Source organism: Holdemania sp. 1001302B_160321_E10 (assembly GCF_015552275.1).
GTDB lineage: Bacteria > Bacillota_I > Bacilli_A > Erysipelotrichales > Erysipelotrichaceae > Holdemania.
Genome location: NZ_JADNEM010000024.1, coordinates 1 through 55,673, shown reverse-complemented (window position 1 = coordinate 55,673; position 55,673 = coordinate 1). Strand labels below are relative to the sequence as shown.

The 55,673-nt window shown below is 52.0% G+C and carries 59 protein-coding genes and 1 other annotated feature; of the genes, 53 read left to right on the top strand and 6 right to left on the bottom strand.

Annotated elements, in window-relative coordinates; translation table 11 throughout:
• Positions 1 to 66: 66 nt before the first annotated feature.
• The 5 genes from I2D94_RS13715 to hemW all read left to right on the top strand — a co-directional run bounded on the left by I2D94_RS13715 (position 67) and on the right by hemW (position 2,878).
• Positions 67 to 249 (top strand): hypothetical protein, encoded by a 183-nt coding sequence (locus I2D94_RS13715; protein ID WP_195397318.1) that lies wholly within the window; start codon positions 67 to 69, stop codon positions 247 to 249.
• Positions 250 to 253: 4 nt separating this feature from the next.
• Entirely contained in the window at positions 254 to 526 is a 273-nt protein-coding gene (locus I2D94_RS13710) for a hypothetical protein (RefSeq protein WP_195397317.1), read from the top strand.
• Between the two features lie 68 nt (positions 527 to 594).
• Entirely contained in the window at positions 595 to 1,206 is a 612-nt protein-coding gene (locus I2D94_RS13705) for a hypothetical protein (protein ID WP_195397316.1), read from the top strand.
• Between the two features lie 309 nt (positions 1,207 to 1,515).
• Positions 1,516 to 1,788: a MazG nucleotide pyrophosphohydrolase domain-containing protein gene (locus tag I2D94_RS13700; RefSeq protein WP_195397315.1), complete on the top strand. Its 273-nt coding sequence runs from the start codon at positions 1,516 to 1,518 to the stop codon at positions 1,786 to 1,788.
• Positions 1,766 to 2,878, top strand: a complete 1,113-nt coding sequence (gene hemW, locus I2D94_RS13695) for a radical SAM family heme chaperone HemW (protein ID WP_195397314.1) — start codon at positions 1,766 to 1,768, stop codon at positions 2,876 to 2,878. The genes I2D94_RS13700 and hemW overlap by 23 nt, the downstream gene beginning before the upstream one ends.
• 73 nt (positions 2,879 to 2,951) lie before the next feature.
• On the opposite strand, the gene I2D94_RS13690 is transcribed toward hemW, so the two are convergent.
• Positions 2,952 to 3,806, bottom strand: coding sequence for an NAD(P)-dependent oxidoreductase (locus I2D94_RS13690; RefSeq protein ID WP_195397313.1), 855 nt, complete (start codon positions 3,804 to 3,806; stop codon positions 2,952 to 2,954).
• 238 nt (positions 3,807 to 4,044) lie between these two features.
• On the opposite strand from I2D94_RS13690, the gene rpsO reads away from it, so the two are divergent.
• Positions 4,045 to 4,311 (top strand): 30S ribosomal protein S15, encoded by a 267-nt coding sequence (gene rpsO / locus I2D94_RS13685; RefSeq protein WP_072683460.1) that lies wholly within the window; start codon positions 4,045 to 4,047, stop codon positions 4,309 to 4,311.
• Between the two features lie 181 nt (positions 4,312 to 4,492).
• Here the strand turns inward: rpsO and I2D94_RS13680 are convergent, their stop codons facing one another.
• Complete coding sequence (locus I2D94_RS13680) at positions 4,493 to 5,737, bottom strand: cation:proton antiporter (protein WP_195397312.1); 1,245 nt, start codon at positions 5,735 to 5,737, stop codon at positions 4,493 to 4,495.
• 114 nt (positions 5,738 to 5,851) lie between these two features.
• Between I2D94_RS13680 and I2D94_RS13675 the strand changes: the two genes are divergently transcribed.
• Positions 5,852 to 6,745 carry a LysR family transcriptional regulator gene (locus I2D94_RS13675; protein ID WP_072683458.1) on the top strand — a complete coding sequence of 298 codons (894 nt, stop codon included), beginning with the start codon at positions 5,852 to 5,854 and terminating at the stop codon, positions 6,743 to 6,745.
• Here the strand turns inward: I2D94_RS13675 and I2D94_RS13670 are convergent.
• Positions 6,721 to 7,602: a LysR family transcriptional regulator gene (locus tag I2D94_RS13670; protein ID WP_072683457.1), complete on the bottom strand. Its 882-nt coding sequence runs from the start codon at positions 7,600 to 7,602 to the stop codon at positions 6,721 to 6,723. The two genes, I2D94_RS13675 and I2D94_RS13670, sit on opposite strands and share 25 nt — an antisense overlap.
• 106 nt (positions 7,603 to 7,708) lie before the next feature.
• Between I2D94_RS13670 and I2D94_RS13665 the strand changes: the two genes are divergently transcribed.
• The 27 genes from I2D94_RS13665 to I2D94_RS13535 all read left to right on the top strand — a co-directional run bounded on the left by I2D94_RS13665 (position 7,709) and on the right by I2D94_RS13535 (position 37,443).
• Positions 7,709 to 9,427: an ABC transporter ATP-binding protein gene (locus I2D94_RS13665; RefSeq protein ID WP_195397311.1), complete on the top strand. Its 1,719-nt coding sequence runs from the start codon at positions 7,709 to 7,711 to the stop codon at positions 9,425 to 9,427.
• Positions 9,424 to 11,157, top strand: coding sequence for an ABC transporter ATP-binding protein (locus I2D94_RS13660; RefSeq protein ID WP_195397310.1), 1,734 nt, complete (start codon positions 9,424 to 9,426; stop codon positions 11,155 to 11,157). Before I2D94_RS13665 ends, I2D94_RS13660 begins: the two co-directional genes overlap by 4 nt.
• A gap of 444 nt (positions 11,158 to 11,601) precedes the next feature.
• Complete coding sequence (locus tag I2D94_RS13655; protein WP_195397309.1) at positions 11,602 to 12,234, top strand: TetR/AcrR family transcriptional regulator; 633 nt, start codon at positions 11,602 to 11,604, stop codon at positions 12,232 to 12,234.
• Entirely contained in the window at positions 12,231 to 12,935 is a 705-nt protein-coding gene (locus I2D94_RS13650; protein WP_072683453.1) for an ABC transporter ATP-binding protein, read from the top strand. Before I2D94_RS13655 ends, I2D94_RS13650 begins: the two co-directional genes overlap by 4 nt.
• A 2-nt stretch (positions 12,936 to 12,937) precedes the next feature.
• Positions 12,938 to 16,315 carry an FtsX-like permease family protein gene (locus tag I2D94_RS13645; RefSeq protein ID WP_195397308.1) on the top strand — a complete coding sequence of 1,126 codons (3,378 nt, stop codon included), beginning with the start codon at positions 12,938 to 12,940 and terminating at the stop codon, positions 16,313 to 16,315.
• Positions 16,312 to 16,572, top strand: a complete 261-nt coding sequence (locus I2D94_RS13640; protein ID WP_072683451.1) for a GIY-YIG nuclease family protein — start codon at positions 16,312 to 16,314, stop codon at positions 16,570 to 16,572. The genes I2D94_RS13645 and I2D94_RS13640 overlap by 4 nt, the downstream gene beginning before the upstream one ends.
• 211 nt (positions 16,573 to 16,783) lie before the next feature.
• Complete coding sequence (locus tag I2D94_RS13635) at positions 16,784 to 17,350, top strand: hypothetical protein (protein WP_072683450.1); 567 nt, start codon at positions 16,784 to 16,786, stop codon at positions 17,348 to 17,350.
• Positions 17,351 to 17,527: 177 nt separating this feature from the next.
• Complete coding sequence (locus I2D94_RS13630; RefSeq protein WP_195397307.1) at positions 17,528 to 17,899, top strand: desulfoferrodoxin family protein; 372 nt, start codon at positions 17,528 to 17,530, stop codon at positions 17,897 to 17,899.
• A gap of 175 nt (positions 17,900 to 18,074) precedes the next feature.
• Positions 18,075 to 20,270 (top strand): polyribonucleotide nucleotidyltransferase, encoded by a 2,196-nt coding sequence (gene pnp / locus I2D94_RS13625; protein WP_195397306.1) that lies wholly within the window; start codon positions 18,075 to 18,077, stop codon positions 20,268 to 20,270.
• A 54-nt stretch (positions 20,271 to 20,324) separates the two neighbouring features.
• Positions 20,325 to 20,966 carry a tRNA (guanosine(46)-N7)-methyltransferase TrmB gene (gene trmB, locus I2D94_RS13620; protein ID WP_072683447.1) on the top strand — a complete coding sequence of 214 codons (642 nt, stop codon included), beginning with the start codon at positions 20,325 to 20,327 and terminating at the stop codon, positions 20,964 to 20,966.
• Between the two features lie 48 nt (positions 20,967 to 21,014).
• Positions 21,015 to 21,776, top strand: coding sequence for a hypothetical protein (locus tag I2D94_RS13615; RefSeq protein ID WP_072683446.1), 762 nt, complete (start codon positions 21,015 to 21,017; stop codon positions 21,774 to 21,776).
• Positions 21,777 to 21,826: 50 nt separating this feature from the next.
• Positions 21,827 to 22,477 carry a hypothetical protein gene (locus I2D94_RS13610; protein WP_195397305.1) on the top strand — a complete coding sequence of 217 codons (651 nt, stop codon included), beginning with the start codon at positions 21,827 to 21,829 and terminating at the stop codon, positions 22,475 to 22,477.
• A gap of 13 nt (positions 22,478 to 22,490) precedes the next feature.
• Positions 22,491 to 23,798: a UDP-N-acetylmuramate--L-alanine ligase gene (gene murC, locus I2D94_RS13605; protein ID WP_072683444.1), complete on the top strand. Its 1,308-nt coding sequence runs from the start codon at positions 22,491 to 22,493 to the stop codon at positions 23,796 to 23,798.
• A 331-nt stretch (positions 23,799 to 24,129) separates the two neighbouring features.
• A complete protein-coding gene (locus tag I2D94_RS13600) occupies positions 24,130 to 25,899 on the top strand; it encodes an oleate hydratase (protein WP_195397304.1) in 1,770 nt (589 codons plus the stop codon).
• A gap of 299 nt (positions 25,900 to 26,198) precedes the next feature.
• Positions 26,199 to 26,627: a hypothetical protein gene (locus I2D94_RS13595; protein WP_072683441.1), complete on the top strand. Its 429-nt coding sequence runs from the start codon at positions 26,199 to 26,201 to the stop codon at positions 26,625 to 26,627.
• Entirely contained in the window at positions 26,620 to 27,315 is a 696-nt protein-coding gene (locus tag I2D94_RS13590) for a hypothetical protein (RefSeq protein WP_072683440.1), read from the top strand. Before I2D94_RS13595 ends, I2D94_RS13590 begins: the two co-directional genes overlap by 8 nt.
• Complete coding sequence (locus I2D94_RS13585) at positions 27,293 to 28,285, top strand: LacI family DNA-binding transcriptional regulator (protein ID WP_006060268.1); 993 nt, start codon at positions 27,293 to 27,295, stop codon at positions 28,283 to 28,285. The genes I2D94_RS13590 and I2D94_RS13585 overlap by 23 nt, the downstream gene beginning before the upstream one ends.
• A 35-nt stretch (positions 28,286 to 28,320) precedes the next feature.
• Positions 28,321 to 28,525 (top strand) — a binding site (T-box leader).
• A 35-nt stretch (positions 28,526 to 28,560) separates the two neighbouring features.
• Entirely contained in the window at positions 28,561 to 29,787 is a 1,227-nt protein-coding gene (gene tyrS, locus I2D94_RS13580; RefSeq protein ID WP_072683439.1) for a tyrosine--tRNA ligase, read from the top strand.
• Between the two features lie 182 nt (positions 29,788 to 29,969).
• On the top strand, positions 29,970 to 30,773 hold the full coding sequence (locus I2D94_RS13575) for a dipicolinate synthase subunit DpsA (RefSeq protein ID WP_195397303.1): 804 nt from the start codon (positions 29,970 to 29,972) through the stop codon (positions 30,771 to 30,773).
• The gene (locus I2D94_RS13570; RefSeq protein ID WP_195397302.1) at positions 30,770 to 31,348 is read left to right on the top strand and encodes a dipicolinate synthase subunit B; all 579 of its coding nucleotides are present in this window, start codon (positions 30,770 to 30,772) and stop codon (positions 31,346 to 31,348) included. Before I2D94_RS13575 ends, I2D94_RS13570 begins: the two co-directional genes overlap by 4 nt.
• Positions 31,345 to 32,217 (top strand): 4-hydroxy-tetrahydrodipicolinate synthase, encoded by an 873-nt coding sequence (gene dapA, locus I2D94_RS13565; protein WP_195397301.1) that lies wholly within the window; start codon positions 31,345 to 31,347, stop codon positions 32,215 to 32,217. The genes I2D94_RS13570 and dapA overlap by 4 nt, the downstream gene beginning before the upstream one ends.
• A 48-nt stretch (positions 32,218 to 32,265) precedes the next feature.
• Positions 32,266 to 32,493 (top strand): sporulation protein Cse60, encoded by a 228-nt coding sequence (locus I2D94_RS13560; protein WP_195397300.1) that lies wholly within the window; start codon positions 32,266 to 32,268, stop codon positions 32,491 to 32,493.
• On the top strand, positions 32,486 to 32,647 hold the full coding sequence (locus I2D94_RS13555) for a DUF1540 domain-containing protein (RefSeq protein WP_072683434.1): 162 nt from the start codon (positions 32,486 to 32,488) through the stop codon (positions 32,645 to 32,647). Before I2D94_RS13560 ends, I2D94_RS13555 begins: the two co-directional genes overlap by 8 nt.
• A 266-nt stretch (positions 32,648 to 32,913) precedes the next feature.
• Positions 32,914 to 33,504 carry a hypothetical protein gene (locus tag I2D94_RS13550; RefSeq protein WP_195397299.1) on the top strand — a complete coding sequence of 197 codons (591 nt, stop codon included), beginning with the start codon at positions 32,914 to 32,916 and terminating at the stop codon, positions 33,502 to 33,504.
• Between the two features lie 2 nt (positions 33,505 to 33,506).
• The gene (locus tag I2D94_RS13545; RefSeq protein ID WP_195397298.1) at positions 33,507 to 35,144 is read left to right on the top strand and encodes an oligosaccharide flippase family protein; all 1,638 of its coding nucleotides are present in this window, start codon (positions 33,507 to 33,509) and stop codon (positions 35,142 to 35,144) included.
• Positions 35,144 to 35,854: a pseudouridine synthase gene (locus I2D94_RS13540; RefSeq protein ID WP_195397319.1), complete on the top strand. Its 711-nt coding sequence runs from the start codon at positions 35,144 to 35,146 to the stop codon at positions 35,852 to 35,854. The genes I2D94_RS13545 and I2D94_RS13540 overlap by 1 nt, the downstream gene beginning before the upstream one ends.
• Positions 35,855 to 36,228: 374 nt before the next feature.
• Positions 36,229 to 37,443, top strand: coding sequence for a WG repeat-containing protein (locus tag I2D94_RS13535; RefSeq protein WP_195397297.1), 1,215 nt, complete (start codon positions 36,229 to 36,231; stop codon positions 37,441 to 37,443).
• Positions 37,444 to 37,505: 62 nt separating this feature from the next.
• On the opposite strand, the gene ispH is transcribed toward I2D94_RS13535, so the two are convergent.
• The gene (gene ispH, locus I2D94_RS13530; RefSeq protein ID WP_195397296.1) at positions 37,506 to 38,417 is read right to left on the bottom strand and encodes a 4-hydroxy-3-methylbut-2-enyl diphosphate reductase; all 912 of its coding nucleotides are present in this window, start codon (positions 38,415 to 38,417) and stop codon (positions 37,506 to 37,508) included.
• 312 nt (positions 38,418 to 38,729) lie between these two features.
• Between ispH and I2D94_RS13525 the strand changes: the two genes are divergently transcribed.
• The 5 genes from I2D94_RS13525 to I2D94_RS13505 all read left to right on the top strand — a co-directional run bounded on the left by I2D94_RS13525 (position 38,730) and on the right by I2D94_RS13505 (position 43,957).
• Positions 38,730 to 40,100 (top strand): DEAD/DEAH box helicase, encoded by a 1,371-nt coding sequence (locus I2D94_RS13525; protein ID WP_072683429.1) that lies wholly within the window; start codon positions 38,730 to 38,732, stop codon positions 40,098 to 40,100.
• Entirely contained in the window at positions 40,093 to 40,980 is an 888-nt protein-coding gene (locus I2D94_RS13520; protein WP_195397295.1) for a deoxyribonuclease IV, read from the top strand. The genes I2D94_RS13525 and I2D94_RS13520 overlap by 8 nt, the downstream gene beginning before the upstream one ends.
• A 162-nt stretch (positions 40,981 to 41,142) precedes the next feature.
• Complete coding sequence (locus I2D94_RS13515) at positions 41,143 to 41,592, top strand: hypothetical protein (RefSeq protein WP_195397294.1); 450 nt, start codon at positions 41,143 to 41,145, stop codon at positions 41,590 to 41,592.
• A gap of 332 nt (positions 41,593 to 41,924) precedes the next feature.
• Positions 41,925 to 43,067 (top strand): transglutaminase domain-containing protein, encoded by a 1,143-nt coding sequence (locus I2D94_RS13510; RefSeq protein ID WP_195397293.1) that lies wholly within the window; start codon positions 41,925 to 41,927, stop codon positions 43,065 to 43,067.
• Between the two features lie 119 nt (positions 43,068 to 43,186).
• Entirely contained in the window at positions 43,187 to 43,957 is a 771-nt protein-coding gene (locus I2D94_RS13505; protein WP_195397292.1) for a class I SAM-dependent methyltransferase, read from the top strand.
• Between the two features lie 82 nt (positions 43,958 to 44,039).
• Here I2D94_RS13505 and I2D94_RS13500 read toward each other — a convergent pair whose 3' ends face one another.
• Positions 44,040 to 44,918 (bottom strand): carbohydrate kinase family protein, encoded by an 879-nt coding sequence (locus I2D94_RS13500; protein WP_195397291.1) that lies wholly within the window; start codon positions 44,916 to 44,918, stop codon positions 44,040 to 44,042.
• Between the two features lie 82 nt (positions 44,919 to 45,000).
• A complete protein-coding gene (gene ispG, locus I2D94_RS13495; protein WP_195397290.1) occupies positions 45,001 to 46,056 on the bottom strand; it encodes a flavodoxin-dependent (E)-4-hydroxy-3-methylbut-2-enyl-diphosphate synthase in 1,056 nt (351 codons plus the stop codon).
• A gap of 94 nt (positions 46,057 to 46,150) precedes the next feature.
• Between ispG and I2D94_RS13490 the strand changes: the two genes are divergently transcribed.
• From I2D94_RS13490 to efp, 14 genes are all read left to right on the top strand, one after another.
• On the top strand, positions 46,151 to 46,288 hold the full coding sequence (locus tag I2D94_RS13490; RefSeq protein ID WP_195397289.1) for a hypothetical protein: 138 nt from the start codon (positions 46,151 to 46,153) through the stop codon (positions 46,286 to 46,288).
• Positions 46,289 to 46,658: 370 nt separating this feature from the next.
• A complete protein-coding gene (locus tag I2D94_RS13485; RefSeq protein ID WP_072683422.1) occupies positions 46,659 to 48,887 on the top strand; it encodes a penicillin-binding protein 2 in 2,229 nt (742 codons plus the stop codon).
• Positions 48,888 to 48,981: 94 nt separating this feature from the next.
• Entirely contained in the window at positions 48,982 to 49,131 is a 150-nt protein-coding gene (rpmG, locus tag I2D94_RS13480; RefSeq protein WP_020223239.1) for a 50S ribosomal protein L33, read from the top strand.
• Between the two features lie 99 nt (positions 49,132 to 49,230).
• On the top strand, positions 49,231 to 49,839 hold the full coding sequence (locus I2D94_RS13475; RefSeq protein WP_195397288.1) for an MBL fold metallo-hydrolase: 609 nt from the start codon (positions 49,231 to 49,233) through the stop codon (positions 49,837 to 49,839).
• A 225-nt stretch (positions 49,840 to 50,064) separates the two neighbouring features.
• Positions 50,065 to 50,823, top strand: coding sequence for a DUF2087 domain-containing protein (locus I2D94_RS13470; protein ID WP_072683420.1), 759 nt, complete (start codon positions 50,065 to 50,067; stop codon positions 50,821 to 50,823).
• Positions 50,824 to 51,035: 212 nt separating this feature from the next.
• Entirely contained in the window at positions 51,036 to 52,010 is a 975-nt protein-coding gene (locus I2D94_RS18355; RefSeq protein ID WP_072683419.1) for an ATPase, T2SS/T4P/T4SS family, read from the top strand.
• Positions 52,011 to 52,044: 34 nt separating this feature from the next.
• Positions 52,045 to 52,968 (top strand): type II secretion system F family protein, encoded by a 924-nt coding sequence (locus I2D94_RS18725; RefSeq protein ID WP_369802538.1) that lies wholly within the window; start codon positions 52,045 to 52,047, stop codon positions 52,966 to 52,968.
• A gap of 20 nt (positions 52,969 to 52,988) precedes the next feature.
• On the top strand, positions 52,989 to 53,282 hold the full coding sequence (locus tag I2D94_RS13460) for a competence type IV pilus major pilin ComGC (protein ID WP_006060297.1): 294 nt from the start codon (positions 52,989 to 52,991) through the stop codon (positions 53,280 to 53,282).
• Complete coding sequence (locus tag I2D94_RS13455) at positions 53,272 to 53,589, top strand: hypothetical protein (protein ID WP_072683417.1); 318 nt, start codon at positions 53,272 to 53,274, stop codon at positions 53,587 to 53,589. Before I2D94_RS13460 ends, I2D94_RS13455 begins: the two co-directional genes overlap by 11 nt.
• The gene (locus I2D94_RS13450) at positions 53,579 to 53,827 is read left to right on the top strand and encodes a hypothetical protein (protein ID WP_072683416.1); all 249 of its coding nucleotides are present in this window, start codon (positions 53,579 to 53,581) and stop codon (positions 53,825 to 53,827) included. Before I2D94_RS13455 ends, I2D94_RS13450 begins: the two co-directional genes overlap by 11 nt.
• Positions 53,767 to 54,195, top strand: coding sequence for a hypothetical protein (locus I2D94_RS13445; RefSeq protein WP_159432747.1), 429 nt, complete (start codon positions 53,767 to 53,769; stop codon positions 54,193 to 54,195). The genes I2D94_RS13450 and I2D94_RS13445 overlap by 61 nt, the downstream gene beginning before the upstream one ends.
• On the top strand, positions 54,185 to 54,526 hold the full coding sequence (locus tag I2D94_RS13440) for a hypothetical protein (protein WP_072683414.1): 342 nt from the start codon (positions 54,185 to 54,187) through the stop codon (positions 54,524 to 54,526). Before I2D94_RS13445 ends, I2D94_RS13440 begins: the two co-directional genes overlap by 11 nt.
• 4 nt (positions 54,527 to 54,530) lie before the next feature.
• Positions 54,531 to 54,899 (top strand): hypothetical protein, encoded by a 369-nt coding sequence (locus I2D94_RS13435; protein ID WP_072683413.1) that lies wholly within the window; start codon positions 54,531 to 54,533, stop codon positions 54,897 to 54,899.
• A 49-nt stretch (positions 54,900 to 54,948) separates the two neighbouring features.
• The gene (gene efp / locus I2D94_RS13430; protein ID WP_072683412.1) at positions 54,949 to 55,506 is read left to right on the top strand and encodes an elongation factor P; all 558 of its coding nucleotides are present in this window, start codon (positions 54,949 to 54,951) and stop codon (positions 55,504 to 55,506) included.
• The last annotated feature ends 167 nt before the right edge of the window (positions 55,507 to 55,673 follow it).

The window sequence follows — 55,673 nt, the reverse complement described above, 5'->3', positions numbered from 1 at the left end:
GATTGAACATGACTGTGCAATCGATTACGGAATTGAAGTCCTGAAGGACTAGAGGAGGAAATTAAAATGGAAGACATTAAGAAACGTATCTCCAAGTTGGTCGATTTAAAGTCGATCATCTCCATCATCATGGTGGCTGCAATGGTAGCCGGCTTTTTTCGCAGGATGGTCTCTGCTGAGCAGTTTGTTCCACTGGTTACGATGATCGTAACCTTTTATTTCGCTAAGCAGGACAAGCCGAAGGAGTAGCTTCATGAACGAATGGGCCATTGTTGGCGTGCTTGCCACGCTTGTTACTTTGTTTATTTCACTGGCAACTCCGATGATTAAGTTAAACACGGCGATCACAAAACTGACTGCGGTTGCGGAACGGCTGGAAAAAGAGTTCAGCGATTTTACAGAAAAGAATTCTGCCAGCCATCGCCGGATCTGGGAACACAATGAAGCTCAGGATGAACGGCTGACTGAGCATGATCTGCAGCTTGCTGATCATGACAACAGAATTAAACAATTAGAAGAAAAATAACAAATACCCCACCTTCCTTTGCGGAGGGTGGGGCTTTTTTTGGTATAATACAATAATGGAGGATGTTTATGCGAAACCACGAAGACGAGAAAGAAGCAATCAGAATACTAGAATCCGTTTTTCCAGAATTGAAAAATTGTAAATTTGAGAAATTGGATAGACCAGATTTGCAATCGAAGACTCACGATATAGGAATCGAGGTTGTTCAAGCAATTCGGGAAAAAGATATGAAGCTTTGGTCATTAGCAGTCAAATACTGGGAGAAAGAAAATAAAGACAAAGATAAAAGATTTAATGAAATGAAAAACGTAGGATGGGACGAAGAAACAAAAGATGCATTAGATAATGGAATATTATGTTATAAAGGTGATGATGGATATTGTGGGAGATTAATCAACAAAGATATAAGTGTATTAAAAGAAAGAGTGCAAAACAAACTTAATAAATTGAATGGAGATGGATATAGAAAATTCAAAGAAAATGACTTGTTTATATATTGTGAATTAGCGGGCAATGAAGATATGTTTACAGATATTATGAATGATATCAATAAAATTATGAATGAATATGAGTGTAAATTTTCAAAAATCTATATTCATGCTATAGATAAATTATATGTTTTTGATTTTGGATTAAACATTATAACAAAACATGAAATACCAGCAATCATTAACTTTTGATTCAAAATTCTTATTTCATAGGTTTTCTTTGCACAGTTTTTAGAAAAATATCTGTAAATTGATCTTTTTTCTTTTTTTTGATATAGTTTATAAGCTTCATAAAAAAATTGCCTGTATGTAAATAAAAATCACACTCCGCAGGAAGCGTTCATGGCTGTCCTGTCGATGGACGACGATAAATAAAAACAGGCCGGCGGCAGGCGAACCTCAGCGATTGGATCATCCTTTCACAGGTTTCAGCGCCCCGCCTGTTTTTTTGATTGATGGGTTTAAAAATAGGAATGAGCGAAGAAAGGTCAGGGGAGAGTTATGGCAATATCAGATGAAATCCAACAGCTGCGGATCGACTGCGGCTGGGATCAAACCGACACGCCGGCGATTTTAGCCAAGTCGGTTTTTGCCGAAGCCGGGGAACTGCTGGAATGCTTTATTCAGACCGAGGAAACGCCGGACTGGGACGCCGTGAAAAGCGAGGTCGCCGACGTTTTGATATACGCGATGTCGATCTGCATTGATCAGGGATGGGACGCAGAGGAAGTCATCCGGGAGAAGTTTGCCGATGTGCGCCGCCGCTACCTTTGAGAATCGCGCGCTGTATGTTCACATTCCCTTTTGTCAGGGAATCTGCGCGTACTGCGATTTCACCCGCGTGCGCTACCACGCCGGACTGGCTGATCAGTATTTGACGCAGTTGGCCAGAGAACTGGAAGAACGGGTGCCCTGCAAAGGTATGGAAACGGTCTATATCGGCGGGGGCACGCCGACCGCTTTATCGCTCGATCAGCTGCGGCGGCTGCTGGACTTGCTTCAGCCTTATCTTCAAGGGGCGGCGGAGGTCACAATCGAAGCCAATCCGGAAGCGATCAGCACAGAACTGATCGAAATTTTGGTAAAGGGCGGGATCAACCGGATATCGCTCGGCCTGCAATCCTGCGACGATGAAATTCTGAAGCAGATCGGCCGGCGGCATACATTCGCTCAGGCACGTCAGGCGGTGCGGCAGCTTCAGCAGGCCGGCTTGACGAATATTTCCTGCGATCTGATCTACAGCCTTCCGCGTCAGACGAGGGCGCAATGGAAAAAAACACTCAAGGACGTCCTGTCGCTGAACATTCCGCATTGCTCGCTGTATGCGCTGACGATTGAGGAACACAGCGAATTCGGCCGAACCGGTCAGCGGCCATTGGACGAGGACACCGAAGCCAGCATGTATTTTGAAGCAGTCCGGGTTTTAACCGAGGCCGGTTATCAACATTATGAAATATCCAATTTTGCGAAGCCCGGCTATGCGTCGCGGCATAATCTGCATTATTGGAACTATGATGATTTTTACGGCGTCGGGTTGGGCGCCAGCGGGAAGCTGAGTTCTTTTCGTTATGACAACACGCGCAATTTTCAGGAATATTTTAAAGGACACTGGATCGGGGAAACGATCGAACTGTCGCGGCGGGATCAGATGTTCGAAATGGTGATGATGAATCTGCGCACCGCATGGGGGTTATCGCTGGCTGACTTTGAACAGAAGTTCGGGTTGCCGCTGAGCGAGGTCTACCCGGATGCGGTGCAGAAAGGAATCAGGCAGGGCTGGCTCAGAATGACGGAGAACCGCCTGATGCCGACCGAAGCCGGTATGGCGCTTCTAAATACGGTACTGGAGGAGTTTCTGGATTAAGAAACTTCTTTTCCATTGAGGTCAAGATGATCCACTAAAAAACCTCCGGAAACATCCGAAGGTCGAAAAGAAGCTATTTTTCGTAATGCTTGATGATGGCCTGAGTACCCAGATCGCCCTCGCCCTCATCCTGCATCTGTTCGTACATGGAAAGCACGATTTCCAGCACCGGCAGCTCTACGTTCTGCGCTGTTGCCGCTTCCTTAGCCAGCCGCATATCCTTGATGAAATGCTTGATGAAGAAGCCCGGATTATAATCCTGCTGCAGCATCTTGACGCCGTTGTTGCTCATCTGCCAGCTGCCGGCCGCGCCCTTGCTGATGGCTCCGAGCAGTTTTTCCGGATCCAGACCGTTCGCCTTGGCATAAACGATCGCTTCCGCCACTGCGCTGACCGTGCCGGCGATTGCGATCTGATTCGCCATTTTGGTATGCTGGCCGCAGCCTGCCGGTCCCATCCGCAGCACCGATTTGCCCATCTTGTTGAAATACGGCAGGCAGGCGTTAAAATCCGCTTCCTCGCCGCCGACCATGATCGACAACGTGCCCGCCGCCGCGCCGCTGTCCCCGCCGGAAACCGGCGCGTCCAATACGCGGATCTGATGCTCTTTTCCCTGTTGATGAAGCTTCACCGCCAGCGAAGGGGAGGATGTCGTCATATCGACCGCGATGGCCCCCGGCTTGGCCGCTTTGAAGATTTCATCATAAACTTCTTCGACATCTTTCGGGAAACCGACGATCGTGAAGATCAAGTCCGCATCCTTGACGGCCTCGGCAACGGAATAAGCGACCTGCGCGCCTTTTTCCTTTAATGCTTCCGCTTTGGCGGCCGTCCGGTTGTAGACGGTGACCTCATCGCCCTGATTCAATAAATGGGAAACCATAGACTTACCCATGACCCCGGTTCCGATCCATGCAATTTTACTCATCGTATCACCTCTTGTCCTATTATACCTTCATCCGGGGGCAAAACACAAGCATTGCTCCCTGTGTCCTGACTGCGCCCTCTGGCTCCTAAACCGCTTCATAAAGCAGGATCAGATGAAAATAAGACTTGTCAAGCAGGGGATGTTTATGCTATGATTAACACGCTGTTGAACTGGGATGCACGATGACTCCGTCGGCACGCTCGGTCCATCAGGTCTTAACGATATAGGAGGAAAACACATGTTAAGTAAAGCAGAAAAGACCGCGATCATTAAAGAATACGCTCGTTTTGAAGGCGATACCGGTTCCGTTGAGGTTCAGGTTGCCGTTCTGACAGCGCAGATCAACCGTCTGACAGAACATTTAAAGGAACACAAGAAGGATTACCATTCCACACGGGGTCTGATGATGATGGTCGGCCGCAGAAGAAAGTTCTTAGCTTATCTGCGCGACACGGATATCAACCGTTACCGTGATCTGATTCAGCGCTTGGGCCTGAGAAAGTAAGGATGAAGACAGCGTTTCACGACGCTGTTTTTTTTATGCTTTCTGTCTGATTCGATTGGCGCCACCCGATTGCGAGGGTTGTATTTTTCACGGAAGAGGGCGCTGAAAACAAGGCAAAAGAAAACGGGTGGAAGCGAAGGGGATAACCCCAGACGTTTCCACTCGTTTCTGGTTAAGAGAGTCAGACCGCGGCCTGATGAGAATGTTTGTGATGGGCAGGATGCAGATTTTCTTTGGGAATGGAACCGGATAAGATTAACGAGGTCTTCGCGCACAGCGGGCCGATGATTTCATACAGGATCGCCGTCGACAGGATGACCGTGGACAACAACGTTCCATATTCGCCAGGCAAGATCCGCTGGCCCAGAGCCGCTAAACCGATCGCGACGCCGGCTGACGGCACCAGTGCCAGACCGAAAGTTTTTCGCGTCGTGGCCGGCGCCTGGATCAGGGAACAACCGATCCATGAACCGATCAGCTTGCCGACAATGCGGAAGAAGAAGAACCCCAGACCGATCAAGCCGACATACCGCAGCGCCGGAATATTCAGATTCATGCCGCTGACGACGAAGAAGATCGTCATGATCGGCGGGGTGAAGCTGCTGACCTGATCGAACAGCTGGATATCCTTGGATAAATTCAGATAGGCCGCGCCCATTGCCATGCAGCACAACAGCGGCGAGACATCCAACGCGGTGCACAGCGCGCTCATAATTAAGATCATCGACACCGCGATGATCAGACGGTTATCATCGGAACGTTTTTCCGTAATCATCTTATTCATGATCAGACCGCATCCGATGCCCATGACCACCGCTAAACCGTTGGTTAAGACCGGCTCGATAAACACCATCAGATTCATCGCCGAGTGCTGAACCAGCGCTTCCGCGATCGCCGCGCAGACGCTGAAGGCAAGAATGGATACCGCATCGTCCAGCGCGACGACCTGCAGGATTAAATTGACGAAATCGCCCTTGGCCTGATACTGCCGGATCGTCATGATCGTGGAAGCCGGCGCGGTCGCCGATCCGATCGCCCCCAACAAGAGCGCGAAGGCCAGCGGCTGGCGGAAGATCACAACCATCACGAAGATGATGACTACCGCGGCGATCAACGCTTCGCAGCACGTCAGGATCAGGATATTGATGCCGTTGCGCTTCAACTCATGAAACAGAAAGTAGCGGCCGACGCCGAAAGCGATAAAGCCCAGCGCCACGTCGGTGACAAAACCGAGGCTGTTGATGATTTCCGTCGGGATCACGTTGAAGCAGAACGGCCCTAACAGCACGCCGGTCAAAATATAAGCTGTCACATTGGGCAGCTTCAGCAGCTTTGTGATCCGGGTTAACAGAAACCCGCTTAACAAAATAATCGCCAGACACAGCCCCAGCTCGGAATTGGGCTGTAAATTAAATGAACTTAACATCGTTTGAATTCCCCCTTGTCGTTTCCTACTTGATTATATGGATCAAAGAGGATAAAATCAAATTATGAATATTTTGTATATTATAAATATATTTAATAATAGGAGGATGACCTGATGATTGATCCCAAGATTAAAACATTGCTGGCGTTAGTGGAATGCGGCAATTATACCAAAACGGCGAAACAGCTGGCTTTAACGCAGCCGGCGATCACCCATCACATCAAACTGCTGGAGGAGGAATTCGGCATTAAGATTTTTTATAAAAACCGCCGTCAGCTGGTTCCGACCCCGGAAGGCGAGGTGCTGATCAAGTATGCACGGCGGGCTTACGCGCTTTCCGAGAATCTGCGCCAGGCGTTAAGCGACGTCCGCAGCCAGGTGAAAAGCCTGACGCTGGCCATCACGCCGACCGCCCAGAACAACATCGTACCGCATTTATTTGCGAAATACTGCAACGAGCATCCTAACGTTCATATTAATATTATTACGGATAACATAAATAATATTTATAATAAACTCAAAATGTACGAGGCGGATCTGGCGATCATCGAGGGCAATATCACCGCCCCGCATTTCACTTCCATCCTGCTGGACACCGATTCGCTGTGCGTAGCCGTTTCGGTCAATCATCCGCTGGCCAAAAAGCAAAGTGTATCGCTGAGCGAGCTGCGGAATGAAAACTTCATTCTGCGTTCCTCCAGCGCCGGTACCCGCAGTCTGTTTGAAAGTCATCTGATCTCACAAAATTTAAGCATCCATGATTTCAACGTGATCATGGAGATCGACAGCGTCGTCGTGATCAAAGAACTCGTCGCTTCCAACATGGGCGTTACGATCATCTCGAAAAATGCCTGCCGCAGTGAGGTGCAGAAGAAAAAGCTGGTGACGCTGCCGATTGAAAACATGACGATGGTGCGTGAAATCAACATGGTGTATTACCGGGAATTCCGGCATCCGGAAATCCTGCGCGATATCCAGGCGATCTATACGTCAACCTTGGAATCCTGACGGAGAAAATCCAGAAACAACGCGGTCGCGGCGGAAAGCGGCCGCTTTTTCGACCAGATCAGACACGTTTTGGTGACCAGCCGTTCGCAGGCGATCGGCTTGACGGACATCTGCGTCAGATCAATGAAGCCGGCGGAGGAATAGGGCACGATAGCCGTGCCCAGTCCGGCCTGCGCCCATTGGATCGAAGTCCGGGCATCGTCATTAAGACAAAGCGGGGAAGGCGTGAAGCCTTCCTTTTCGCATTCCTCCGCTAACAGGGCCGCGAAGCGGCGGTAATAAACCAGCGGCTGATCCTTTAACTGCCGGATTGTGATCTGATCATCTGGAAATTGATCCGTTTCCCGCCGGACGACGACGGCCAGCGGATCGGCGTCCAGCTCCAGGACGTGAACCGAAGCGTCGTAAAAGGGCGTGCGCACGATCGCGGCTTCAATCAGGCCTGCCGCCAGTTTGTTCAACTGTTCAAACGTATTGCCTTCGTCGATCTGATATCGCATTTTCGGATGCCGTGCAGCGAAACGGAAAAGTCTTGGATATAATAAGGAAGCGGCAGAGGAGGAGACCGCGCCCAGGCGCAGGACGCCCCCCTGTCCCTGGGCATAGCCGGTGATCTCCCGGCGCGTGTCTTCCGTCAGGCTGAGAATGTCCAGGGCCCGCTGATAAAAGCGCTCGCCGGCCGCGGTGAGTTGGATCCGCCGTGCTCCGCGGAAAAACAGCGGCGTTCCGAGCTCCTGTTCCAGCTGCTTCATCGCCACGCTGAGCGGCGGCTGGGATAAGTTCAGCGCGGAAGCGGCCTGTAAGATGCTGCCATGCTGGACAACAGCGACATAATATTCGAGCTGACGCAGTTCCATCGTGATCCTCCTATATGATTTAAGTATAGTTTATATAGTAAACCAATATTTTTTCTATATCAAGGGCGCTGGTATAATAAGTGAAGTCTGAAAGGAAGAAGTTTGTATGAAAACGATTGTTTCGTATTTCCGATATTTTAAAAAAGAACTCGTGTTCGGCCCGTTGTTCAAGCTGGCGGAAGCAATTTTTGAATTGTTGGTGCCGTTGGTGATGGCCCGGATCATCGACGTTGGCATCGCGCAGAAAGATCTGGCTTATATATTGCGCCAGGGCGGCGTGATCGTCGGCTTCGCACTGGTCGGCATCGCCTGTTCCCTGACGTGTCAGTATTTTGCGGCGCGGTGTTCGCAGGGGATGGGCACGGAGCTGCGGCGGGCTGTGTATCATCAGATCAATTTATTCTCGGCCCAGCAGGTCAGTCAGTTTTCTTCTTCGTCGCTGATCACGCGCTTAACCAACGACGTCAATCAGGTCCAGCAGGCCGTCGCGATGTTGATCCGGCTGGCGATCCGGGCGCCGTTTCTGGTGCTGGGGTCGTTGACGATGGCGATGGTGATCGATCGGACGATGGCGCTGATCTTTCTGGCGGCGATCGTCGTGATCGCTTTGGTTTTGGGGGTGTTGATGACGTGTTCTTCGCATTTTTTCAAGGCTGTGCAGCGGCAGCTGGACAGGATTTCGCAGATTACGCAGGAGAACCTCGAAGGTCAGCGCGTCATCCGCGCATTCTCGCGCCAGCAGTTGGAAACGCAGCGGTTTGACGAAGCTGCCCAGGCGAGCTATCAAGCGTCAATGCGCGTCGGCTGGATCAGCGGCTTGTTTAACCCGGCAACGCAGATTGTCATCAATTTAGGCATTGTCGCGCTGCTTTACTGCGGCAGCTTTCAAGTCAACAGCGGCGCTTTGAGTCAGGGCAACCTGGTTGCGCTGGTCAATTACATGACGCAGATGTTTCTGGCCTTGGTCGTTCTGGCCAATTTGTTTGTAATCTTCACAAAAGCCGCCGCCTCGGCCGGCCGGATTGAAGCGGTCTTGAAAACAGAGCCGGCGATCATTGGCGGAATCACGGAGCTGTCAAAGGATAAGGATGCTGTGCTGGTGATGGATGAGGTCAGCTTTGGTTACAGCGAAGGGGAAAGCGCGATCGAACAGATCAGCTTTACAATTCAGCCGCGCCAGACCGTCGGACTGATCGGCGGAACGGGCTGCGGCAAAAGCACAATCGTGCAGCTTCTGCCGCGGCTGATCGATCCGACAGCGGGCGAGATCCGGCTGGGTGGAGTGCCGCTGAGGGAATTTTCATTAGCGGACCTGCGCCGTCAGATCCGGATTGTACCGCAGAAGGCGGTGCTGTTTTCCGGGACGATCCGCGAGAATCTTCGCTGGGGCAATCAAGACGCCGATGACGCGGCGTTATGGCAGGCGCTGACGCTGGCGCAGGCCAGAGATTTTGTCGAAGCTATGCCGCAGGGACTGGATACGCTGCTGGTACAGGGGGGCAAGAATTGTTCCGGCGGTCAGCGGCAGCGGTTGTGCATTGCCCGCGCGCTCGTGGGCCGGCCATCTCTGTTAGTGCTGGACGACAGCACCAGCGCGCTTGATTATCAAACCGACGCCCGGCTGCGGCAGTCGTTAAAAAAGATTGAGGGCAGTCCCGCGGTGCTGATCGTATCTCAGCGGATCGCCTCGATCCGGCACGCGGATTTCATTCTGGTGATGGATCAGGGCCGGCTGGTCGGCCAGGGGACGCATGAAGAATTGCTGGACACCTGTGCGGTGTATCAGGAAATCGTCCGTTCACAGACGAGGGAGGATCAACGATGAGTCAGTCAGCTTTATTGCGGCGCTTACTGCGCTATGTAAAACCTTATAGCTTGCTTTTGGCAATGGCGCTGGTCTTCGCGCTGCTGCAGGTTGCGATGACGCTGAGCGCGCCGGTGATCATCGGTCAGGCGGTCGATGCGATCGTAGCGGCGGGGCAGGTTGATTTTATCCGGGTCACTCAGACACTGACCGCGCTGGCGGCCGTTGTGATTCTGGCCGCGCTCTTTCAGCTGTTGATGACCTGCTGCACCAATGTCTGCTGCTACCGGACGATCCGGGATCTGCGCATGCAATGCTTCGCGCAGTTTCACGCGCTGCCTCTGGCGACGCTGGATAAAACGCAGCAGGGAGATTTTATGAACACGCTGGTCAACGATATCGACGTGATCTCCGACGGTCTTCTGCAAGGCTTCACACAGCTGTTTACCGGCGTGATCACGATTGTCGGCACGCTGGGCTTCATGCTTTCGATCCATCCGGGAATCACGCTGGCCGTCGTGCTCATCACGCCGCTGTCCTTTGGCGTCGCTTCATTCATCGCTTCCCGCAGCTCGCGCTTGTTTAAGCAGCAGGCGCGGATCAAGGGCGAGCTGTCCGGATTTGCCGAGGAACGGGTCAACGGACAGAGCCTGGTCGCGGCCTACAATCAGCAGGCAGTTTCGGAAGCGGCCTTTGATGAAATCAATCAGCGGCTTAACCAGGTTGGCACGCAGGTGCAGTTCATTTCTTCCCTGACCAATCCGTGCACGCGGTTCGTCAACAATCTGGCCTATGCCGCCGTCGGCATCATCGGAGCCCTGACGGCGCTGGGCGGCGGCATGAGCGTCGGTCAGCTGACTTCGTTTTTAAGCTACGCTTCGCAATATACCAAGCCGTTTAATGAAATCAGCGGCGTCGTTACCGAGCTGCAGGCCTCCTTAAGCAGCTGCGAGCGGGTTTTCCATCTGCTTGATCAGCCGCAGGAAAGCGATCAGGCAGATCAGGGGTCAGGAAAACAGGGCCGCGGCGAGCTGCGGCTGGAGCATGTGTCGTTTCGTTATCAGGCAAACGAGCCGCTGATCGAGGATTTCAATCTCACGGTCAAGCCGGGTCAGAAAATTGCGATCGTCGGCCCGACCGGCTGCGGCAAGACGACGTTGATCAACTTGTTGATGCGCTTCTACGAGATTGGCGGCGGGGTGATCCGGCTGGACGGCGTGGACACCCGCACGCTCAGCCGCCATGAGCTGCGCGCCCATTTTGGGATGGTGCTGCGGGACTCCTGGATCTTCCGCGGCACAATCCGTGAGAACATCGCTTACGGCCGGCCTGACGCTTCGCTTGCGGATGTGGAGAAGGCCGCCCGGCAGGCGCATCTTGATTACTTTATCCATCAGCTGCCGCAGGGCTATGATACGCTGCTGGATGAAACTGTTTCGCTGTCGCAGGGACAGAAACAGCTGCTGTGTATCGCGCGGGTGCTGCTTTGCGATCCGCAAATCCTGATTTTAGATGAAGCGACCAGTTCGATTGATACCCGGACGGAGCTGTTGGTGCAGTCGGCGTTCGATCAGATGATGCAGGGCCGCACAAGCTTCATCGTCGCTCACCGCTTGTCGACGATCGAACAGGCCGATCGGATTCTTGTGATGAATCACGGTCAGATTCTGGAACAGGGCAGCCATCACGAATTATTGAAGCAGGGCGGCTTTTACAGTCAGCTCTACAACAGTCAGTTCGCGGGCGAATAAACCGGATGGTCCGATGCTGAAGGGGCGCGAAACGCAGAGCCGCCTGTTCGCAAGAATCATTTTGCAAGCTTGATTTAACGTTCTAGAATCAGGGAAAGAAGATCTCCCGCAGGATGAAGCATCCCGCGGGATTTTTCATTTAAACGTTTCTAAGGATGAAGGAAGTCTGAAATCCGGATTTTGAATAAGGCGAGTCCTCTGTCTTATTCATTGGCTTAAACAAGCCGGTGCTGAGCAATACCGGGGGCGATTTAAAAAAATAAGTCGGGACAGAATCGGCGATCTGGACTAAAACAAGGAGCATAAACTAAAAGGGTCAGGATCAAAATTTCAGAAAATTTTGAATTTGGACACCCGGGAAGATCTGTCTATTTTTAAACGATTGACAAAGCCAGTGAACAACCGTATATTATTAGTAACTGGAATAATGAACGGAGGTTTACTATGGCGCAGGTATTGAAAGAAATCCAGCGGGATAAAATTCTGGAAGCCGCCAAACAGGAGCTGCTGCAATATGGCTATCGGGATGCTTCGATGCGCCGGATCGCCGCGCAGGCCAAGATGACGGTCGGCAATTTATACCGCTATTTTGAAAGCAAGGATCAGCTTATTCAGGCGATCACCTCGCCGGCGCTGACACAGCTGGATCAGTTGGTGCGCAGTTTGACGGATGATCGGATTTCGCTGAACCAGACCAATACGGCGGTCGGTTTATCCATCGGCGAGCTGCGGCCGAAAATTGACCGGCTGGCTTTGGATCTGGCTGAGCTGTCGGTGCGGATGCCGCAGGAGATGCGGATTTTAATGCTGCACAGCGATCTGAGCGAACAGATTTCAAGCTGGCTTGTTTCCTTATTGGAAGTGCTGGCTAAAGAGTGGGCGCTGTTTCCATTCAACCGGGACGCTGAGTTTCACGCGCTGTGCCGGATGTTTTCCGCGTCGTTGTTTCAAGGCGTGCGCGAAGTCTTTTCCCAAGCTGGCGAACTGGATCAAAACCAGCTTTGCGAGGTGCTGCGGATTTACTTCGGTTTGTTTTTGAGCATGTTCAGTCCGGCTGCGAAAGGAGATCAACAATGAGCGAGTTTATTGAGTTCCGGGACGTCCGGAAAGTGTATAAGATGGGGGAAGTGGAGATTCCGGCGCTGGACGGGGTCAGTTTCCAGATTAAAAAAGGTGAATTTGTCGTGATTGCCGGTGCTTCCGGTGCGGGCAAGAGCACAATTTTGAATATTCTGGGTGGGATGGATACCTGCACCAGCGGCGAGATTCTTGTCGATGGCGAGGAAGTGTCCAAGATGGATGCCCGCCAGCTGACGACCTACCGGCGCTACGACATTGGTTTTGTCTTCCAGTTTTACAATCTGGTGCAGAATCTGACTGCCCGCGAGAACGTTGAGCTGGCCGTGCAGATCTGCAAGAATCCGCTGGACGTCGATCAGACGATCGAGGCGGTCGGCCTGCGGGAGCGGCGCAACAATTTTCCCTCCCAGCTTTCCGGCGGCGAGCAGCAGCGGGTTGCGATCGCCCGGGCGCTGGCGAAAAATCCGAAGCTGTTGTTGTGCGATGAACCAACCGGCGCGCTGGATTATCAAACCGGCAAGGCAATCCTGAAGCTTTTGCAGGATACCTGCCGCGAACAGCAGATGACCGTCATCGTCATCACGCACAACCTGGCCCTGACGCCGATGGGCGACAAAGTCATCCGCGTTAAAAGCGGCAAGATCCGCTCGATTGAAGTCAACGAGCATCCGAAGCCGATTCAGGAGATCGAGTGGTAGGCATGCGCAGTCCTTTATTGAAAGACACGTTGCGGGAGATCCGGAAAACCAGGGGCCGGTTTTTCTCAATCTTCGGCATCGTCGCGATCGGCGTCGCGTTTTTCGCCGGCGTTCTGGCTTCCGCGCCGGATATGAAATACACGGCCGACCGCTATTTTGACGATTACAATTTAATGGATTACCGCGTCGTTTCCAATTTCGGCATCACCGAGGACGACGTGCGCCAGCTGCGTCAGGTTGCGGGCGTTCAAGGCGTTCAGGCCAGTTATACGCAGGATGTGATCACCCGGATCGGCTCAAAGGAGCTGGTGCTGAAAGTTCACGCGCTGGATTTGGAGCATCTTGATCCGCAGGATCCGGATTATATCAACCAGCTGGTCGTGACAAGCGGGCGGCTGCCGGAAAAAAGCGGCGAATGCGTCATTGAGGATGGCAAGATCGTCGTGTCCGGCATGAAGATCGGCGATACGATCAAGATCGAAAGCGGCACTTCCGATCCGCTGGATGACAGCTTCAGCCGCGATACGTTCACGATTGTCGGAACAGTCAACACGCCGTACTACCTTTCCTACGAAAAGGGCACAAGTACGATCGGCTCCGGCAGCGTCGATACCTATGTGTACGTGCCGAAAAACGATTTCACGATGGAGGTCTATACCGACGTCTATCTGACAGCCCGCGGAGCGAAACCATACAACAGCTACAATCAGGACTATTTCGACTATCTGGAGCCGTTAAGCGAAACGCTGACGACGCTGGGCAGCGAACGGGCAGAGCTGCGCCGGCAGTCGATTGTCGACGAAGCGATGAAGGAATATACGGATGGACAGGCGGAATACGACGAAGCGCTGACGACATTCAATACCGAGATTGAAAAAACGGAAAAAAAGCTGCAGGAGGGCAAGGACGAGCTGTTAGTCGGTCAGGCGACGCTGACTTCAAGCAAGGCGATGGCCGAAGCGCAGCTGAAACAGGGTGAAGCGCAGATCGAGATGATCCAGAAACAAATTGATACGCTGGTCGCCACCTACGATGAAAAGAAAAAAGAATATGAAACCACTAACGCTCAGGCGCTGGAACAGAAAGCGGCGCTGGAAAGTCAGATTGCTGAAAAACAGAAAAATCTGGCGGACAAGCAGACCGAGCTGGCTCCGGCTGAGCAGGAACTGAACGAGCAGACGCAGAAACAACTCGACTTAACTACCCGTCAGGTGGAGCTGGAAACCAAAAAAGCGCTCAATCAGACGGATCCGGAGAAATATCCGGCGCTGAGTGAAGAGGAAGCGGCTGAGCTGGAAAAAATCCCCGGTGAGCTGATTCTGGTCAATGCCCGGATCACGGAACTGCAGGGTGAACTGGCCGTGTTAACCCAGCTGGAAACCGAAATTACGACGGCGCAGGCGCAGCTGGATCTGATCAATCAGGGACTGGAAGTCTCCGAAACAGTGCTCAAGACGATCGACGAACAGATCGTCTCGGCCAATGCCCAGATCGAGCAGCAGCGCCAGACGCTGGTGCAGGCCAAGGCGGAAGCCGATAAGCAGATTGCCGAAGGAGAAGCCAAGCTGAAGCAAGGGCAGAAAGAAGTCGCCCAGGGTGAAATTGATCTGGCGCTCAACAAAGCGGAAGGTGAAGCAAAGCTGGAGGATGCGCGCGAGGAGCTGGTACTGGCGAAGAATAAGATCGAACAGATCGAACAGGGCAAGTGGTATATTCTCGACCGCCAGTCGCATTACAGCTATATGGATTACAAGGGCGCCGCCGACCGGATGGCCGCGATCGCCAAGGTGTTCCCGGTGTTCTTCTTTTTAGTCGCGGCGTTGGTCTGTCTGACGACGATGACCCGGATGGTCGACGAACAGCGCTCGCAGATCGGGACGATGAAGGCGCTGGGCTATACGACCGGGCAGATCGCGTTCAAGTATGTGTTCTACGCCGCCTTTGCGAGTCTGACCGGAAGTCTGGTCGGGCTGGCTGTCGGGTTGTTTGCTTTCCCGGCGATCATCTATACTGCCTGGCTCATGATGTACGTGCTGCCCCCGGTCAGCTTTACGCCGCAGCTGTCGCTGATGATCGGCTCTACCGCGGCGTCGGTACTGGTGACGACGCTGGCGGCGTTTGCGGCCTGTTATAAGGAATTGATTGAAACTCCGGCGCTGCTGATGCGGCCGAAAGCCCCAAAGCTGGGCAAGAAGATCCTGATCGAGCGGATGACGTTTGTATGGAAGCGCTTCTCCTTCACTTCCAAGGTCACCGCGCGCAATCTGTTCCGGTACAAAAAACGCTTCTTCATGACGGTGCTGGGCATTTCCGGATGTACGGCGCTGTTGGTCGCCGGCTTTGGCATCAAGGATTCGATCAGCCGGATTGTCAATTCCCAATTCGGCGAAATCTTCCAATATCAGGGGATCGCATCGCTGCAAAAAGATCTGGATGAGACTGAGAAGCAACAGGTCTTCGATCAGATTTCCAGCCTGGACATGATCGACGATTCGCTGGATGTGTACCAGTCCAACGCTGTCGTCTACCAGGGCAATGACAGCACGGAGGTGACGCTGGTCGTGACCTCCGATCCGGAGCGGTTCCGCGATTTCGTGTCGCTGCATCCCCGCAAACAGCCGCAGGAAGAGCTGCGGCTGAAGGATAGCGGCGTGGTGATCACGGAGAAAATGGCGAACGACATGAATCTGCATATCGGCGACACGATCGAGCTGGAAAATGAGAAGGAACTGCGCCGGAATGTCGAAATTACCGGGATCGCGGAAAACTATCTCAACCATTACGTGTACATGAACGCCAACGCCTATAAAGAAACCTACGATCTGCGTGCCCAAAGCAACGCCGTTTTCCTGAAATTCAACCCCCAGATTGACGACGCGGAGCAGCGCAGCGGTCAGGAACTGTTAAAGAATGAGAAGATCAGCTCGCTGTCGTTTTATACCGGGATCAAGGATAACTTCAACAACATGATCCGCAGTCTGAATTATATCGTGCTGGTGCTGATCATCTCCGCGGGGATGCTGGCGTTTGTCGTATTGTACAATCTGACCAATGTCAACATCAGCGAACGGCTGCGCGAAATTGCGACGCTGAAAGTGCTGGGCTTTTATAACAAGGAAGTCAACACCTATGTTTATAAAGAAAATATCATCCTGACCCTGATCGGTTCTCTGCTCGGGTTAGGGCTGGGCAAGATTCTGCATTTGACGATCATGGTCGTGGTCGAGCTGGACAACATCATGTTCGGCCGCGTCATCCTGCCGCAGAGCTATGTGATTTCCGTCCTCATCACGATGCTGTTCGCAGTGATCGTCAATCAGGTCATGAAGTCCAAGCTGCGTGCGATCCCGATGGTGGAATCGCTGAAATCGGTGGAATGATGAGCGCCTGGGTCTATATTCTGGAATGTGCGGACGGCAGCTATTACACCGGCTGGACCAACGACGTCGAAAAACGCTTCGCGGCGCATTGCGCAGGCCGGGGCGCCAAATATACCCGTTCCCACCCGCCGGTGCGGGTGGCCTATGCGAAAGCGTTTATTGATAAATCCGCCGCGCTGAAACAGGAAGCGGCGATCAAGAAGCTGACGCGGGCGCAGAAAGCGGCGCTGATCGCGGAAGCCGAGTCAGAAAAATAGGCAATGCCGGCTGCCGAGGCTGTGGGGTGAGCCTTGCCAGTTTTGAATAACAGGAAAGAGATTGCGCGCGTTTCCTGTTCTCTTCCTCATGTTAAAAAAATTGACAAATAATGTGAAATGTTTATCAAATTAACTGGAAAAGCGGTTGAAAAAGACTATAATGAAGACAGAAAGAGATCTTCTGACAGAAGGTCGCAAAGGAGGAAGTTCGATGAAACAGGTCATGTACGGCATTAAAATCGTGGATGTCAACGATTTTGGCGGTTGGATTGGCTATGAGCCTGTCAAGCAGGAGCTGGCAGACGTCCTGAATCATCATCTGTATCTGTTTTTCCAGAATGAGTATCATATCCGTCAGTTTGCGGAAGGGAGAAAGTTTGTCATCAACGTCAACGACGAGGACTTTCAAAAAGTCATCGGCAATGCCAGAATCTTGAAAGCGGTCGTTGAGATCGGCACTCCGTTAAGCATGAACGGCTACGCAGTCAGCGCCCCGGCATACGCCCGCAACGTCGTCAAACCGCTGAGCCGGCTGACGCATTTTATCCCGGAAGAGAAGATTTATACGTTTGCGGATGAGGAATACAAGACGCAGAAGACCGACTTCAATTACATTGCCGATCTGATGCGCCGGACTTCGATCGAACAGGTCAATCAGCTGATCGGCGGCATTTCTTTCGTCAATCAGAATCTGCTTTATCATTACCCGCATTATTTCATTCTGGGCGACGATCAGATTCAGATTCAGGACGATAATTACCAGATCGCTGGCGCATAAGGAAAACCGCGGACTTTCCCTTTGGGGAAGGTCCTTTTTTTACTTGACAGCGGGGAAGATTCAAGCTGGCGATGAAACCTGCTTTTGTTCGGATCCGAAAGATCGCGGGCATATTCGTTGCACGTCTGAGCCTTTCTTAGTACAATGAACTCATCAAGTCAAAAGGAGGACTGTTGAATGAAAATTTTACGATGCAACCACTGCGGAAATATGACCTATGTTCTGCACGATTCATATGTACCGATGATCTGCTGCGGCGAGGAAATGCACGAGCTGATCGCCAACACCACGGAAGCGGCGCTGGAGAAACATCTGCCGGCGGTCACTGTGAACGGAGGCAAGATCGAAGTCGTTGTCGGCAGCGTTGAGCATCCGATGACCGATGCGCATTATATCGAATGGATTTTGCTGGAAACGGACAAAGGCGTACAGATCCGCCATCTGACCCCGTCCGATGCACCGAAGGCTGTCTTTGAGATCGGTGAAGGCAAGCCGCTGGCGGTTTACGAATACTGCAACCTGCACGGTCTGTGGAAGACTGAACTTTAAAAATAACGCAGGAATCGCTCCCCGCAAGGGGGGCTTTTTCTTTGTTTTGGCGTCAGCCATATTTCCCCGGTTGAGAAAACCTCAAAAAATGGCGGTATTTTGTCTTAAACTATTCTATGATTTACGCAGAAACTGTGATAAAATTGTAAAGGTTAACATTTAATGAGGTGAACAAATGGCGAAAGAGGTATTTACATTCGACTTCTGCGGCCGCAATCTGACGATTGAAACCGGAGAAATCGCAAAACAGGCAGGTGGAGCTGTCGTAGTCCGTTACCAAGATACAGTAGTGTTGTCAACCGCTACTGCCAACCATACTCCGAAAGATTCAGACTTCTTCCCGCTGACGGTCAGCTTTGAAGAAAAGCTGTATTCCGTCGGTAAGATTCCAGGCGGCTTTTTACGCCGCGAGGGCCGGCCGAGCGAACATGCGACGCTGACCGCCCGGATGATCGACCGTCCGATCCGTCCGCTGTTTGCGGAAGGTTTCCGCAACGAAGTTCAGGTCGTCAACACGGTATTGTCCGTCGATCAGGACTGCTCGGCGGAAATGGCCGCCATGTTCGGCGCTTCCTGTGCGCTGTGCATTTCTGACATTCCGTTCAACGGTCCGATCGCCGGGGTCATCGTCGGCCGCGTTGACGGCAAGTTTGTGATCAATCCTTCCGTGGAGGAATCGGAAAAATCCGACATTCATCTGACGGTTGCCGGAACCAAGGACGCGATCAATATGGTCGAGGCCGGGGCGAAGGAAGTCAGCGAAGAAGAGATGATCGACGCGCTGATGTTCGGTCACGATCACATCAAGATGCTGTGCGAATTCCAGGAACAGATCATTGCAAAGTGTGCGAAGCCGAAGATGGAAATCAAGCTGGACGTCGTGCCGGAAGAAATCAAGGCGGAGATCGACGAATTGGCGAAAGCACGTCTGATCGAAGCAGTTTCGATCAAGCTGAAGCTGGAACGCTACGGCAAGATCGACGAGATTACCGACGAGATGGCGGCGCTGTTCGAAGCCCGTGAATACGCAAGCGAAAAATTGAAGGATAAAACAGTCAAGCAGGTCCGCGCTTACTGCACGGAAATCGTGGCGAATGAAGTCCGGCGTTTAATTTCCGAAGAAAAGATCCGTCCGGACGGCCGTGCTGTCGACGAACTGCGTCCGTTGAATTCGCAAGTCGATCTGCTTCCGCGCGTGCATGGCTCGGCGATGTTTACCCGCGGTGAAACGCAGGTGCTCTCGGCTTGTACCTTAGGCGCGCTGGGCGACAACCAGATCATCGACGATCTGACGGAAATTGAAACCAAGCGGTTCATGCATCACTATAACTTCCCGCCGTATTCCGTCGGGGAAACGGGCCGGATGGGCTCTCCGGGACGGCGTGAAATCGGGCATGGCGCCCTAGGTGAAAGAGCGCTGTCGGCGGTCATTCCAAGCGAGGAAGAATTCCCATACACGATCCGGTTAGTCGCGGAAGTGCTGGAATCCAACGGTTCCTCCTCCCAGGCTTCGATCTGCGCCGGCACGATGGCGCTGATGTCCGCGGGCGTTCCGATCAAGGCGCCGGTCGCGGGCGTGGCGATGGGTCTGATCAAGACCAGCGACGAGCATTACACCGTATTGACGGATATTCAGGGCATGGAAGATCACTATGGCGATATGGACTTCAAGGTGGCGGGTACGCCGAAGGGGATTACCGCGCTGCAGATGGACATCAAGATCGACGGCATCAACCGCGCGATTTTGGAGGAAGCGCTGGCGCAGGCCAAAAAAGGCCGCGCTGAAATCATGGCGAACATGATGGCGGCGATCAGCGAACCGCGTCCGGAGGTCAGCCCGTACGCACCGAAGATGTACCGCATGATGATTCCGGTCGATAAGATCCGCGAAGTCATCGGCACCGGCGGCAAGATGATCAATCAGATCATCGCGGACTGCGACAATGTCAAGATTGATATTGAAGACGATGGCTCGGTTGTCATCTATCACAGCGATAAGAATGCGATCATGAAGGCGGCAGATACGATCAACCAGATTATCCGCGAGGCCAAGGTCGGGGAAATTTACGACGGCAAGGTCGTCCGGCTGGAGAAGTTCGGCGCGTTTGTCGAGCTGTTCCCGGGCACCGACGGTCTGCTTCATGTATCGAAGATTGATTACAAGCGGATTGAAAAACCGGAAGATGTGCTGAAACTGGGCGACGTCATCAAGGTCGTCGTCACCGAGATTGACGAGAAAGGCCGCGTCAACGTTTCCCATCGCGACTTGATGGAAAAGCCGGAAGGCTGGGACGAAGAACAGCGGGCGAAACGGGCTGCGCGCGATCGCCGGGATGGCGAAAAACGCGTGTTCCGGAAGCGAGAACAATAAGCTGACAGCGGGTCAAATCTGATCCGCTGTTTTATTCCAAAGGAGGATCCGACAATGAGAATGCGAAAAAAATCCTGGGCAGAACCCTTTTTAAAGGAAAATACTGATTTTGTTATCGAAAAACCGGAAGAACGGGCTGGTCAGTGGCACAAACTGCTGGACTGTTCCCGATTGCGAATTGAGATCGGCAGCGGCAAGGGCGATTATTTTACCAGAATGGCTGCGATGAACCCCGAAGAAGGCTGGATCGGGATTGAGAAAGAACATAACGTCGCCGCGGTGGCCGTAAAAAAAGCGTTGGCCCAGCCGCATGAACACATGGCGTTCATCGCTCAGGATGCCGATCAGATCAGCGCCTGGTTTGCCCCGGGCGAGGTCGACGTCATCCATCTGAACTTTTCCGATCCGTGGCCGAAAAGCGGTTATGCCAAGCGGCGGCTGTCGCACGCCCGGTTTTTAAAGCAATATGAAACGCTGCTGAATGAAAACGGCCAGGTGATCATGAAAACCGACAACCCGAAGCTGTTTGAGTTTTCCCTGACAGAATTTTCCAAAGAAAACTGGCGGCTGTGCGAGGTCAGCGTCGATTTCCGCCGTCAGCCCCATCCGGAAGACGCGATTACGGAATACGAACAAAAATTCATGGACCTGGGCCAGCCGATTTACCGCGCAGTTTGGCAGAAGAAAGCCATTTAAAAAAACAGGGAAACATGATAGAATAAACAAAACGAAGGGAGGACTCTCATGCGCAAAATCACGCTGCTTCTGTTTTGCCTGTGTTTGTGCGGCTGCAGCGCTCAGGGAGGATTGGACAGCCGGCTGCAGGCGGCCTGCATGCAAGCCAGCACGCTGACGATCAACGTCCATGCGGATAACGTGAAAGATCTGTACAGTTATTATGCCGAACCGGGTGTGGGACGCCGAAGCTCGACGGCCTCCTCCAACGTCTTCGTTCTTGATAACCAGGAATTCATTATGAATCTCAACGTTGCCGAAATCGTCAACGTCAAGCTCTATGATCAATCTGAAAGTGTGATCCTGCCCCAGAGCGAGGCGTGGATAAGCGTCAGCGAAGGCGAGTTCACCGATATCCAGGGGCGAACGCAGAAATATATCGCAGGGCTGCTGCCTTCGGCGAACGGTCAGCTGCTGGTCATGGTCAAAACCCCGTATTTTACCTTTACCGGATTAAGCAATGAGACAGGCGCGCCGGCGCTGGCGAAAGAAATGATCAAGATCGCCCGTACAGCTGAAGTCGACGAGGATGCCGTACTCAAAACTTATTCCTCACGGACAAAAATTAATTACGTCAAAGAAAACCTGAATCTGTTTGAAGATGAAATTCCGGAAAACGGCCGGCTGGAGGAAATGATGCCGAACAAACCGGCGCATACCGGCGGCGATATTGATCAGAGCGGCGAAACCTTCGACGATGGCACCAGCGCCGACGATCTGCCGCTGAATGAAAACGACGACGATATTCAAACGCCGTCGGATGGCGAATAGGCAACAATATCCGCAAGGATGAATAGAATGAAAAGGCAGGATGATCCCGTATGATAAAAAAATTAATGTCGTTGATTTTTGAAGAAGAAGTCGTTGACGAGGTTGAGGAAGAACCGGTTCCGGTTCGCCGCAGCAATCCAGCCAAACCCGCGGTCAAGCCTGAGGCCAAGCCGGCGGTTCCGCTTCCGCAGGAAGTCAAGGCAGTATATCTGGATACCAGGAAAGAGAAAGAAAAAGAAAAGGAACCCGCGGTCAAAAAGGAACCTTCCAGCAAGCTGGGAAAAATGACGATTGCGGAAGACAAGCCGGTGAAGAAGAAGCCGGTCCGCGTGGAACCGAAGGAAGATTATGAATTTACGCCGGTGATCTCGCCGATTTTCGGCGTGCTCGGGGAAAAGAGCCAGCCGGCCAAGACGCCGGCGGCGAAGAAGGTCAGCCCGGTTAAAAGCTCGCTGGGAACCGTAATTTCACCGATTTACGGCATGGATAAACCGCAGGAAGATAAGGTCGAAGAGATTGCGGAGCGTCTGGATAAACCCGCGGCCGCCGTCAAAGAAGAACCGCTGATCAACGTGTCGCTGGACGAGCTGCTTCAGAAACCGCAGGAAGCAGAAGCTGATCGTAAGAATGAGGAGGAAGGCTCTGACAAGACGGTTGTTTCGCAGAACCTGAGTTTGTTTGACGACGATCTGAATTCGTAGAAAGGGTGTTGTTATGGTCTTTTTTATCGGCATCAAGGGAACGGGCATGGCGGCGCTGGCCTGCATTCTCAACGATTTGGGCATGGAAGTTTCCGGCTCGGATTTGACGAAGCATTTCTTCACAGAGGATCCGTTGATCGCGCGGCGTATTCCGATCCTGCCGTTTGATCCGGCGAATATTCAGGATGGAATGACGGTGATTATCGGCAACGCCTTCAAAGAAGATTTTCCGGAGGTCGCGGCGGCGCGGTCCAATCCGACTGTGACCTGTTATCGGTATCATGAGTATTTAGGCGCCTTGATGAAAGACTATACGAGTCTGTGCGTGGCGGGCAGCCATGGCAAGACGACGACGACCGGGATGCTGGCGGCGATGATGGATGAAATTGCGCCGACCGGACATCTGATCGGCGATGGTTCCGGGGAAATTCATCCGGACAGCCAATATCTGGCGGTTGAAGCCTGCGAGTACCGGCGGCATTTTCTGGCGTATCATCCGGATTACGCGATCATTACCAATGCCGATCTGGATCACGTCGATTATTTTAAAACCGAAGCGGATTACGCCAAAGCCTATGAGGAATTCGCCTGCCAGGTAAAAAAAGGTCTGGTTCTGTTCGGCGATGATCCGAAGGTCAGAGCGCTGCGGATTGATCCGGCGGTGACGCATTATTATTACGGCGTTGAAGACGGCAACGATTTTCAGGCGGTCAATATCGTGGAAACCAGCGAGGACATGCATTTTGACGTGCTGTTTCAAGGCCAGCTGCAGGGACATTTCGATCTGCCGTTTGTCGGCCGGCATCTGTTGTGGAACAGCCTGGGCGTGATCGCGCTGGGATTGTTAGAGGGGTATACCGCTGAACAGATCGAGCCGGGCTTGGCATCGTTTAAGGGGACAAAACGCCGCTTCACGATTGAGAAGCATGGCGAGAACGTCTTTGTCGACGACTACGCCCATCATCCGACCGAGGTGTCGATTACGATTGACGCTGCCCGCAAACGTTTTCCGGGCAAGCGGCTGATCGCGATCTTTAAGCCGCACCGCGTCTCCCGCGTTTTTCATTTCGCCGATGATTTCGCAGCGGCCTTGAAAAAGGCGGATGAGGTTTACCTGTGTGATTTTACGAGTATTGATGATAAGGAAGACGGCATTGATATCGACATTACCTATCTTCAGGAACGGATTCCCGGCTCTAAAATCTTAAGCGAAGATGAACAGGGCGCTGCGGAGCTGGCCAAACTGGCACCGGCGGTTTATCTGTTTATGTCCAGCAAGGACATCTACGGCTTAAGCGGGCTGGTTAAACAGAAATTGTAATAAAATTTGATAAACGAACAAATCAGGAACGCATCGCTGCGGCAATGCAATCCTGATTTTTTTTGTGCTGACTTTGTTCGGTGTGAAGGAAACGTAAAAAGAGAAGGAGAATAGCCGATTTTGAAAATAGGGAAAGAAACAGAGATGTTTTCTACAAGCCCGTTCTGTCTTTCCTGTTTTTTGACATTTGTTCGTTTTTGGCTAAAATCAGGACAGATTTTTTTGTCTGTCGGAATTTTATACAGGCCCTTGGCGGTGTCTATGGCGGCAGAGGTCAGGAAGAAGTAAGCTGAAGACGGTTAGAAAAAAACAAACAGGAGGAAGAAAGAGAATGTATTACAGCAATGGTAACTACGAAGCATTTGCACATCCGCGCAAGCCGGAAGGGGTTGACAACAAGTCCGCATATCTGGTCGGCTCGGGACTGGCGGCCTTGTCCGCGGCATGTTTCCTGGTCCGCGATGGCCAGATGAAGGGCGAGCACATCCATATTCTGGAGGAAGGCAAGCTGCCCGGCGGCGCCTGCGATGGGATCAAGGATCCGCAGAAGGGCTTCATCATCCGCGGCGGCCGGGAAATGGAAAATCACTTTGAATGTCTGTGGGATCTGTTCCGTTCCATTCCGTCCTTAGAAACCGAAGGCGTTTCCGTACTGGACGAATACTACTGGCTCAACAAGGACGACCCGAACTATTCGCTGATGCGTGCGACGATCAACCGCGGCGAAGATGCGCATACTGACGGCAAATTCGGTCTGAGCGACAAAGCGGCGATGGAGATCATGAAGCTGTTCTTCACGAAGGACGAGGATCTCTATGACAAAAAGATTACCGACGTCTTCGACGACGAATTCTTCTCCAGTAATTTCTGGCTGTACTGGCGCACGATGTTCGCGTTTGAGGACTGGCATTCAGCCCTGGAAATGAAGCTGTATATCCAGCGCTTCATCCATCACGTCGGCGGCCTGCCGGATTTCTCCGCGCTGAAATTTACGAAGTACAATCAGTACGAATCCCTGATCCTGCCGATGGTAAAATATCTGGAAGAGCATCATGTGCAGTTTGACTATGAGACGCGCGTGACCAATGTGGAATTTGAGATCACCGGGGAAAAGAAGGTGGCCCGCCGAATCGTCTGCGTCAGGGAAGGCCGGGAAATCACGATCCCGCTGACGGAAAACGATCTTGTCTTCGTGACCAACGGCAGCTGCACGGAAAATTCCAGTCTGGGCGACAATGACCACGCACCGCAGTTCAACACTGAAAACGGCGGCTGCTGGCAGCTGTGGCGCAACATCGCGGCGCAGGATCCGGCGTTTGGACATCCGGATAAATTCTGCACGCAGACCGATAAGACCTATTGGGAATCTGCGACCGTCACCACGCTGGACGACCGCATCCCGCCGTATATCCAGAAGATCTGCAAGCGTGATCCGTTCAGCGGCAAGGTCGTCACCGGCGGTATCATCACCGTCAAGGATTCCAACTGGCTGATGAGCTACACGCTGAACCGCCAGCCGCATTTCAAGGATCAGCCGAAGGACCAGCTGGTCGTCTGGGTTTACGGCCTGTTCGGCGATGTTCCGGGCAACTACGTGAAGAAGCCGATGCGCGAGTGCACCGGTACGGAAATCACGGAGGAATGGCTGTATCATCTGGGCGTGCCAGAGGATCAGATTCATGACATGGCGGTTAATTCCGCCCGCTGCATCCCATGCATGATGCCGTATATCACCGCCTTCTTCATGCCGCGCACAGCAGGCGATCGCCCGAAGGTTGTCCCGGAGGGCTGCGTGAACTTTGCATTCATCGGACAATTTGCCGATACCGTCCGCGATACGGTGTTCACCACGGAATATTCTGTCCGCACCGGCATGGAAGCGGTCTATACGCTCTTAAATGTTGATCGCGGCGTGCCAGAGGTCTTCAACTCGGTGTACGATGTCCGCATACTGATGGATTCGACCTATAAGATGCTGGATGGCCGCAAGCTGGAAGACATCAAGGTGCCGTGGCTGGTTCACTGGCTTGAAAAGAAAGGTCTGAAAAAAATCCAGGGCACGGTGATCGAAGAACTGCTGGAAGAATATCATCTGATTTAAATCAATCCGAAACAGCGTACAAGATCCTGATTCCAGCGAGTCGGGATCTTTATTATATTGGCTGTTGAGCATGCTTTGACGAAGTTCAAAAAGGGAACGAAACAGGGTAGAAAACAAATCCGTGCAAAAGTTTCGCCGAATCTTCACATTCCGGATATCTGTCGAAACGTGAGAAAAGCCCGTCATTTCCATCTTTTATCAGCTTCAATACAATTTTCTGAACAATCGCAAGGTTAAGCGCTATCAAATTTATTGAAAATCTTTTCATAATTGAGTATAATACACTTGAGGTGATTTTGATGGACGAACTATTGGCGGCCATGTATAAAGTTTCAGTACAGCTGGTCCCGATTCTGGGGGTCGCTGTACTTTGTTTTCTTATTTATTTATTGCGCCATTGCGTCACATTTATTAAGGAATTAACGGTCATGGTTCAGAAGGCGGGTTCCGCGATGGAGGGGGTAGATAAAAGCATTGACAAGCTTCAGGCGCCCTTGGACACAGTGGTCCGGCTATCTTCAACGATTGACCAGGTTCAGGAAAGTGCTGTGGGAGCTGTCAAAAATATGGCTGGTTTTATGGCCGGGAATCTCGACAGCGCCAGGGAGGCGGCCGCCGCGCGCTCAGCGAAGAAGAAACCGGCGCCGCAGCCGGAACCCGCGGCAGTAGTCCCGACGGAAAGCGACGAACCTAAAACTCAGAGTGAAGGAGGAACAGAACATGAGTGACGAAAACAAACGAGTGGACGAAGAAGTGGAAAAAACGGTAGAGGATCTGAAAAAACAGATCGAAGAAATCAACCGTGAGGCGGAAGACGCCGGCAGTCAGCAGTCGTCGGAAGTCAAGGAAAAGATCCAGGCAGCGGCGAAGAAAGCCATCGAAATTCTGAATCAGGGTATCGATCAGCTGAAATTGTTAACGGCTCAGGTTCAGGACAGCGACACCTACCGCAAAACGATGAGCCAGGTCAAAGCCACGACCGATAAGGCCGTAGCGGAATCTCAGCGGCTGTTTAACGACATCAAGACGGATCCGAAGCTGAACAAAGCCGTTGAGGATATCAAAAAATCAGTCAGCGACGTCAGTGAAAAGGTATCCTGCTGCGTTAAGAGCGGACTGGACGAGCTGAAAAACAATGAAGATCTGATGGAAAAAGTCGATCAGATCAAAGACGGCACAGCCGCTCTGGTTGAAAAAGGACAGCGTGCTGTGAAGGACTTTACAAGCAAGCCGGAAGTGCAGCAGAATATTGAAAAAGCCAAGGATGTGACGATCGACGTCGCGGAAAAGACGGTCGACGCGCTGAAAAACTGGTTAAGACCGCAGCCGGCCGCGGAAGCTGAACCGGAAGCCAAACCGGAAAACGAAGAAGAAAAGGAGAACAGTGCAGAGCATGAAGAGAGTAACAATCTATGATGTAGCTAACGAAGCCGGCGTTTCCCTGGCCACGGTATCCCGCGTCATCAACGGGAGCAACGTCGTTAAGGGCGGAACCAAGCAAAAGGTCGAGGAAGCGATTGAAAAACTGGGCTACAAGCCGAACGCGATTGCGCAGGGGCTGGCTCTGCAGAAGACGACGACGATCGCGCTGGTGATTCCGGAGGCCAGCTTCACGTATACCGGCCAGATCATCAACGGACTGTTGGACGTCGCGAAAATCTATAAATACAACATCATGCTTCACACGACGACCGAAGGCATCAACGAGATCAACGATATCATTGAAAATATCATTAAGTCCCGGGTCGACGGCGTCGTCATTTATAACGACAAGCTGATGCGCGAAGAACTGAATACGCTGACCAAATACAACGTACCGATCGTGATTATCGGCAACAAGGTGTCCGACGCCAAGATCAGCTCGGTCTACGTCGACATTGAGAACGCCGTTTATGAGCTGGTCATGAAGTATTTGGAAGGCGGCAAGCGTGACATCGCAATTATTCAGGACCGCAAAAACGGCTATTCCATTGATCAGATGATCAACGGCGCGAAGAAAGCGTATGCAACCAAAGGTCTGGAATTCAACGGCTATCTGGAGATTCCGGGTCAGTACCGCACGTCGTATGACTTCATGAAGGATTATCTGCAGGATCACAAGCATGACCTGATTATCGCCAACCGGGATTCGCAGGCGATCGCAGTCGTCAACGCGGCCAAGGAAAACGGCATCGACATTCCGAAGGAAATGGAAATTGTCTGCGTCATCGACACGAAATACAATTCGATGATGCGGCCGCAGATTTCCAGCTTTGCGATTCCGTCCTATGATCTGGGCGCGGTTTCGATGCGCGTCATGACGAAGATGCTGCAGGAAAATACCGACGATATCGACAAAGAAATTGAATTGAGCTATCTGTTTACACCGCGGCAGTCGACTTTGTGATTGACATCTTCACCGGTCTGCGGCTATAATAGCTCTAACAGGCTGGGAAGAGAAAGAGTAGCCTTGGAATGCTGGAAGAGAGCCTTTGGGTGGTGCGAAAAGGCAGCAGGAAAAGGGGAATACACCTCGGAGCCTCCTATGGCAAAGATAGGACGCGGACTTCGGCGTTATGAAGAAGAGCATATCCTGAGAAACCAAGGGATATGAATTAAGGTGGTACCGCGCAAAGACGTCCTTATGGGGGCGTCTTTTTATTTTGAAGGAGGAAAAATCAAATGGGTATCTATGAAGAACTGGAATGGCGGGGATTGATCAAAGATGTCAGCTCGCCGGAGTTGCGGGAGAAATTGAACGCCGGAGGCATGACGTTTTATATTGGGACAGATCCGACCGGGGATAGTCTGCACATCGGGCATTTCTCATCGTTTCTCATCAGCAAGCGTTTAAAAGACGCCGGACACAATCCGATCTTGTTGGTCGGCGGCGGCACCGGGCTGATCGGCGATCCGAAGCCGGATGCGGAACGGCCGATGGTTACAAAAGAAGAAGTCAATCACAACTATGAATGCCTGAAAAAGCAGGCGGAGAAAGTCTTCGGCTTTGAGGTCGTCAACAACTACGACTGGTACAAGGACATCAACTTCATTGACTTTCTGCGGGATTATGGGAAATACTTCAATATCAATTACATGCTGAACAAGGATATCGTGCGCCGCCGTCTGGACGCCGGCATCACCTATACCGAGTTCTCTTACATGTTGATGCAGGCGATGGATTTCTGGTGGCTGCATGAAAACAAGGGCTGCACGCTGCAGGTGGCCGGTCAGGATCAGTGGGGCAACATCACGGCCGGGATTGAGCTGATCCGCAAGAAGACGGGACAGGAAGCTTATGGCTTTACGATGCCGCTGTTAACCAAGTCGGACGGCACGAAGTTCGGCAAGACCAACGGTCATGCGATCTGGCTGGATATCAACAAGACGTCGGCTTATGAAATGTACCAGTTCTTCATCAACTCCGAGGACAGCAAGGTCATTGATTACCTGAAATTTTTAACTTTCTTAAGCCGGGAGGAAATCGAAGCACTGGAAGAAAAGAACCGGACGGAACCGCATTTACGCGAAGCGCATAAGACGCTGGCGAAGGAAGTCATCACGTTCATCCATGGCGAAGAAGCGTACAACACTGCGATTAAAATCGCGCAGACGCTGTTTGGCGGCAACCTCAGGGATCTGACCGTGGAGGAGCTGAAGCAGGGGATTTCCGACATGCCGCGCTTTACGATTGAGGACAAGCAGCCGTTACTGGACGTGCTGGTGGCGAGCGGCATCGCGAAAAGCAAGCGCGAAGGCCGCGAGTGGATCGTGGGCGGTTCCATTCAGGTCAACGGTGAAAAGGTGACGGATCCGATGACGCCGGTCTGCCGCAGCGAGGCATTTAATCAGGAATTTACGATTCTGCGCAAAGGCAAGAAGAACTATTTTGTCTGCGACTTTCAATAATCGCAATCCCGCGCAAAAAAGAGAAGATTGTCATTAAGAACAAGATTGGAAAGGGCGAGAGGTCATCGGGCTGAAAAAGCGTTGAAAGATCAGGAAGGGTTCGTTTCCCTCGGCAAGGACCGAAGGGACAGGAACCCTTCTTTTTTTTTGTCATAGAATGGGATACAAGAGGAGGTGCATCCATGAAAGCGGTCGTGTTTGTGAATGACCAGCGAATGGAAATTATCATTCAGCGTTTACGGTCGGCCGGGATTCAGGTCCAGGAAGGCCGGTGTGAAAAAGACATGGAACAGATCGAACGGATGGCGAACAGAATGGATCTGGTCATCCTGCCGATTCAGGGCGTCAGCGACGACGGATTTATCGAACTCAAAAAACGAGGGTATTGCATGAAGGATTTCTTTGCGTCGCTGCGCAAGGAAACGTTGATTTTTACGGGAGTGATCACGCCGTACATTAAGAAGCTGCCGCAGACGGTGATCTCACTTTTAGCACGGGAGGAGGTCGTCGCGGCCAACGCGGCGTTAACGGCGGAGGGAATTTTAGCGATGGTGATCCAGAATACGCCGCGCTCGCTGGCGGAATATCGTTACGATGTGATCGGCTTCGGGCACTGCGGCCGGGCGATTGCCGGACTGTTTCATCAGCTGGGGCTAAAAGTCAGGATTGTTTCCGCGCATGCGCATCCTGAATCCGCGCTGCTGCCGTACGCTTTCATCCCTTTGCAGGAATGGCAGTTTCAGCAGCCGTGGCCGGTCGTGATCAACACCGCGCCCATCGAGGTGATCAGCGAGGCGATGGTGGCCGGCTGGCAGACACAGCCGTTGATCATTGATATCGCTTCGCGGGCGGTCGGCGTCAGCGAACGCGTGTATAAACGCAAGGATACGCACGTCATCGCCGCGCCGCCGCTGCCGGGGATCGTGGCGTGGCAGAGCGCTGGTGAAATCCTGGCCGACGTGATTTTGAAAGAGGTGAAACGATGAAGCTTCTATGGGGAATGTGCGGATCCTTCTGCAATCATGCCGCAGTCATCGAACAGCTGGCGGACATGGTTGAACGCTGGCCTGTTACGATGATTTTAAGCGAGAATACCGCGCGTCTGGATACCCGTTTCGGCACGGCCGCCGCGCGGGTAAAACAGCTGGAGAGTCTGACGGGCAAGCCGGTGATGACGACGCTGCAGGAAGCCGAGCGCACCGGCCCGATCGACCATTTTGACGCGATGGTCATCGCGCCGATAACGGCCACCGAGCTGAACAAGCTGGCGCTGGGAATTTACGATACGCCCGTCACCCTGGCGGCCAAAGCGTTACTGCGCAATCAGAAACCGCTGGTGCTGGGCATTGCGTCCAATGATTTTCTCGGTCTTTCGGGGGTTAACCTGCTGCGACTGAAACAGCTGCGGCATCTGTTTTTCGTGCCGTTTGGACAGGATGACTACGTGCATAAACCGAACAGTCTGGTCAGCGACTGGCGCTTGATCGAAGCCACGCTGCAGGCCGCGCTGGAAGACCGCCAGATTCAGCCGCTGTTATTGGAAGGGAAGGGATCACAATGAAGCTGGGCCATTGCATGACGGCGCTGATCACGCCGATGACGGAATCCGGGGAGGTTGATTTAACCGCGTTAAGCAACCTCGTCGAAAAGCTGATTGCGGAGGGCTGCGACGGGTTTGTCGTATGCGGAACGACGGCGGAGGCCAGCGCCTTAACCCGGGAAGAAAAACAACAGGTGCTGCGCTGCGTGCTGAAGCAGAGTGATCGGCGGGTTTGCGTCTGGATGGGATGCGGGACCAACAATACCGCAGAGACGCTGGATCTCATCCGCTGGGTCAATACGGAACCGGTCGACGGAATCATGCTTGTGTGTCCGTATTATGTCCGGCCGTCCCAGCAGGGGTTATACGCCCATTTCGCGGCGTGCGCCCGCGTCAGTGAGAAACCGCTCATGCTTTACAATGTACCCAAGCGCTCCGGCGTGGCGTTAAGCGCTGAAACTGTGATCCGTCTGGCTCAGGATTATCCCCAGATCCGGGCTTTGAAGCAGGCGTGCCACGACATGGAGATGGTCAGGGCAATCTTGATGGCCAATGATCAGGTGCAGATTCTCAGCGGGGAAGACGGATACTTTCTGGAAGGCTTGCGCGAGGGGATCAGCGGGATCGTTTCGGTTGCCGGTCATTGCGTCATGGGGATGATCGTCAAGATCTGGGAAGATTATCAATACGGCGTGGAGAACACCGAACTGGATCAGTGCCTGAAGCAGGTCAGCAATCAGATCTTCAAAGTTTCCTCGCCTTCGGATATCAAAGCGATGCTCGCACTGCAGGGCTGGTGCACAGACGTAGTGCGGTTGCCGTTAGTGCCGCTGGATCCGACAGAAAAACAGGCGCTGCATGATTTTATGCAGCAGCACGCCCTGCTTTAGACAAATTTCGCCCAGGGCCTGCGGGTATGCTGAAGCAGGGTGAGAGACATGATCCAGGTGAAAGTCTTTGACGAGCAGCATGAGGATGACCTGACCGACAGCCTGAACGAATTTCTGGCGGAGCTGAGTGAAAACGACGTCCTGTCGGTCCAGCTGGCAACCTCGCATTTCTCCGTGATACCCGAACAGCTGTACAGTTTCAGCGGGATGGTCGTCTACCGGATAAAATCGGCGGAAACGGGAAGGATAAATGCGGGAGGCGATGACGATGAATAAGAACCGGATCGGGTGCAACGTCAAGACCTGCGTATACAACACGCAATGCGAATGCACCGCTGAAAAGATTGAAGTTGGCTGCGACGAATGCATTCAGCCATGCTGCGATCATGAAACGCTGTGCCGGACCTTCAAGAAAAAGGCCGAGCGCTAAAGCAAAGGAGAAACTGATTCTTCCACAGGCTGCTGGGGAAAAGAAGCAGTTTCTTTTTCTTTCCATCTTGCGAAGTGAAAAGACCATCAGGGAGAAAGTCGTTCCCCAGGGTCGTCTATCTGCTTCAGTTTTTCTCTTTGAGGGTTGTGTCAAGTCAGGACTTTGAAGCGCGGCCGGACGAATTTTGGCGGGATGGAGACAAAAGCGGGAATTAATCCTTTTGTAAGCTTAACGTCTTATGTTATAATACTCTGGAGGTGTTGTTTATGCGCAGACAGATACTTTGCCTGATGGCCGCTGCCTTGTTTGTGATCGGCGGTTGTTCTAAAAAGGATCCGAATCAAATCAGTACGGAAAAAATGCAGCTGTATACTGCTTACTATAAATCCATTATGGAAATGGACCGATTTCAGGAAAAATCGGATTTTTATGATCTCGAAGTCGTCATGAACCAGCTTCCTGACGGTACTTACCGGTATTATGTCATTCTTGATAATCCGCAGGTCGCCATGGTTGACGTGGAGATGCTGGTGATCGACGAGGCGGTGGATTATTCCCAAACCGCAGTGATCGCGCCGTCGGTCGGTTTGTTGGAAAATGAAGAATATTCGCTGATTCCCCATCAGGTCTATCCCAAGCTGGGCTATGTGAAGGGCTTGATGGCCAGCGGGGAGACTGCTTCGCCGACTGTGAATTTGAATGTGCTGGTGCTGTGGAAGGATTACGCCAAACTGAAGGAAACTCGTGAATACCTGCAGCTGACAGGGGATTTTGAAAATCAGAACGAAACCCCGCAGCCGGAGCCGGAAGAGACGCACGACGATCTGCCGGCGGAGGATGAGGACGACAGTGAGTAATCATGACCAAGGGTAAAAAACAATCGTTGATCGCCGGGGCGTTAACCAGCTCGGCCGGGATCTTTATTTCCAAAGCACTGGGACTTCTTTATGTCGTCCCGTTTACAGCGATCGCCGGGGAAGCGAATATGTCGTTTTACAGCGTCGCCTATACGTATTACGATATCCTGTTAAGTATCTGTTCAGCCGGAATTCCGTTCGCGGTCGCGGCGATGGTCGCAAAATATTCCAATAATGAGGATTATAAAACCGTCATTCTGGTGCGCAAGCTGTCGATGGCGCTGATGCTTTTAAGCGGATTTGTCATGGCGGTCTTGTTCATCATGGTATCCGGGCCGCTGGCGGCTTCGGTGCTGGGGGCGAAGAAAACCCCGGAGGATGTCGCAATTCTGCGCAATGTCTTCATGATCCTGTCGCTGGCTGTTGTCTGCGTGCCATTTCTCAGCTCATTCCGCGGGTTTTACCAGGGTTTAAAAGATTTGAAATCTTACGCGTTCTCGCAGGTGCTGGAACAGCTGACCCGGGTTGTTTCCCTCCTGGCGCTGGGTGCTTTTTTTGTTTATATTCTGGATATGAACAATATTTTCGCCGTATATATGGCGGTGTTGTCCACTTCGCTGGCGGCGATCGCGGCGATCGCGTATTACCTGATCTACGATCGCAAGCATTACCAGCCGATCAAGGAGCTGGCGCGGCATCAGACAAGCCGGCCGAAGGAGGTCGGCGAGCTGTTTCAGGAGCTGCTTCTGTTTGGCTTACCGTATCTGATCACGGCGTTATTGGGCAACAGTATGAATATTGTCAACAATAACTTTTTTATCAATACGGCGACGTCCGCCGGAAGCAGTTATGAGGACGCCAAGCTGGCGCTGGGCATCATTCAGGTGCAGTGCAACAAGCTGACCTCGATTCCGCAGGTGCTGGCTTTAGGCTTTTCGACCGGGATTGTTCCGTATGTTACAATTTCGCTGGAAAACCGCAACTTTAAAGAACTGCGGCGGAATGTTCTGGATTGTCTGGACACCGTTTTGTATATCGGCGCGCCGCTGTGCTTCTGCCTGTTCGCGCTGGCTTCGCCGATCTATTACATCATGTATGGCAAAGGAAATCTCAGCCTGGGCAGCGAAATGCTGGCATGGAGCTCGTTATTGGCGTTAACCGGCACTTTGTCGCCGATCTGCAGCTCGTTAATGATGTCGCTGCGCTTTCGCCGCCAGAGCATCCTGTATCTGATCATCGGCTTTATCGTCAAGCTGATCACGTTCTTTCCGTTAGTGAAATATACCGGCTTCAGTGGCGCGATCACTTCGAGCGTCGTGACGTCGCTGGTCATCATTTTCCTGAACCTGAATCTGATCAAGAAGAAATACAAAGTCCAGTATGCGCGTGTCTGGCGGCGTTTGGGCGCGATTGCGATCGGTTTGATCGCGATGAACGGCTGTTTTGTTCTGCTGCGCTGGGCGGGGCTGACCGTGGTGAACACATCCCGGGTCGTCGGCGTATTGCAGTTAGCGGCCTATGGCATTTTGGGCATGTTGACATACGTCATCACAACGGCGTTCTTCCGGCTGCCGCAGCATCTGTTCCACATGAGCCTGCCGGCGATGGTCCGTCGGATGACAAGGCGGTTTGTGCGATGATGCGGCTGGATAAATTCCTGGCGCATGCCGGCTTCGGCACCCGCAAAGAGGTTAAGGAGCTGGTCCGTAAGGGCCGGGTCGTGGTCAATGGTCAGCGGGTAAAAAAGGATGATCAGAAAATTGACGAACGGCAGGATCAGATCCAGGTCGACGGCCGGATCGTCACTTATGAAACCGAAGTTTACATCATGCTGAACAAACCGCAGGGGGTCATCAGCGCTACGGAGGACAGCCGCTATGAAACCGTGCTGGATTGTCTGGAAACGAACCGCTCCGACTTATTTCCGGTCGGACGGCTGGATATCGACACCGAAGGTCTGCTGCTGATCACCAACGACGGCGCTTTGGCGCATGATCTGCTTTCGCCGAAAAAGCATGTCGATAAAACCTATGAAGTCCATCTGGAAAGACCCTGGGATCCGCAGTATGAAGCGGCAATTCAAACGGGAATCCGGATCAGCGATGAGGAAGTCTGCCTTCCGGCGACGCTTCGGCAGACGGCAGAGCACATCATTCTGCTGACAATTCAGGAAGGTAAATTTCATCAGGTGAAACGGATGATGCACGCCTGCGATAACGAGGTCGTATATTTAAAACGGCTGACGATGGGCCCGTTGAAGCTGGATGAAACGCTGCAGCCGGGAGCGTGGCGGAACTGTACGCCGCAGGAAATCGAAGCCTTGAAAAAACATAAAAAAGCAGAACAGTAAAAGGGACCGGAGAACAATTCCAGTCCTTTTCTTGTCCTCGTTGAATCAGCGCTGAAGCCTTTGCCCAATTCATTTTTCAACACGAACCAGCTGAATTGAATCGTTGTGCGCACGTCCATCCGTGAGGACTCAGGCTCAATTTTCCTGAACGAGGCAGAGAAATTCCCAGCCGCAACATTTGTGGAAACTTGTGTGATCCGTCAACAAATTAACGTTTTGAGATCCTGCTGTCGTTTATCCTGGCAGACGGTAGGGAATAAGGCCCTGTCGATCTCATGACAACGCCATTTCTTACATTTCCATGAAATTGTGAATCGAATTATTTATAATCCTGATCGTTTCTTTATAATAGAAGAAAAGGAAGGAGAAAAACGATGCGGCGATTCAGTCTGTTGATCTTGGGATTATTTTTAATGATTGGCTGCAGCACAAAGACTAAACCACAAAGTTCCTCCACGTCCAAACCCAAGACGATACCCTGCGTGGAAGCAACACCGGCGTCCACCCCGGCGGTGGAAGGTGAAATTGAAGTGGCTCTGTATTCTACCACGGCGGGTTCTCGCTATTTAGAAGATAATATTTACTATGTCGTGGAGGGGGATGATCGCCTGAAGACAGGTTCCTTAGTAATTCTAAGAGGTCGGCAAGAGATTGAACAGGCAGCGCTGCGCGTTATTTATCAGCCTGAATTTAACTATGAGAATGATCTCGTAGTCTTGAATGACTACGAGATTGAAGCCATGGAACCCGTTTACCCGGACCGTGATCTGCTTACTGAGATCAGTTTTGATGCGATTTATCCTTTGATCCAGCATTTTCCTCAGTCGGAGGCTGAATTGGAGCTTGTTGAGGGATACTTCATCCTGGAAAAAGCTGGCCTGTGGGGAGTAGCCGGCCCTCATGAAGAGGTGATCGTCCCAATCACAGGCCGCCGGGTGCCTGTTTTAGACAGTCTTGACTTGCATTGCGACGCTCAGGCTTATGATTTTTCACTGTTGCTTGACACGCCCTATCATCTCTGTTGGGGTGAACATGGGATCAGTGCGAAAGCGATCTATGGCGATGTGGCCACCGGCACTGCATACTTGGTGCAGTATGGCCATGATGGGCCGGGCATCTTTCATCCCTTCGACGGGTCGCGGATGAGCGGCGAGCTGGGCTTGTATCACGCTGTCAGCGGCTACTCTGAAACGCCGGAGGGTCTGCCCGAATATGAATGGCTGGATCGCGTCGGCGTCGTGAACCGGAAAGGCGAGCTGATCACCGGAGCAATCTATGATCAAGGTCTGGCGATCAATGGTGATCTGATTCCGGTGGCGCGGGATGGCTTATGGGGGTATGTCAATGCCGCGGGAGAAGAAATTATTCCATGCCAATATTTGGCGCCGCTGCCAATCGATCCGGATCGTGATCGCTGGGCGGCGTATCCTTTGGATCACGGACGAATCGTTGCGCAGGATCAAAGCGGCCGGTATGGCGTGTTGGGGATGGATGGTTCAATTTTGATTCCGTTTGAATATGATTTTGCCGCGCCGTTTTATGACGGTCAGATTTTGCTGGAAAAGGCAGGCGAGCGCACGATCCAGTAATTCGTGGAAAGCTTGACCGCCCGCGTAAACGAAAAAGCAACGCCGTGAAAACGGCGTTGTCTTTATAACAGATGATCCAGTTCAATGGCCGGATATTCCGGGGTGTTGCCTTGCGCGGCTTCGTTGAGATAGCCGATTACCTGCTGCGTCAGGTAGGTCGGAGTTGAAGCGCCGCTGGTCACGGCGATGCGCTCGCGGCCCAGGTAGTCCTGCGGCTTCAGCTGCCGCACGGTTTCGATCAGCAGCACCTCCGGGATTCCGCTTTGAATCGCAATGTCCTTCAGTTTGTTGGAATTGTTGGACTGCGGATCGCCGACGACGATCAACAGGTCGACGCTTTTTAGCTTCTGGATCGCTTCCTGACGAATCCGGGTAGCGTTGCAGATCTCTCTTTCAAAGCGGGCATGCGGATAACGTGCGCGGATCTGATCCATCAGCCGGCCGATTTCCAGAACGCTCATCGTCGTCTGGTTGGTGACCAGAATTTTGGGATTGTTAAGGGAGAGGGCGGCTAACGAATCCAGATCATACACCGGATGCACGCGCGGACTGATCGCCAGCACGGCCTCCGCCTCCGGATGATTCCGCTTGCCGATATACAGCACATCCGCACCCTCGGCAATCGCCTGACGGACTAAGCGCTGGGTTTCCTTGACGTCGGAACAGGAAGCGTCGACGCAGATCAATCCTTTTTGCCGCGCTTTCTTGGCGACTTCCTCACTGATCCCATGGGCCGTAAAGATCACGATGCCTTCGTTTACTTCATCCAGCAGCTCCAGCCGGGTTTTGCCTGCCTGTTCCACGCAGCGGATATGATCGAGCTGCAGGGCGTCGACGACATAGCGGTTATGCACGATCATACCGAGCATCGTAATCGGCACGCCCGGATTTTCCCGCGCTGTTTTACGGGCCAGCGCGATGGCCTGCGTAACCCCTTTGCAATAACCGCGGGGAATGACGGGGATGATTTCCATAAATGAAACACTCCTTTTTCCTGAAATCATTATACCGTGAACGCCGATTTGTGCGCAAGTGAAATAAAATCCAGCGAGTCCGTCGAAAAAACCGTAAGATGCTCTCCTTCAGGTGGATTGTTCTGAAAAAATAAACAAATTGACTTGAAAACGGGAAGACTGGGCAAGATCATGGAAAAAGATGCAGGAAAAGCGGTGTGAGAATTGCATAAAAAGCTTAAAATCTGTATAATTGATGGGCAAAGTGAGAAGTTTAACGATCGGAACCGATTCGATAATAAACAAGTTTTCACCCCGTAAAGGAGGAATTTTATGACACAATTCAACGACTTCGCGCTGCGTGAGAGCACGCAGAAATTGATCAAGCTGGAAGGCTTTCAAGAACCGACAGCGATTCAGGCCGCCGTCATCCCGGTCGCGTTAAAAGGCCGGGACATCATCGGCATTTCTGAAACCGGCACCGGCAAGACCCATGCTTTTCTGATTCCGCTGATGGAAAAAATCAAACCTGAGCTGCCGCAGGTTCAGGCCGTTATTACCGCGCCGACCCGCGAGCTGGCCATGCAGATCTACAACCGGGCCAAAACGATGACGCAGGCGGATCCAAGGCTGCGCGTACGGCTGATTACCGGCGGGCTGGACCGGGAAAAAATGGCGGATTCCGTGAAGACCCAGCCGCATTTGGTCATCGGCACGCCGGGCCGGATCAAGGATTTATTTTTGGATCAGGAAGTATTGCGGGTCGATACCGCTTCGATCCTGATTGTCGATGAAGCGGACATGACGCTGGAATTCGGCTTTCTGGAGGACATCGACGCAATCGCTTCCCGAATGGGGAATCATTTACAGATGATGGCGTTCAGCGCGACGATTCCCCAAGGTCTCAAGCCGTTCTTAAAGAAGTATATGCAGACGCCGCAGACGATCAAAATCGAGCAGGAAACGAAAATGGATCCGAAGATTGAGCACATTCTGGTTCCATGCAAGCATCGCAGCTATGCCGAAACGCTGCTGCAGATTTTACCGGGCTTTATGCCGTATGTCTGCCTGATCTTCGCGAATACCCGCGAAGAAGCAGCTGCGACCGCCAACGCCTTGCGCGAGGCGGATGTGCCGGTGATCGAAATCCACGGCGGTCTGCAGCCGCGTCAGCGCCGGCAGGCGATGAAGCAGCTGGAACAGGCGGATCACCGCTACATCGTGGCAACGGATATCGCCGCGCGCGGAATTGATATCGACGGGATTACGCATGTTGTTTCGCTGGGATTCCCGAACGAACTGGATTTTTATATCCACCGTGCGGGCCGGACCGGCCGGGCAGGCCGTGAGGGAACGTGCTTCGCGTTATATCAGGAACAGGATGAACGTGCAATTCGATCCTTGAAAGAACGCGGCGTGCATTTTGAAGTCCGCTCGTTTAAAAACGGCGCGTGGCAGGCGCAGCGGCAGGCCGATCGCCGCAGAATGTCGCCGGGGCAGCAGCGCGAAAAGGAAATCGCACGGTCACTGAACCGGAAGAAGGAAAAGGTCAAACCAGGATATAAGAAGAAAAAGGCCGCTTTAGTCAAGCAGATCCAGCGCAAGGAACGCCGGGCGATGATCCAGAGCGAAATCCAGGCACAGCGCAAGGAACGCTACAAGGCGCTGCAGCGCCAGAAACGACAGGAGGGAAGCGATGAATAAGATCGGCTGTCATGTTTCGATGAAAGCGCCGGACTATTTTGCGGGCGCGGTCAAAGAAGCGTTGTCTTACAAAGCCAATGCCCTGATGATTTATACCGGGCCGCCGCAGAACACTCTGCGCAAGCCGGTGGAACAGCTGCGGATTGAAGAAGCACAGAGTTTGTTAAAGGAAAACGGGATTCCGTTAGAAAACGTGATCGTGCACGCGCCCTATATCATCAATCTGGGCAACGTTCAGAATCCGGATACCTTTGAATTGGGCGTCCGCTTCCTGAAGCAGGAACTGGCCCGGACGGCGGCAATCGGCGCGCGGTATCTTGTTCTGCATCCCGGCAGCAGCGTCAAGGCAACGGCGGAAGAAGGTCTGATGCAGATCATCGAAGGTTTGAATCAGGCGCTCGCTCAGGATGATCACGATGTGCTGATCTGTCTGGAAACGATGGCGGGCAAGGGCAGCGAGCTGGGCTGGAACTTTGAACAGCTAAAGGCGATGCGCGAGGGCGTGATGAAGAAAGAGCGGATCGCGTTCTGTCTGGATACCTGTCATATCCATGATGCCGGCTACCCGGTGGCTGAGCTGGATACAGTGTTAAAGCAATGGGACGACATGATCGGGCTGTCCTTATTAAAGGTCATCCATCTCAACGATTCCAAAAACGTCCGCGGTGCACGCAAGGACCGCCACGCCAATTTAGGTCATGGTGAAATCGGTTTTGATTCGCTGTACCGGGTATTTGCGGATCCGCGGCTGGGGGATGTCGTTAAAATTCTGGAGACGCCGTATGTCGACGATCACGCGCCGTATGGGCTGGAAATCGAAATGCTGCGAAGCGGCGCTTTCGATCCCCGGAAGCTGGATTGCCTGAAAGCGGAAAAATAGCTTGAGGGAAATCTGATAAAATTGAATCCATGGCAGGGCATGGCCTTTTGCGGGCTATGCCTTTTATCGTTGAAATTCAGGCTGGGGAAAAACTATTTCCGTCCTTTGAAAATTATAGTAGAATAAAAGCGCAGGATAAAAGCAAACAGGGAGGAATAAAAAGTGGATATAACGATCAGCCGTCAACATGTTTGTATGGGAGATGACGCCGACGATCATACCCTTACCTACACGATCGACGCCTCTACGAAGTTCAGCGAACTTTTTCTGGAACTCATAAAGCAAAAATATTTTCCGAACGTTTCCGGCGGCGACGGGGTTTGGACATTATTTTGTGGTCAGGATGATCTGATGACATGGAAAATAAAAGAGAATCAACTGTATAGTCGTTTTGTTGACGAAGAACCGACCATCCTTAGCGGGAAGCGCTGGACCACCGCGGTTGTCAATTTCAAATACTGCCCTTCCGGCTTGGAAAGAGCACGGCAGATTTTCACTCAGTTTGACGGTTTGAAATTTCATATCTGGCACGAAGGGTTTATGCCGGAATATGAAAGCTATCATATTTCACAGGCCATGGAAAACGAATGGCGGAAAACACTTGCAAAGTAATCTTTCCTGATTGAGCGGTTAAAATTGGAAAAAAAGAACCATACTCGCGCGGATGATTCGAGGATGCGCTGAGTAAAGAAATCTGGAATTCTTTCACTTCAGATGACGGACTGTTCGCTGTTTGCGAATGGTTCGTTTTTTTGTTATCTTCCTTTTTAGAAGCCGGGATCAACTGTTTCCAATCCTTCCTGATTGAGCGTCACTTTCGCGGGGATTCTGGTTGTCAGATAAAGTCGGATCAAGTCGTTCTTGTCTTTTTGAATTTTTAACGATACTGTATTATTATAAATAGTACAGATTGTTCGAAATCAAAATGAATGGGGGAAATCGAAATGATAAAAACAATCAAAATCATGCTTGGTTTACTCTGCCTGCTGAGCGGCTGCGCGGTAAAAACAACTGTGTCTGAATCCCTGGAATCCCTGCCGATTGGATTTTATGAAGGCAGCGGGTTTTTCATCGACCATGACCGGCGGCTGGTTCTGATCAACACCGGCCGGGGTTGGCTTGGCCAGATCGGCGTGCAATCACCGCTTCAAAGATTGGAGGAAGAGGCGGGAAAGCTCCTGTTCACTTATGAAAATGAACCGTTTACGCTGACCCTCTCCCAGGGAGAGGACGGCTATCAGGGAAGTCTGAATAACAATGGGCAGACACTGGACGTAACGCTGAAATGGAATGAACCCGAAGCCGACGACCTGTTGAATTTCAGCCTCAATGCTTCAACCCGGGAGCGGCTGGAACTGTTGGTAAAATATCAGGACTATGCGCCTGACGGCAAAGTCCCGGCCTATCAATTTGAGCTGGGAAAAGATTCGCAGGCAGCATCGTGGCTGGACAAACATCATCTGGATGAGGTTTTGGGCGGAAAAACTGACGTGGAGCTGATGAAAGCCGGATTGTTCTGGGTCTGCGAGGAATATGATCACAGCTCTTATTCGCAATATCGCGGCGATATTGCGTTTGACAGCGTCGGCGTCTATGGCGACGAGGGAGGCGGCTTGAATTGCAACAACCTTTCGGTGCTGTTAAGCGGGATCCTGCGCAGCTATGGGGTGAAGGCGGTGCCGGTCTGGTGTCTTTCGGCAAGTCAATGGGATCAGGAGTGTCATGTCGTCGTGCAGGCGTACAGCGAACAGCTGGATCAGTGGATCTTCCTGGATCCGACCTACAATTTAATGTTGATGGACGAACAGGGAAATTATATCGGCGTGGAAGCGCTGCGCTCCGCCTTGATCGAAGGCCGTCCGCTGACGGCGAATCCGGAAGCGAACTATAACGGCGGGGCGTTTGGTTTAGACGACTACCGCGATTATATGACAAAGAATACCTTCCGTTTCGAACGTCCGGCAGTCTGCGGACGTGAAATCAGCGATTTTGTTTATCTGATTCCTGTAAATACGCAGTTATCGACTTCCCGCATGTTTACGACTGACTGGGATGCGTTCTGGGCAACGCCGGAAAAGGACGCTTAACAAAAAGCTTTGATCGCAGCGCGGCGCGAGGGGAAGTGATAAAAATCTCCGCTTTGAAAGACGTTGAAATTGATTTTGTGATAAACTTAAATTAAGAAGGATTGAAGGAGGGGGAGAACGTGGAGCTGCGCTTGAAATTCAATGAAGACGAACAGAATTATGATCGCTTTCGTCCGGGGTATCCCGATGCGCTGATGCAGGATGTGATCGAAAGCTTTCATGCCGGAGGGCAAAGCCGGATCTTGGAAATCGGAATCGGCACAGGACAGGCCACCCAGCCAATCCTGGATACCGGCTGTGATCTGACGGCGGTGGAGCTGGGGGAGAATCTGGCTCGATTTGTCCGCGATAAGTTTAAGCAGAGATCACGGTTTCAGGTGATTCAGGGAGATTTTATGGAACTGGAGCTTGCCGAAAACAGCTGGGATGGGATTTATTGCGCGACGGCTTTTCACTGGCTGCCGCAGAGAGAGGCATTAGAGAAAGTGCTGCGCTTGTTGAAACCGCAGGGCTGCCTGGCCTTATTCTGGAATCATCCTTATCCAAACCGGCTGGAAGATCCGTCGAACCGGATCAACCGCGAGGTTTATCAACAATTTTGTCCGTCGGATCAGGCTTTGAAGGGATTTGATGAAACGGATCTGGCGGTATGGAAAGACCGGCTTATCGAGGCGGGCTTCACATCCGTTCAAACGCATTTGTACCAGCGCGTGCGGACGCTGAATACCGAAGCGTATCTGGGGTTGCTGAATACGTATTCTGATCATCGGGCGCTGCCGGAAGCCCGTCGCCGGGCTTTTGAACAGACAATGGCCCAACGTTTGCAGGAAACCGGAGACCAGATTCGGATCTATGATACGCTTGATCTGTATCTCGCACGGAAACCCTAAATTAAAAAGACAGAAAGGTCAAGCTGAAAAGATATCCTGTTTCAGCTTGGATTTCTGTCTTTTTTATGGCTGAATCGGCAGTTTAACGCAGCGGCCAGGGCAGGCGGAATGGAGCGAGCCCAGCGGTGTTCGCTCCTTTTGTCTGGACGGCCTGCGCCCCGCACCAACAGCCGTTTTCCAAAGCATGAGGAATGGGAAGGCCTCTCAGCGAGCTGGCGATGAAGCCGGCGCAGAAGCTGTCGCCCGCGCCGGTTGTGTCGACAACCTTGGCGGGATAGCCGCAGCAGCGCCAGACTTGCGTTGCTCGATAGGCGTTGGCGCCGTTAGACCCCATTTTCAGGACCACGGTATTTATGCCGAACCGGAGTAATTCTTCTGCGATTTCATCCGGCTGGAAGCGTGAGCACAGCGGACGGATTTCCTCAAGCGAGGGCATGAAAACGTCGATGTAAGGAAGCAGATGCGCCACGCCGGACAACCCTTTGTGATGCCGGTCGCGGGTCGTATCGCTGTAAATCGGAAGGCCAAGATCCCGCGCGCGGCTAAAAATCAGTTCCATGCCGGAAATTTCCAGTTCATGCAGCGTAAACAGCGAGCCTAACGACAAGGCGCGAAGAGAAGGCAGCGCCTCCATCGGAAAATCAGCCAGCGTGAAATGGCGGTGCGCTTCGCCGGTAACGGTGAAGCGCCGTTCACCCTGCGCGTCCAGCTGAATCCGGGAATGTGTTGTGATCTCGCCGGCATGCCGGCGCAGCCAGTCAATCTTGACGTTATGCGCCTGAAGCTGAGCGAGGATCAGATCCGCTTCCTGATCCTGCCCCAGCCGGGCGCTGCAGGCCGTGGAGAAGCCGAGTTTGGATAACAAGATCGCCTGATTCGCCGCATCCCCGCCGACCGCAGGCTTTTGCCCATCCGCATAAAGATCCAGCACGCAGCTGCCGAAACATAATAGATCCGTCATAATCCATTCCTCCTTAAACGTTGGCCATTGTCTTCTTCGATCGAAAAACTGCCGCAGGAAACAAGCTGCGGCAGCCGGAATGTTAAATCATTTTCAAAATTTCTTCTTTTAAGACTTCCACGATCTGATCCTGTGGAATTTTGCGGATCAGCTGGCCTTTCTTGAACAATAAGCCTTCCTCTTTGCCGCCGGCGATGCCGATGTCGGCCCGGCTGGCTTCCTGCGGTCCGTTGACCGCGCAGCCCATGACCGCAACCGTGATGTTGGCGTCAATCGTCGCCAGGAAGCGTTCGACTTCCTCGGCAATCGGAATCATATTGTACTGAATCCGGCCGCAGGTCGGGCAGCTGACCAGATTCGGGACGTTGTCGATCAGATTGAAACAGCGCAGCAGCTGCTTGCAGATGCGCAATTCCTCAACCGGATCCGCACTGACGGAAACGCGGATGGTGTCGCCCAGCCCGTCCATCAGAAGCGCGCCCAGCGCCGCGCTGGATTTAATCGCGCTGGATGTAAAGGTTCCGGCTTCGGTCACGCCCAAGTGCAGCGGATAGGGGAAGACCTCGGAAGCCAGGCGGTACGCCTCGATCGTCAGCATGACGTCGCTGGATTTAAACGATAAACAGATGTCATGGAAGTCCAGTTCCTCAAGAATTTCAACATGCTTGCGGGCGCTTTCGATCATCGCTTCCGCACACGGCCGGCCATATTTCTCCAGCACCGCTTTTTCCAGGGATCCGCTGTTGATGCCGATCCGGATCGGAACGTGATGCTGCTTGCAGGCCTCGACGACAGCGACGACGTTTTCCCGGGCACCGATATTGCCGGGATTGATGCGAATCTTATCGACGCCGGATTCAATCGCGGTCAGGGCCAATTTATAATCGAAATGGATATCGGCAACCAGCGGGACGCTGACCTGAGCCTTGATTTCCCGGATCGCCCGCGCGTCTTCCTGATCATAGACCGCCATCCGGACGATCTGGCAGCCGGCGTCCGTCAGCTGGCGGATTTGTTCCACGGTCGCCGTGACGTTTTTTGTCTTGGTATTGGTCATCGACTGAATGATCACTTGATTTTGACCGCCGATTTGCAGGTTTCCGACCTGAATCGGACGAGTTTCCGTTCTTTTTCTCATGAAATTCACCTCAGTAATCATTATAACATAAATTTGAAAGCGGGCGGACAGGAGAAAGAAAAGGAAAAAGGCAGACCTGAATGGAGGACTGGCAATGTCGGTCAACGACGGGATTCTGGTCAAAGCAGGAGATCAAACTCACGTGGAACAGGCGGGTATCTATGCGCTGAAAGCAAAATATCAGAATTTTGTCAAACGTGCAAAAGCTTCGTTTTGCGAGCAATCAACATGAAAGCTTTTCCCTTTTTCACTGGTAAATAAGGCGGAAAATCAACTTTAAAAAATCGCAAAGACAAAGCGGCTTTCCGCATTTTCTGCATGCGGCGTATTTGCCATGCAGGGCAGATAAAAAGGAAATATAAAGGATTAACAAGCTTGAAAACGGAGATGGGTATCTTGAAAAGGGGGATGAAAGCGGGAAGCGGAAAACTTTAAATCATAGAAGATGATCTGCGTAAGTTGAATTTCCGTTTGAGACTTCTGAATCCTTTGCAAGCTGAGCTTATCATGGTTTGCGTGAACAGGTTTTCATCCGGTTGCTGCAAGTTTTAGCTTCAATCAGAAAAAAATAAGGTATAATAAGGCATACGAGGAGATCGTGCATGACAAATAAACCGTTACTTGGACCAAGAAAAACTAAAGATGATAAGAAACTGCATTGGGAAGGCAGCAGCGAACACCTGCGCAAAGCGCTGGATTTAAGCAAGATTGTCACCCGGCGTTTTCAGCTGGTCGCGCTGGCGGTATGCGTGGGCATGGCGGCGATCGTCGTCCGGCTGTATTCGATTCAGATGCTCAAGACTGATGATTACGCGCAGAAGCTGGCGACCTATACCCGCCGTTATCAGACGGTGACAACCCCGCGCGGTGAGATGCTGGACCGCAACGGCCAGGTGCTGGTCGGTAATAAACAACGTTTGAATATTACCTATTTCCCGCCTCAGGGAATCTCAGATGAAAAAGAATGGGAGCTGGCGCGGCGTTTTTCAACGGATTATGAAGTGGATGAAACCCAGCTGGGCACGCGGGATTTGAAAGATTTGTATCTGAGTCTGCATAAAAAGGAAATCGACGCCGAACGGATCACCGAAGAAGAAATGGCGGCGTATTATAAAGGTGATCTGAATGACAACGACATTTATTATCTGGAGCTGGCACGGATTACCGAGGAGGATTTACAGACGCTGGATACCGATCTGCGCAAGGCATATGTCGTCAAGCAGGCGATGGATATGCCTTCCAGCGGTCAGACCAAGATTATCAAAAGCGACGTCACTGTGGAGGAAGCGGCATTTTTAATCGAACACATGGAAGATTACCAGGGCTTTAACGTCGACTTCGACTGGGACCGCGAGTATCCGTTCGGGACGATGCTGAAATCAGTACTGGGCACCGTGACGACCTCCAAGCAGGGGCTGCCGTCGGAGGATCTGGATTACTATCTGGCGCTGGATTATTCCCGCAATGAGAAAGTCGGACGTTCCGGTCTGGAAAAGCAATATGAGGGTCTGCTCAGCGGGAAGCGGTCAGTCTATGATCTGGCTTATGATGAAAACGGCACGGGTTATCTGAGCGAGGTCAATGAGGGATCCAAGGGCTACGATCTGGAATTGTCGATTGATGCGCGGCTGCAGCAGAAGCTGGACGAGATTTTAACCCAGGTGCTGACGGAATATAAAGATGATCCGTGGCGTCCGTTTATGGACCGGATCATGTATGTGCTGCAGGATCCGAATACCGGCGATATCCTGGCGATGTCATGCATGATCCGCAATGCTGACGGCTCGATCAGCGCCAGTCCGACAAGCATCTACACCGACGCTTATGCGCCTGGCTCGGTCGTCAAGGGGGCGACGGTCTATATGGGACTGGATCAGGGCGTAATTCAGCCGGGCGAGAAGATTTTGGACAACTATATTAAAATCAAGGACACGCCGATCAAGAAATCCTGGAAGACGCTGGGCTGGGTTGATGACGTGCAGGCACTGGCGCAGTCGTCCAACGTGTTCATGTTCAACGTTGCGATTCGTTTGGGCGGCGGCACGTATATTGAAAACAATCCGCTGCAGATCGACGCGAATACCTATCTGCTGATGCGCAGCTATTACAGTCAGTTTGGTCTGGGTGTATTAACGGGCATCGACGTGCCGAATGAAGCGGTCGGCTATATGCCGGGCAAGCTGGCCAACGCCGGCAACACGCTGGACTTTGCGATCGGTCAGCTGGATAACTATACGACGATTGAACTGGCGCAGTATGTTTCAACGATTGCCAATGGGGGCAAGAAAATCCAGCCGCGCCTGGTGCGCCGGGCGTTTGATCCGGGCACGCAGAACGTCGTTTATGAGAACTATGTCAACGTGCTGTCAACACTGGAAAATCCATCCGCGCTGGAGCGGGTGCGGCAGGGCTTCAACGCCTGCGTTTACGGGGGAATCTGTTATGGCTTAACGGATGTGCCGGTTACCATGTCCGCCAAAACCGGCACGGCGGAATCGTTTATCAATGTGACCAGCGAAGACGGGACGACGACCCGCTATGATACGACCAACAACAGCGTCGTCGCTTACGCGCCGGCGGAAAATCCGGAATTTGCGATGGCATGCATGATTCCGAACGCCTGGATCACCGGCGGCGGATCGCAAAGCAATCTCTGTCTGCGGATCACCAACGAGCTGACCAAAGCGATATACAATCCGAATGACGTCGCGGAAAATGCCAATCTGCCAGCGGATACGGATCCGGGCGCGGAAATCCCGACGGATACTCCGGCATTGCCGCCAGCGCAGGATCCTGTTGAACCGCAAGCATCGTCCGATCCGGCACAGTAAACGAAAATCACAAGAATTAACAGGTTTTTCAAAAAATATAGTAATTTAAAAAAAACTATGTTATACTTGTTTAGCATTATTAGGAGGAATATTCATGAGAGACGCAATTACTTTCAAATGTTCTGAATGCGGCGAAGAAAATTACATTGGGACAAGAAACAAGAGAAAACACCCTGAAAAGATGGAAATCAAGAAATACTGCCCACGCTGCAATAAGAAAACGACTCACAAGGAGAAAAAATAAAAGAAGCCGGATCCTGGCTTTTTTTATTTCGTTTAATTTTCAGCGATCGGTTAAAAAAATGAAAGTTTTCAATCAGATGTGAGAAAGAAGGAAAAGTAGATGAGAATTGAATCAATTCCCTCCGGCGCGTTTGCGACTAACACTTATATTCTTGAAGATTCGGGGACAGTGCTGATTCTGGATCCGACGGGCAAAGCTCAGCGGATTCTGGATCATTTGCAGGGACGCGTGCCGGCGGCGATTGTGCTGACGCATGGACATTTCGATCATATCGGCGCCGTTGACGAACTGGTCCGGCAGTTTCATTGTCCAGTGTATGTACATCCTGCGGATCAGGTTTTGCTTGAAGATGAAACCCTCAATGGAATGGCCGGAATGACGGCTCATGTCCGCAGTCAGACTCGTCCGTTAACGGAAGGGCTGATGAAGTTGGGCACGATTCAGCTGCAAATTCTGGAAGCGCCGGGCCATACGCCGGGCAGCGTACTGATTGTGATCGGTCAGGACTGTTTCTGCGGCGATGTCGTTTTTGAAGGCAGTGTGGGGCGGACGGATCTGCCCTTAGGCAATGATTCGCAGATGCGCCAGACGTTGAAAATGATTCGAACGCTGGATCCGCAGTTAAGACTGTATCCCGGTCATGGACCGGCGACGACGCTGGAGAAAGAATTCAACGATAATCCCTTTCTGCGGACTCGCCGCGGATAAAGTGGAACAAGCATCAGGCTGTGCGGCCGGTGCTTTTTTTTGAACAAAAAGCAAAGCTGGATGAAGCTTGGCGGATAGAACCCACAGATATATCGGACTGGGCCATAATAAATTGGCTGGAAATTAGAATAAGATTAAATTATGGTAGATAATCAAATAAACATCTATGAAATAAGTAGATTTTATTTTATAATGTTTGTATAAAATGGAATGGGGAGAGATGAAATGGAAAAACAGGAGCTGTGGGACGCCAGCGCGGAAGAAATCCGTCGGGGATATCGGATTGTAGATGAGGAAGCCGAGTGTTTGTTCTGCCGGCAGCGTTATCATCTTCAGGAAATCTATGCCCAGGATGAGCGCTGGGTGCTGGGCGAGCGGAAGATGAAGCTGCACGTTAAAAACGCGCATGGGTCGTCCTTAACGATGTTGCTGCGGTTGGGGCCGGAACCGCTGGGCGTCAGCGCGATGCAGCTGGAAATGCTGCAGGCGTTTGCGTCGGGACAAAGCGATCAGGAGATTGCGAAGGAAAAGGGCGTCACGTTATCAACAATTCGCAATTACCGGTTTAAGCTGCGGGAAAAACAGAAACAGGCGCAGTTGTTCGTCATGATGATGAATCTGCTTAACGAAAACACCGGCCGTTCTATCCAACAGTTAAACGATACGGAGCTGGTCGATGCGCATGCGGCGGCAGTAATGCGCGACGAGCGATATGAATTAACGGAAAAAGAACGCGAGACAATTCTGAAAACTTATTTTGACGCGCAGGGTGCGTTGAAGGAAATGCCGGCGAAAGCAAAACGGAAGCTGGCGGTATTGGCACAAATTGCCGAGAATTTCAAACCGGAAGTTCAATATACTGAAAAGCAAATCAACACAATGCTTAAACGGATCTGGCCGGATCACGTCTATCTGCGCCGAGTGTTAATTGAATACGGTTTTCTGGAAAGAACAGCCAACGGCAGCGCTTATTGGCGAAAGTAAACTGCAGGTAAAAGAAAAAATCTGTTCGATTAGGCAAAAATTCAAGGCTCTAATTGAAACAAGCTGACGGTGCAAGGTTAACCCGGACTGTGCCGTCAGCTCTTTTTATTATCCAGTTTTGGTAAAAAATGATAGAAATTCAGTTTTTTTTAAATATTGAGGGGGTTTTTTTCAAAAATGCGCAATATTGAAGGTGTAGGGGGCGAGAGAATATGGAAGAACGATTACTTGCTTTACTGCGGATGGCTTTAAAACAGCACGCCACCGATCTGCATTTTTCCATCCGCAATGAAACAGTGACGCTGCAGATGCGCTGCGGACTTCAGATTAAGGACATTGAGACTGAGGCGCAGGACCTGAAATTGTTCCGTTATCTTCAATACCGGGCCAACCTGGAGCTGAGCGATGGCAGCCGGCCGCAAACCGGTCGGTTTGAGATCGACGTGGATGGTAGGGTGCTGGCGCTGCGGTTTGCGGTCATGCACAGTCTGATGCTGACCAGCGGAGTGCTGCGAATTCTCAACGGAACGCTGGACTGGACGCTGACCGATTGTTGTCCGGATAAAAAGCAGACCGATCTGCTGAAGCAAGTGCTGAAACGACGCAGCGGCTTATTCCTCGTCAGCGGCCCTACCGGCAGCGGCAAGACGACAACGTTGTACGCCATGCTTAACGAATTAAGCCCGGCCAAGATCTTCACGCTCGAGGATCCGATTGAAATTTATTCGGACCGTTTCATTCAGATCCAGATCAACGAGCGTCAGCATCTGGGTTATGACGAAGGGATCAGCCAACTGCTGCGGCATGATCCGGACGTCATCATGATCGGCGAAATCCGCGAGCCGGTGGCGGCGGCGATGGCGCTGCGCTGCGCACTGACCGGACATCTGGTTCTGACCAGTATTCATGCTTCATCAGCACAATCGGCGATCACACGGATGATCGAACTGGGAGTCAGTGAAACTCAGCTGATGGAGATGCTGGCTGGAGTCAGCTGTCAGCGGTTGGTGTCCTTAAAAAATCAAAAGGGAAGGATGTGTGTCTATGAAGTGCTTCTGCCTGACCAGCTTGCGCAGCTGCGCCAGGGACAGGCGCCGGATAATTTTATCCCGCTGCCGCAGCGGCTGGACGATCTGCTGTTCAAAAATCGCATCACACAGAAACAACGGGAGGCTGTCGGTCTCTGAATGTCAGCAGCTTGCGATTCTTCTGGGCAGCGCGATGAGCTGGCAGACAAGCATGACCTTTATTGAAACGCCGAAGAACCATTCCATCATCGCCGCGCTGCGTGGGCGAATGCTGGAAGGGGCGGACTTTGCGGCCGTATTGGCTTTGGCCCTGCCGAAAGGTATCGCCGCTGATTTTGAGACGATGGCGCAGGTCATGCCGCCTCAGCAGGCGCTGACCTTGGCACTGAGACTGCATCGGTTATATACCGAAAACCGCAGCCAGATCCGCAAGCTGTTAGGCTACCCAATGCTTTTAGCTGCCGGCAGTCTGGGAGGTCTGGCCTTGTTCAACCATGTCTGTTTCCCGGTGCTGATCAGCCTGATTCAGTCCTTTGAGCGAAACCCGGCGGGGATGGTGCTGCTGCATCACGGCTTGGGCACAATGTTTTTCATTCTGACGCTGCTGGGGGCGGCATCCGGCGCTTTGGCAATCTGGCTGCGCAAACCGACGGCACGGTTAAGTGCGTATGTGCTGTTGATTCAAAAACGCCGTGGCAAGTTTTTAAGACGCTGGCTGGGATTGGATTTCTCGCGTTATTTTTCCTGTTGTCTCAGGGAAGGCTGTCCGACGCAGACAACCTTGACGTTATTGCAGAAACTGCCGAAAAAGCCGTTTCTGAAACTCATGAGCTGGCATGTGGAACAGGCGCTGCTGGCAGGAGAAAGTCTGGAAACGGCGTTAGGCACGGAGTATCTCGATCCTTCGCTGATGCAGCTGATGCGCACCGCTTCCCGCAGCGGTCAGGTTCAACCCTTGTTGGAAAGTTATGTCGAGGTGCGTCAGGGACAACTGTTCGATCAGCTGCGATGGGCAGCGCGAGGTCTGCAGCTGTTTGCCTACGGAACGATTGCAGCGATGATTCTGATCGTTTATCAGATCCTGCTGCTGCCGCTTTCAATCATGAGTCAGATGTAATAAGAGAGGAGAAGAAACGTATGAAAAGGGGCTTTACACTATTGGAAATGATCATCGTCGTCAGCGTGCTGGCAATCTTGTTTCTGCTGTCGGTACCGAATATTCAGCGGGTTATGAAAATTGTCGATGAAAAGGGCTGCGCGGCGCAGCTGAAGGTGATCGACTCGGCAATTCTCCAATACAAGCTGGATACCGGTCAGCTGCCGTTAAGAATCAATGATCTGGTGTCGGCAGGCTTGCTGACGAAGCAGCAGACGGAATGTTCCGGCGGCGAGCAACTGGAAATCCGCGAGGGTCAGGCTTATGTCCGCTAAAGCCGGGACGACGCTGACGGAAATGTTATTGGCGTTGATGATTGTGGCGGCTTGCGAGCTGCTGACGATTCCGTTTGTCATCCAGCCGGACTTGAGTCCCGGCCGGTTTATCGCACAGGTGCTGCCGCTTCAGGCCCGGGCGATGGGCGAAGGTCAGGAACAAATCGCCCAAATTGATGCGGACCAGACCGGCCGCATCCGCATACATTACAATAGGAAAGGCCGGATTGATCAGGCCCGTACGTTCTGCTTCAGCCGGCGCTGTCTGGTGATGGAGCTGGCAGGGGGGCGCATCGTTGGAAAATAATCGCGGTTTTTTGCTGAGCGACGCGTTGATCGCGATTGCGCTGTGCACTGCCTGTATTCTGTTAACCGGAGGTCTGCTGGACAGCCGTTATCATCTCAATGAGATCGCCAAGCGCAGGCAGCAGGAGAGTAGCCAGCGCTTGGCGGAAGCGCTTGAAGCAAAGGGGGAATGTCCGGTATGCACGCCGCTTCCAATCGAAACGAGCGACCCTGCAGAACAAGCGGCGGAAACATTCTGATCGATCTGCTTTTGGGATTGTGGATTGTCACGTTGTTTCTGCCGATGATTCCGACCCTCGTCAGGCTTCTCGCCAGACAGGACTGGCTGATGCGTTCCGCTCAGGATCAAATTCAGCTGCAGCAGCTGCGCCGGCTGCTTTTGAGCAGCGGAGAAATTGAGGTGAGCCGCGATCAGCTGACGTTTTATGCCGAAGGTCAAAATCGCCGTCTTGTTCAGAGTGGAAACTGGCTGTTGGTCCAGCCGGGAACCTGGATTTTCTTCGATCAGGTTGAAACAGTTTGGTTTGATCAGCGGCAGTCGCAGATCTGGATGCATCTTGTCAGCATGGATGGTGAATGGGAGGCAGTGGTGGGCGATGCCGGATAAACGGGGATTTGTCAGCTTGTTCTTTCTGGCCTGGTTTCTGATCTTGAGCGCCTGGACGGCATTGGGCTATCTTCAACTCAACGCGGAGATCGCCGTTGCCGAACAGCTGGAAGCCAGTCAGCGGCAGGATCTGCGCTTAATCCCCATTTTTCGCTGGGTACGCTGTCAGCTGAACCATGAATATCGCTGCGGCGGCTGGCGGGCGGAAATTCAGGCTGAGGTACAATGGCGCGGCGATACGGCAGAAGTGATGACCGCCTATGAAAAAATTGTGCTAAAGCTGGATGAAACCAACCGGAAAGTGACAAACTATGAGATAGAGATGAGGTGAAACGATGAAACAATTCATGGACAGCGTGGTCGCTTCGGTCTTCTTTCTGATTTTGATGTTGTTAGGGGAAACGCTGCAGTTTCTGCCCTCGGGAAGCACGCCGTTTCTGACCATCATCTATGGCGCCGAGCTGTTCTTTATTTCATGGGTTTTGATGTACCGCTCCAAAAATACGGTGGAACTGCTGGACTTCTTTGTCAGCGCCGTGATCCTGGGCGTGCAGTTTCTGATCCTGGGCAGCCGGCTGAATTTTGACCAATGGTGCTATCTGGGCTTTGCGACGATCGCCGCGACGATCAGTTTCGGCTGCAACCGCCGCTTCGGCAACCGGATTCATTGGGAAAATAGTCATGCACAGCCGGGAAATCATTGACAAAATCGGCTATTCCTATAAAATATACTAGGTAGGATGGTGAATAGGAATGATTATTGTAAATGACTTAAAACCAGGAACAACATTTGAAAATGAAGGTAATATTTTTGTCGTTCTGGATATTCAGCACAACAAAACTGCGATGCGCCAGATGATCGTCAAGGTCAAGGTTAAAAATCTGCGTACCGGAGTTATCAACGAAATCTCTTTCACGGGCGGCGACAAGGTGGAACAGGCGCACATCGACAAGCGCGAAATGCAGTATCTGTATGATACCGACGACGCTTTGGTCTTCATGGATAACGAAACCTATGACCAGATTGAAATCCAGAAGGATCATCTGGAATGGGAAATGAAGTTCATGAAACCGAACGATAACGTCACAATTTCGATGTATGAAGGCGAAATTCTGGGAATTATTCTGCCGGATAAAGTCGAGCTGCGGATCGTTGAATGCGAACCGGCGGTGAAGGGTGATACGGCGACTTCCGCTTCCAAGATGGCGAAGCTGGAAACCGGTCTGGAAATCCGTGTTCCGCTGTTTATCGAACAGGATGAAATGGTCGTCATCAACACGGCTGACGGCAAATATTCCGGACGCGCATAAGTCTAAACTGAAGATTTGGTCGAATTCAGATCAAATCTTTTTTCGTATTATAGAAGTAGGAATAAAGTATCCTACTCGAAATAGAATTAGATTAGATGAGTATAAAATATTGAAATTGAGAAGAAATCATGCAAGTGATGTTCAGTTAATCTTAGTATCTCATCAAG

Excerpts from the sequence above, each read along its gene's own strand:
- I2D94_RS13715 (WP_195397318.1), top strand. The coding sequence starts at position 67 with ATGGAAGACATTAAGAAACGTATCTCCAAGTTGGTCGATTTAAAGTCG.
- I2D94_RS13710 (WP_195397317.1), top strand. The coding sequence starts at position 254 with ATGAACGAATGGGCCATTGTTGGCGTGCTTGCCACGCTTGTTACTTTG.
- I2D94_RS13705 (WP_195397316.1), top strand. The coding sequence starts at position 595 with ATGCGAAACCACGAAGACGAGAAAGAAGCAATCAGAATACTAGAATCC.
- I2D94_RS13700 (WP_195397315.1), top strand. The coding sequence starts at position 1,516 with ATGGCAATATCAGATGAAATCCAACAGCTGCGGATCGACTGCGGCTGG.
- hemW (WP_195397314.1), top strand. The coding sequence starts at position 1,766 with ATGTGCGCCGCCGCTACCTTTGAGAATCGCGCGCTGTATGTTCACATT.
- I2D94_RS13690 (WP_195397313.1), bottom strand. The coding sequence starts at position 3,806 with ATGAGTAAAATTGCATGGATCGGAACCGGGGTCATGGGTAAGTCTATG.
- rpsO (WP_072683460.1), top strand. The coding sequence starts at position 4,045 with ATGTTAAGTAAAGCAGAAAAGACCGCGATCATTAAAGAATACGCTCGT.
- I2D94_RS13680 (WP_195397312.1), bottom strand. The coding sequence starts at position 5,737 with ATGTTAAGTTCATTTAATTTACAGCCCAATTCCGAGCTGGGGCTGTGT.
- I2D94_RS13675 (WP_072683458.1), top strand. The coding sequence starts at position 5,852 with ATGATTGATCCCAAGATTAAAACATTGCTGGCGTTAGTGGAATGCGGC.
- I2D94_RS13670 (WP_072683457.1), bottom strand. The coding sequence starts at position 7,602 with ATGGAACTGCGTCAGCTCGAATATTATGTCGCTGTTGTCCAGCATGGC.
- I2D94_RS13665 (WP_195397311.1), top strand. The coding sequence starts at position 7,709 with ATGAAAACGATTGTTTCGTATTTCCGATATTTTAAAAAAGAACTCGTG.
- I2D94_RS13660 (WP_195397310.1), top strand. The coding sequence starts at position 9,424 with ATGAGTCAGTCAGCTTTATTGCGGCGCTTACTGCGCTATGTAAAACCT.
- I2D94_RS13655 (WP_195397309.1), top strand. The coding sequence starts at position 11,602 with ATGGCGCAGGTATTGAAAGAAATCCAGCGGGATAAAATTCTGGAAGCC.
- I2D94_RS13650 (WP_072683453.1), top strand. The coding sequence starts at position 12,231 with ATGAGCGAGTTTATTGAGTTCCGGGACGTCCGGAAAGTGTATAAGATG.
- I2D94_RS13645 (WP_195397308.1), top strand. The coding sequence starts at position 12,938 with ATGCGCAGTCCTTTATTGAAAGACACGTTGCGGGAGATCCGGAAAACC.
- I2D94_RS13640 (WP_072683451.1), top strand. The coding sequence starts at position 16,312 with ATGATGAGCGCCTGGGTCTATATTCTGGAATGTGCGGACGGCAGCTAT.
- I2D94_RS13635 (WP_072683450.1), top strand. The coding sequence starts at position 16,784 with ATGAAACAGGTCATGTACGGCATTAAAATCGTGGATGTCAACGATTTT.
- I2D94_RS13630 (WP_195397307.1), top strand. The coding sequence starts at position 17,528 with ATGAAAATTTTACGATGCAACCACTGCGGAAATATGACCTATGTTCTG.
- pnp (WP_195397306.1), top strand. The coding sequence starts at position 18,075 with ATGGCGAAAGAGGTATTTACATTCGACTTCTGCGGCCGCAATCTGACG.
- trmB (WP_072683447.1), top strand. The coding sequence starts at position 20,325 with ATGAGAATGCGAAAAAAATCCTGGGCAGAACCCTTTTTAAAGGAAAAT.
- I2D94_RS13615 (WP_072683446.1), top strand. The coding sequence starts at position 21,015 with ATGCGCAAAATCACGCTGCTTCTGTTTTGCCTGTGTTTGTGCGGCTGC.
- I2D94_RS13610 (WP_195397305.1), top strand. The coding sequence starts at position 21,827 with ATGATAAAAAAATTAATGTCGTTGATTTTTGAAGAAGAAGTCGTTGAC.
- murC (WP_072683444.1), top strand. The coding sequence starts at position 22,491 with ATGGTCTTTTTTATCGGCATCAAGGGAACGGGCATGGCGGCGCTGGCC.
- I2D94_RS13600 (WP_195397304.1), top strand. The coding sequence starts at position 24,130 with ATGTATTACAGCAATGGTAACTACGAAGCATTTGCACATCCGCGCAAG.
- I2D94_RS13595 (WP_072683441.1), top strand. The coding sequence starts at position 26,199 with ATGGACGAACTATTGGCGGCCATGTATAAAGTTTCAGTACAGCTGGTC.
- I2D94_RS13590 (WP_072683440.1), top strand. The coding sequence starts at position 26,620 with ATGAGTGACGAAAACAAACGAGTGGACGAAGAAGTGGAAAAAACGGTA.
- I2D94_RS13585 (WP_006060268.1), top strand. The coding sequence starts at position 27,293 with ATGAAGAGAGTAACAATCTATGATGTAGCTAACGAAGCCGGCGTTTCC.
- tyrS (WP_072683439.1), top strand. The coding sequence starts at position 28,561 with ATGGGTATCTATGAAGAACTGGAATGGCGGGGATTGATCAAAGATGTC.
- I2D94_RS13575 (WP_195397303.1), top strand. The coding sequence starts at position 29,970 with ATGAAAGCGGTCGTGTTTGTGAATGACCAGCGAATGGAAATTATCATT.
- I2D94_RS13570 (WP_195397302.1), top strand. The coding sequence starts at position 30,770 with ATGAAGCTTCTATGGGGAATGTGCGGATCCTTCTGCAATCATGCCGCA.
- dapA (WP_195397301.1), top strand. The coding sequence starts at position 31,345 with ATGAAGCTGGGCCATTGCATGACGGCGCTGATCACGCCGATGACGGAA.
- I2D94_RS13560 (WP_195397300.1), top strand. The coding sequence starts at position 32,266 with ATGATCCAGGTGAAAGTCTTTGACGAGCAGCATGAGGATGACCTGACC.
- I2D94_RS13555 (WP_072683434.1), top strand. The coding sequence starts at position 32,486 with ATGAATAAGAACCGGATCGGGTGCAACGTCAAGACCTGCGTATACAAC.
- I2D94_RS13550 (WP_195397299.1), top strand. The coding sequence starts at position 32,914 with ATGCGCAGACAGATACTTTGCCTGATGGCCGCTGCCTTGTTTGTGATC.
- I2D94_RS13545 (WP_195397298.1), top strand. The coding sequence starts at position 33,507 with ATGACCAAGGGTAAAAAACAATCGTTGATCGCCGGGGCGTTAACCAGC.
- I2D94_RS13540 (WP_195397319.1), top strand. The coding sequence starts at position 35,144 with ATGCGGCTGGATAAATTCCTGGCGCATGCCGGCTTCGGCACCCGCAAA.
- I2D94_RS13535 (WP_195397297.1), top strand. The coding sequence starts at position 36,229 with ATGCGGCGATTCAGTCTGTTGATCTTGGGATTATTTTTAATGATTGGC.
- ispH (WP_195397296.1), bottom strand. The coding sequence starts at position 38,417 with ATGGAAATCATCCCCGTCATTCCCCGCGGTTATTGCAAAGGGGTTACG.
- I2D94_RS13525 (WP_072683429.1), top strand. The coding sequence starts at position 38,730 with ATGACACAATTCAACGACTTCGCGCTGCGTGAGAGCACGCAGAAATTG.
- I2D94_RS13520 (WP_195397295.1), top strand. The coding sequence starts at position 40,093 with ATGAATAAGATCGGCTGTCATGTTTCGATGAAAGCGCCGGACTATTTT.
- I2D94_RS13510 (WP_195397293.1), top strand. The coding sequence starts at position 41,925 with ATGATAAAAACAATCAAAATCATGCTTGGTTTACTCTGCCTGCTGAGC.
- I2D94_RS13500 (WP_195397291.1), bottom strand. The coding sequence starts at position 44,918 with ATGACGGATCTATTATGTTTCGGCAGCTGCGTGCTGGATCTTTATGCG.
- ispG (WP_195397290.1), bottom strand. The coding sequence starts at position 46,056 with ATGAGAAAAAGAACGGAAACTCGTCCGATTCAGGTCGGAAACCTGCAA.
- I2D94_RS13490 (WP_195397289.1), top strand. The coding sequence starts at position 46,151 with ATGTCGGTCAACGACGGGATTCTGGTCAAAGCAGGAGATCAAACTCAC.
- I2D94_RS13485 (WP_072683422.1), top strand. The coding sequence starts at position 46,659 with ATGACAAATAAACCGTTACTTGGACCAAGAAAAACTAAAGATGATAAG.
- rpmG (WP_020223239.1), top strand. The coding sequence starts at position 48,982 with ATGAGAGACGCAATTACTTTCAAATGTTCTGAATGCGGCGAAGAAAAT.
- I2D94_RS13475 (WP_195397288.1), top strand. The coding sequence starts at position 49,231 with ATGAGAATTGAATCAATTCCCTCCGGCGCGTTTGCGACTAACACTTAT.
- I2D94_RS13470 (WP_072683420.1), top strand. The coding sequence starts at position 50,065 with ATGGAAAAACAGGAGCTGTGGGACGCCAGCGCGGAAGAAATCCGTCGG.
- I2D94_RS18355 (WP_072683419.1), top strand. The coding sequence starts at position 51,036 with ATGGAAGAACGATTACTTGCTTTACTGCGGATGGCTTTAAAACAGCAC.
- I2D94_RS18725 (WP_369802538.1), top strand. The coding sequence starts at position 52,045 with ATGAGCTGGCAGACAAGCATGACCTTTATTGAAACGCCGAAGAACCAT.
- I2D94_RS13460 (WP_006060297.1), top strand. The coding sequence starts at position 52,989 with ATGAAAAGGGGCTTTACACTATTGGAAATGATCATCGTCGTCAGCGTG.
- I2D94_RS13455 (WP_072683417.1), top strand. The coding sequence starts at position 53,272 with ATGTCCGCTAAAGCCGGGACGACGCTGACGGAAATGTTATTGGCGTTG.
- I2D94_RS13445 (WP_159432747.1), top strand. The coding sequence starts at position 53,767 with ATGCACGCCGCTTCCAATCGAAACGAGCGACCCTGCAGAACAAGCGGC.
- I2D94_RS13440 (WP_072683414.1), top strand. The coding sequence starts at position 54,185 with ATGCCGGATAAACGGGGATTTGTCAGCTTGTTCTTTCTGGCCTGGTTT.
- I2D94_RS13435 (WP_072683413.1), top strand. The coding sequence starts at position 54,531 with ATGAAACAATTCATGGACAGCGTGGTCGCTTCGGTCTTCTTTCTGATT.
- efp (WP_072683412.1), top strand. The coding sequence starts at position 54,949 with ATGATTATTGTAAATGACTTAAAACCAGGAACAACATTTGAAAATGAA.